The sequence below is a fragment of the Bacillus sp. SIMBA_154 genome, assembly GCF_046536015.1.
GTDB lineage: Bacteria > Bacillota > Bacilli > Bacillales > Bacillaceae > Bacillus > Bacillus pumilus_P.
This window is the reverse complement of record NZ_JAWJBV010000016.1, coordinates 1-56,143: the sequence shown is the minus strand read 5'-3', so window position 1 is coordinate 56,143 and position 56,143 is coordinate 1. Positions and strand designations below refer to the sequence as shown.

Here is a 56,143-nt window from a genome sequence, read left to right as displayed (position 1 = left end):
CATCTGAAGACATATCTTGTAACTCTTCTCTGAATTTTGCGTTCTTGTTGGTATCAAAAATAGTCTTCCATTTAAATTTGGCCAACTTATAGCCTCCTTCTTATTTATTTACGTGTACTAGGTAGTTAAATACACTGTTACATCAATCTCTGATCCATTAGGAATACTTGAATCAATCGGTGTTATTTTAGCTCCAGACTTAGCCAGATAAATCTGTAAAGCACTAACATTAGTTGGATCAATTTTCTCTCCTGAAGTAAAGCCAGCTACCTTCATATCAAAATCAACATTAGAACTGAATTTTCTTGAAACAATTTCATAATCAGGCATATCAATCTCAATAAAATTATCTTCAATTGATACGTCCACCGTTCCATTAATTGAAGTATCACTTAGTATCCATGTCTTATTAGATGAATTGTATTGAAGTGATACAGTTTGAGAAATTGCAGCCGATATTTCTTCCATTTGAGATGTTGATACATTACTGGAGTTTGATAACGTAGATTTAAAAGAAGACAATTGAGCTTCAATTGATTTCTTTTGTTGTCTCATTTCTCGTTTTTGTTGGATTTGATAGTCGAGGATATCTTTACGGTAATTAGTGAGGGTAACTGTGGGTTTTGCGTATTTATCGAGTGGATTATATTTAATTTCTTGCACTCTTACAGTGCCTTCATATAATGTTCCGTGTGCGGTATCAGCCAAAACAGGGATTGTAACACCTTTTCGAATCTGATCTTCTTTTCCTTCTAATTTAGGATCGTAATATACTTCAAAATCGATTTCTATTGTGATTTGAGGATAAGGATTCACTTTGTCTTTCAGTAGCTTCTCCATGTCTTCCTTTTTCGTTACGCTGTCTTCAGTTATCGCTTCTGCAACTCTTGGTCTTCCATCTAATAAAAATAACTTTTCGTCTGGATGAACGTAAGTAACAGGAGGAAACATGTATTTTTCATTGTCTTTAAAGGTTCTAAACAAATTTATAAAACTACCGTTAGGAATGCTTACCCTAAAACCTGTTTTCATCTTCTTTGTATTGGGATTTTTTGAGTCCTTTCCAATAAATGTTGCAACAACTGTATGCTCTTTATCTTCAAGACCTCGAATAACATCTACATCTTCTTTTTCATAGTCTTTGCTGCCAGTATCCTTGTATAAAGAAATCGTTTTATTTGTTTTCTTATCAATGGTGAATTTAATCTTTCCACCTAACTTTTCTTTAATGGCTTGGATTCCAAAACCAGTACCTTTGAACTTAAATGAAAATGTCTGACCAACATCTTCAGCATATTTGGTATTCCATGAGGAGTTTGTTTTCCACTTGGAGGATATAGAATCATAATTTACGGACTGACCACTGGAAATATCCTTTTCTTCTTTGGTTTTTCCGTAGCCAGTAATACGTGTATAAGATTCTGCCATTGAACTTTTAACACTAATTGCATTCAGATTAGCCCTAGTGTCAATTTGATAGTTAATGGTGTTCTTTGGATCAGTGCCAACGTATATATGTGTATTATCAACATTCAATTCCACACCATAATTTTCTATGTTTTCATTGACTAAATCCTGTGATTTCTTTTTCCCAAACTCATCAAGTTTAACTGTCTTATTTTCAATATCTTTTTGGATTGAACAAGTAAAACCACTACCTTTTAAGGCATGAGTAAAAGCATCTTTTAATGTGATGTCGCCTTTAATTGTGTCTTCAACTACATTTTTAGATAAAGATGCTAGAAACAAATGATCAGCTACAATGTTTTTATAGTAAGTTCCTTTTTCATATTTTTTCTCAACTTCAATAATTACATAGCGTTGATCTAAAAAATCATTCTCATCAATGATAATTATATTGTCCTCAATCAGCATATCAAAGACAATTGCATTATCTTCAAGTAGGACACTTTGAAACGTAAGTTGCTTTGTGCCATCTAAGTTATCGCTTACTTCTGGTACTTCATACACCATCTCAACTTGTTCGGCTACATTTCCTTTTGATTGGACAAACATCTGCGCCAATGTATTACCTCCCTTAGACGTAGTAAAACCTAGTGATAAAATCAATTTGAACACTCGTTGCATTTTCGATCACAAATTGATTGTCACCGATTTCTAGACTAGGAAAGCGCCCTTTTTTAGATGCTATCTTGTCATCAATAAACACATACTGATTTATACACTTAATCACCTGTGTGTTTTTAACAGATCCATTAATCACTATTGATTCGTTTGTTGTTTTGTTTGTGATTTTTACATCTTTTCCACTCAATTTCATCTTTACTTGATAGTCAAATTGAATAGTATCTAAAGCCACATCGGATCCATTGAAAACCGTGAAGCTTTTAGAGTTGAATGAATAAGGTATATTATCTTTTGAAGGAATATTCATACCTAAATTGAAGTGTTCGCTTGCTAAATTAAAGTCCTTACTTGTAGTAAATTTAGATTCTGCCAATCCTTTTAATGCTTTGAAATCAACTTCGAATTCCTTGTCTTTCTTTTCATTATCTTTATCAATATCAATCCCATCATCACATACTACAAGCCATCTTCTATTTGGATCATATGTAGTTGATATATAGAAAGGCTTAACACGTTTAAACGTTCTAATGACTTCTTGTCTGTTAATATAAAATTGTTGATGACTCTTTGCCGAAAGGTTGAATTTAGCTTTTACTGATGTTTCTTGAAAGCGTACATTAGGACTTGTTTGGATTAATCCATGCTGTGTTGCTAGTGTTGTTGTTTGTCTTTCGATGGAAGGTGCAGCAGGAGAAAGTCCTCTGAAATCCAAGAAAGGAAGCATCTCACTTAGATAATGCTCCCTTGTTCCATCATAGCTAATGATTAAATCAAAATCTCTTTGCATCCTACTCTCCTTTCCTTCTCATTTGATTATCTAATAAACCTCTATTGTATTTATTCAGGCCACCTACATCTAAAGCATAGTCCTTAGAGACAAGCTGAGTCAGTAGTTGTACCATTTGGTTGCTATTTTCCACTAATTTTTGCAGGTGTGAAATTTGCTGCTGTTGCTGTTGCACAGTTGTTGCAAGTCCTGATTGATCAGGTTGAACAACTGTTGACTCAGGATGATAACCAACCATTCTTCCTGCTGTTTCGAGTAGATTGTGAGCTCTCGATCTTCTGAATTTTCTTAATGGAAGGATTAACTCATCTTTGTGTACTTCAGCCATATGGTCACGATTAATAATTGCGCCTTTATCATAACCAATATATTTACCACCCTTACGCATGTTAACAAGACCAGGATGCTTATTAATTCCACCATATCTACTGTTCAAATAGTTGATAGCAGCAATGATCTGATGAATCGGATTTCTAATATCTCCATATCCCTTTTCTTTGTGCGCTGCAAAAGTCGATGGGATAAACTGCATTAACCCTTGAGATGGATGACCAGCCTTAGCATTACTATCCCAATTGTTCACAACCGTTGGATTTCCACCTGATTCCCTCATCGCAATAGTTTCTAGCGCTTTAGAGAATGAAGGCGAAGTACCTTTAATAGCAATTGCTTGAGCAACCCACTTTTTGACTGCTGCACTGCCTCCCTCACCAGGAATAAAACTGAAATCCTTTATCTTGTTTTTGATGAATGAAATTGCTTTATCTTTAATAAAAGTGAAACTTCCTTTTACAATTTGACCGAATCCACCAGCCATTGAAGGAGCAGAAACACCTAGTTTCTCTAACACCTTATTTAAGAGTTTAGATGGTTTTGTTATGTAATCACTCACATCAAGTACAATATCTTTCGCCTTACCCATCAATTGAGTGAACCAATTTCCACCTTTTGTTCCTTCTTTGTAGAAAGGTAAGCCCATTACTTGCTGTGTTTTTTCACCAGAAAGAACCTCGGTTCCTTTAGGTAGGTTCATTAATGTGTCTGTAGATGGAGACAAGCCCATGCTTCCGTCAGGCGTGCGGAATAATTCAGGCATACCGCCATCTCCTAAAATTGCAAGTCCTCCAGGATGACCACCTGTTCCTTTTGCATACTTAGGTGGAGTCCATTTAGGTATTTGACTGTCTTTTGGTACGCCCACTTTACCAAGAACCCAGTTAACGCCACCTATAACACCATTAACTACAAATGATAATTTCTCATTCATTTTATTAGCAAGCGACTTGACACCTTTTAGTGCTTCTCCTGCCATATTTTTAATTCCATTGCCAATTTTCCCAGGTAGTTTTTTAGCTGCATCTACAATATCCCAAAAACGTTTTACCATGCCGTCTTTCATGCTTGTTGCAATAGAAACAGCTTTGTCCTTAAGCCAAGTGACCATTTTTCCTGTGTTAGCGGCACCGTTTTTAAAGAAACCAACAATACTAGACCACATTTTCGGGAATATACCTAATAGACCTTTTCCTAACGATTTAGCAATTCCAAGTATCTTTCCGAAGAAGGATAATTGCACAAAATTCCATATCGCTTTTATCGATCCGAAAAACACGTCTTTGATACCTTCCCACATCTTACCGAAGTCACCAGTCAAAAGTCCTGAGAAAAATTTAATAACGCCTTGTATCACTTGCATTGCGCCCATGACAACACCTTTAATGTTGCCCCAAACAGAACGTATGATCGCAATTATAGCTGGCATGACAAATTGGACAACCGACCATACATTTTGAAGAGCTTGTGTTATAACACCGCCATTTTCTTTCCAAAACGTTCCCCAAACAGATGCAATTTGACCAATAAAAGATAGAATTCCACCAAACGCTTTAGACATTATAGGAGCGAGCGTGACAAATACATTTGTCATTACTATTCCTATAGCTGCGAATGTAGGCTGCATAGCTTTAAATGCTTCATTGATTTTGCTTATTACCCCACGAACTGTATCAGTCACATTAACAATCATATTTACTGTGTTAGGAGGGAATAGACTAGAGAGAATACCATACCCTTCTAATCGTTCAGCAGTTCCTTCTCCTTGGAAAATACCCCATATGCCATCCATTGCTTTTTTAACCTTAGCGCCAGAATTTGTTATACTCTCAAGCATAGGTTTAGAAAAATCAAAAGCATTTTCAAGAATTGTAGCTGCGCCTTCACCTAATGGCTGTAAAGCACTCATTGCTTCTCTACCAATCTTTTTAAAACGAGTACCTAGATTGTCTTGAATTGCCTTTCCAGCTTCATCTGTTTTACCCTTTACATCGCCTATTTTGCCATCAATGCCACCTAATGCATACATAGCATCAGCTTCAAGGTCTTCCCATTTAGTTCCGAACAATGCCACACCGATATTGTTTGCATCAGTTTGGTTTTTCATGTTTTTAAGTTCTTTTAAAACAACATTCGAAACATCTTTAACCGTACCTTTGCCTTTTAAAAATTCTTGCCATATCTTTTGTGTTGGTTTTGATAGCTCTGACATAGCTGCATTAGTTGCCTTAGAGCCATCTTTCACTCTTATTTGAAACTCTTTCATTACGTCATTAATGTAATCTAGGTTATAAACACCTGCTTTAGCTCCTTGTACGAGCAACTGGAAGTATTCTTTTGCTGAAAACCCCATTTTGCCAAACAAAGGAGCGTACTCAGAAATATTATCAAACATTTCATTCGAGAAATTCAGTCCGTTTTGTGCTCCATAAGTCATCAAATCAAAAGCGTTGTCAGCTGATTCACCAAAGCCCTTCATGATGTTGTTTCCAGCCCTTGTTACTTCATTGACTTCACCATCAAAAGTTTCTGCTAGTATGATTGCCTTTTTAGTAACACCAGGCAAATCCTTATCAGCAATATCACGTATGTTCTGCTTGACTTGGAATAAGCTTTGTCTAGTGTCTTCAATACTTTCTCCAAATCCACTCTTCCACAAGTCTCTAGCTACACCTGTAAGCTTTTTAGCTTGCTCTTCAGTGAGTCCTAATTGCGCTCTAAGCTTTCCTTGAGATACTTGACTATCATTGGCCATCTTTGCTCCTAGTGTTCCCACTGCAGCAGTAAGTGCACCAAGACCAGCGACTCCAGCAGCTAACGCACCAACAAGACCAACTTTAATTCCTGAAGAATATTTAGACATAATGCCATCTGTTTTTTGCGTTGATTGCCCTACATCATCCTGACTATCAGACAATTCATCCGAACTATTAGCCGCCATTTCCTGTGCTGCTTCTAGTGAACGCACTTGGTTTTCTGTTCTCCTTAAAGTGCCTTGAAGAGAATTGTAGGTTGCTATCTGAGTGTTCAGACGTTGAGCATATTTTTGAGCCTCTTCTGATCCTTCTCCGTATTGTTCAACTTGCTTCTCATAGTTCTTTCTGTATTCTTTAACGATTCGATCTTGAATCTTTAACTCTTCAGATAAACCGTCTACTTTAGTCTTGTTAGCTTGGAGCTCATCACCCATAGCCTTAAACTCAGAGACGGTAGCTTTTGTTGCCGATCTAGCTGTTTTAAGTTGATTTCTTAATCCAGCCAATCCATTATTCACACCAGAATCATCTAGTGTCGCATTAATGATTAAATTTCCATGTGGATTGCCTACAGATGCCATTCAATTACCTCCTTTCCTCAAAAATAAAAGACGGTTATTTTTTAACCGCCCCACTTGATTTAGATGCACCAAACAATACACCTAAATCCATATGCTTGTTCTTCTTGTTTTCACGATAATCTAACAGATTATAAAACCCATGAATATCCATATCATCAATTTCTTTGTATGTATATTTAGCTTTCATCAATTCTTCATACATTTCATACAAATTATCTCTTGCTTCCTTATACGTTAAGCCTTTTGAGCCTTCAACGCCTTCTCTTTCAGTTTCGCCTTTTTTTGATCACCTTGAGTAAGTTGAGTCATAATTTCTTGGATAAAATCTGGTAAATCATTAGATTCAACGCCATCTAAAATATCATCCAACTCAAACTGACCATCAAATAATTCAACAATGTATTCTAAAACATCATCCATCAATTCAAGCTCAGGTCTTTCATCTTCTTTCGAATAGATTTCAAGCATTCTTCTTAATTTTCTAGCCGTAACAAGATATTGTTTGTACGTTTTTTCTGGAACTTCAGTAATGTTCCCCTCTTCATCAAACTTTGCTTTAGAATAATCTTTCAATACTAATTTAATCATTAATAATTCCACCTTTTTTTATTTTTTAAAATGAACATATTTAAAGGAGACATGACACTGTCTCCCTTTCTTTAATCACTTTTAACCTTGAGTTCCACTTCCGTTAGTTAATGCACCATAAACATCTTCATAGAACTTTTCTTCTGAAAAGCTTGGATGTCCATCAAACGCAAGAAAGTAAACATAACCTTTTTGCTCTACTTTTCGAGACAAGAATTCACCCTCAATAGTAGGCGTAGTCCATTCGATCTTATCTTCTTTAGTTTTCCCTTCAGTAGAAGGCACACTGAACTTACCTTTCAAGGCTGCGAAGTACCAATAACCGCCATCTGTCTTTTGTTTAAATGTTAAAGCTACATATGGAGGATCAGTGCTCTCACCATATTTTTCAATCCCATCAACTACTTCAACACCAAGAATTCGTTCCTTGTCTTCTGTTTCAAGATCAGCAATGTTGAGTTCAACCTTAACCTCGTTAACTCCTGATCCCTTTACTTTATAAAGTCCATCATCTGCATATAGTTTTGCTACTTCTTGAGGAACATCAACTTTCGCTTCAATTGCGCCTGGAAGATCATAAATTTGCGTTGTTTTTTCATTTTTATCTAAGACTGCATAACGCAATCCTTTTAGACCGACTGTTGCCATCTATTAAAACCTACCTTTAATAATTTATTTGGATTTTCTTTGTTGCCCTGTATCTTCTTGAATACTTATATAATTCAATATCTGGATCTTTCATTAAATCAGATGCGTATTGTTTATAATCAGCATTCGCCATCGCACGATCTATAATCGCTTGTACTTCTTGTGTTTCTTTTAATGTTTTTGCCCATGTATCAATTTGAATATCTACTGAAATCGAGTAAGCTACATCATCTCTGTAGTTGTCAGGGAAGCTTTCTAATTCGTTGATTCTTATTAGGGGGGCATTTTCAATGGTTTGATCGTCTACGGGGATGAAAATAAGGTATATCTGATTATCACTCACATACTCTCTTAACTTTTCATTGTTAGAAAGCACGTATGCAACTTCTTGAATTGGATTCATCATAAGCCTAACCCTTTCATATAAACCTCTTGTATCTTAGCCATAATCACATCCTTAAACTCATTCTCAGTTCTCTCTATGAAATGCTGTGGGCGTTGTTTAATCGTTCCCCAGTTGGTCATATGTACACGCCAAGCGACCTCTTTGTCATAACCAATGCTCACATACATCTCACCGTCTACTTTCGGTTTGGTGTAAACGATATGATCTTTTAGATGTTCATGTTTTCCACTTAGAATAGACTTGGGAGTGTTTTTTTCAAGTCCATCAGCATACATCTCAGCACCGATTTCCAACGCTGCTTTAGCTGCTTTGTTTGTTTTTTTAGCCATTTTATTTAGGTTTCTTTGCAGTTCATCAAAGCTTTCCAATCCATCACTGGCCATCACTTCACCAACTTTGCAACAATAGTTTGCAAATCAATTCTTTTTGATGTTGGGAGTATGTCTTCTATGGAGTACAATCTATCTTCAAACAATATCTTCATATCATTCTTAATCTCAAAGCGTTGAATCTGTCGAACGTTAAATTGAATAGTGTCCTCGTAAACTGTTCCAAGACTGTTTCTAACATCTCTAAGCGTTTGTTTAATTAACTCAGCAAAACACGAGAAAACAACCTCTGGTTTCTCAATGTTTTCAAATGATACTGGATCTTTTGTAGCAACCATTTTAACGAAAGAAATACGCTTATCAAATCTACTAAAATCCATTAGAATACATCCCTCTCAATTGCTGAATAATGCTTATGACACCAAAAGGAATCTCACTCAATGGTTTTTCTACCGCAGCGACTTTCTTTTCATACCAATGCCCAGTAAGCATAAATACAGCCAAATCATAGAGTTCGTTGTCTTCAAAAAAAGAATTATTTTCTTCTGATGTAATAGCATTCTTCACGTATATCATGGATGATTTCATCGTCAATTCAATGAATTTATCATCAAAATCATGATCAACCCTAAGAAAATTTTTCATTTCTTCAAGAGTCATTGCATCACTCCTTAAATAGAAAAAGAGGCCGTATTAACGACCTCTTCATTTCATTATGATCCAGTTGTACCTTCTACTACCACTGGCGGTTTAATTGTTACAAAATAGCCAGCCTTTTCATCTGCTTGTTTTGTATCAAAGCGTGTTGCAATTGATAGAACCTGACCGTAAGTATCATGATCAATCCATTTTGCAGTAACATCTACTCTATCAGCAAAGAACACTCCTGCTTTTAAATCACCGACAAACATCACCATGTCTCCTGCTTTAGTTCCCAGAACTTCATCATCCACAACACTTACAGGCTTTCCTAAGAATGATTTACCAGAAGGAGAAGTGATATCTTGCTGTAACAAATACTGCCCATTTTTATCCTTCAAGGTATCTAACCATTGATATGCAGACGCAGTCGCAACATAGTCACGTTTATAAGCTTGTTTTAAATCAACATTAATAATTTGTTTAATTCCATCTACATCAGAGACAGTTTTCTTACTAAAAGTTTTCAGTACGTTCGCTACAGCTCTATTTGTTGTAATACGTTTTGTTTGTTGTAAATGCTCTGCAATCAATGCAGTTAAATCAATTCCAGAATCATCAATTGACTCTTGAGAGATAGGCAGTTGACCACGATATGTTTCTACATCATAAGCCACTTTTTTGAATTCTGGTGTAGCAAGCTCTGGATTCTTCGCTAGTTCTGCAACAGAAACTAAACCATTTTTAGCATTTGAAACAACTGGGTATGTACCACTTCCAGTTTTAACAGGTTTTTTATTAACCATTGCTGCAAGATCAATTACATCTTCAGGCTCACGCTGTGGCGTTGTTAATACTTCAATAGGAATTACTGCTGCAGCACCTTCTGTCGTTAAACCATCTCTAACCTCGCTACCATAAGAACGGATAAATGCATTAATTTTGCTTCGTTGTTCCTCTAAGTGATTATTAATTACAGTGTGTTTTTGTTGTGCCATTGAACGTTGTTCCTCATTTCCTTTTTCTGAATTTGTTGGTTCAGTTGCTTCATCTTTTTTAAGACCAGCAATCTCTTCTAAGTCTTTAATATCTTTTTGCAACTCTGTGATTTCTGCTTGAATTGCCTCAATTTTAGCTTTGATGTCTTTTGCTTCGTCTAATTTTCCTTCTTCAGCTTTTCCTTGTGCATCTTCAATTTTGGCATTCATTTCGTCACGCTTTTGTTGAATCAATGAACGTTTTTCAAGTAATTTTTCTTTTAGCATTAAATTAGCTCCTTTAAATTAAAATAGAGCCCTTATAGGCTCATGTTTTTTAGTTTGATAATATCTAAATCGAATTTCATTTTTTCGATTTCATCTTTATTTGACTCTTTGATTGCTTGATCTAAGTTACGTGCATATACATCTGTATCGTTATACGCAGGATAAGTAACTACACTTACATCAGTAAGCTTTGAAATCTTCTTTATTCGCTGAAAGTATAATCCTGTAGTGGGGTTTTTCTCTCTTGTAGCACCTTGCGAAGCGATATTGAAACCAAAGGAACAATTGGAGATGTTACCTAAACGAATATTTTCATAAAGATCATTAGCATATTGGGTGTTCGGGAGACTAATTTCAAATCTTAATCCCACTTCATCAACATCTAATTTCAACGTTCCCGAAGAAGAACGCCCAATGATTAAGCTTGGGTTATGATCAACCAGTGCTCTAACATCACTCATATCAGTTCCATCTAGTGCACCAGGTTCAATCGTTTCAATGAAATCACCTAAAACATTTGAACGTGTATTAAACTTTAAAGCATAACCAGAAATCACTTTTGCTTCACTTTCTTGGCTTGATCTTATCTCTAGGCTTTCATCATTAAAAAGTCTAACTTCTGTTTTACTCAATCTGTCTCACCTCCTTCATCTGAAACTGAAGGAATAGGGAGACTTTTTGCTTTTGCTTTTTGAATTTCATCCATAATGTCAACATCCACATAGTTCAAACTCATAAAGCGTCTATCTCCATTTTCGATAGGTGCGATTCCGTATTCAGCTAATGCATCATTCTGTGAGTAAATACCGTTTTGAAGTAATGCAATGATATTTTCACGCTTTGTTTTAGCGTCCGTTTCTCTGAAACGTTTTGTATCAAATTTAAATTTTTTTGTTTGATAATATGGGTATATTAATAATTTGAAGTTTAACTCAGCAGCAATTGCCGCAAAATAATTCGAAAGGGTGTTGGTGAGGTAGTCAAGGTTTGCTTGCTCCAGGGATGTGTTAACTTGTTCAATACCAAGTTTATGAGGAGGAAGGCCAAATGCTTTTGCTATCTGCTTCGTTCCGTGTGAATAGTTATTAACAATGTTTAAAACTTCTGTGTTAATCTGCAATTGTTCGAAAGACATAGTTTCATCTAATACAAGGACTTTCTGTTGATTGTTTGTACCAGAATAGGCTCTCTCAAAGTTTTCTCTTGCCTTCTCTCTAGAACCATCATTCACAGCTGCCTTGGATAACTTTAAAATACCACCAGGGAGTGTTCCCTTTCTAAAGAAATCGATGTATAATTTTTTCCCAGCTTCTTGGCTTTCTATTTCATACTTTAAGCTTTCTAAAGGAGACCTTCCGGTAATGCCATCGAGTGTGAAAAATTTAATATGTAGCATATTATCAGCTGGAATCTTTCTTTCTGAGGAGTTCTTTTTTGATTTAATTGGATTGTGATAGTAAACTATTTCATTCAAATCTTTTGGCTGATCAATTCTAACTTCGCTATTCCTAAGAGCAATTAATTCAATTGGATTTCCATGTCTATCACGCATAATTTCTATAAACGATTGTCCGTTTAAAAGAGCGTTAGCAACCGTTATATACTTCAAGGAAAACCCTGAATAGTAAGTGTTGGGTCTTTCATTTAAAAGCTTGTACACGTCCTCAGATTCATCCTCGACGCTATTAGTAAGAACGGATATAGGTGATGATGCAATATCTGAAGCAAGTGTTGAAACAGCTGTGAAAATATCACTGTTCTTAATTGCACTTACAGAAGTATATGAAAGACCATCATTTCCTAAAATCGCATCTAGCATTCTATCATATGATCTATCCTCATCCCTCGTTTCAGTTCTAAAATTATTTGATCTAAAAAACGCCACTTATTTACCTCCTCTCTTCTTTTGGATTTATAAGAATAGCGATGAGTATTAGCATAGCTCCACTGACAATAAATCCAATTGTGAGACTTTTCATGTACGCTACCAAAAGAAAGAATACAAGTCCACAAAGGAAAAACAAAGTATGTAAATTGTTCAGTAAAAACACCGTTAAATTTTTGAAAGCAGCCCCAATTTTATTTAATCGCATCATTTCACTCCTATCTCATAACGCAAAGTTAAAGTTTGAATAGTAATCATCATCAATTCTATTTACATAATGATGCATCGCTTCATAATGAGCTGTTATTGTAGCTACTATAGGATCAATCTTCTCCCGATTCTTTTCCTTATCCAATCTAATAAGATCGTTAAATCGAACAGTAACAGCATTATTTATCGACATTGTTAATAAAGGGTTGTTGCTATGTAATATTCTTCTATCAATCACACACAATCGAAAATCAACTGCTGGCTGAGAAACAACCGTAGCCTTTTGCCTAACTTCTATTTGTTCATACTCTTCAAGTTCATTCAAGACAGTCTGAGCTAAAGCAGGATCAAACATAATTCCTTTAACAATCAAATCATTTTCTTCTATATGTCGCTTAATATAATCAACAACTTGTTTAGGATTGATTATTCCTGATTCTTTATCTGTGATCGTACAGTATCCTTGTTGTGCCAATTCTTCATAATTAATCTTATCTCTTTGACACTTGGCTTCTAGGCCGTATTTAGTCCCTACAAAAGAATGACTGTTTATATAGAATCTTTGCTCATCATCATTTAGAGGATATATCCAAGACACAGCAGCCAAATCATCAATTTTAGCCATATCAAGACCTATATAGACCTCTTTACCTTTAATATCTGGAGCCTTTTCTACAGCGCAAGCATCCCAGTCCTCAATTGGTATGTAAGATTCATTACTTATCTGTCTCCATACATTAAAATTCTTTACATATAAAGGGTTCATATTCTTCTGTCGTTTCGCTGCCTTCACGTCAAGCATTAAATTTTCAGATAAATGTTGAGAGTCAGGATCTTCTAATCTTGGATTCGATTTGATCCATGTCTCAGGCATATCAACTTCTTTTTCAACATCATCTTGCTCGTAGATAGCAATGAAATATTCATCCATTTGTTCTTCGCCTTTTAAGACACTTTCCAGCATTTGTATTTCTTTGTACATCGGTACATTAGGATTCAATCCAGCCGTACTTATAATCGCTAGTAAGGAACTTTTCAAACCTATTTGTCCAGACTTCAATACATTTAACATTTTCAAATCTTTGCTCTCGTGAAATTCATCGACAACTGCTACTGTTGAAGCAAATCCATCTAGCTTTCCTGTATCCGCTGCAACAGGATATGCCTTACTTCCTGAATATTTATCTTCAATAACATCATTTAGCAATTTCACATCTTTTCTGACCATCTTAGACTCTCTAGCAAGAATGGTGAACTGACCATGCATATAATCAAAGCCGTGTCTCGCTTGTTTCATTGCGTTAGATGCGAAAATGATCTTTCTATTTAACTTCGGGAATTGTCCAAGATAGAATTCTTTTCCGCCAATTCCTCCAGCAATTAAACTTTTCCCATTTCGTCTAGCCATAGAAATCATCGCTCGTTTAAATCGTCTATAACCATTATCTTTTCTTATCCAACCGAACAATGAACCAACAATCCATTTCTGGAACATTAGGAGTTTTAGGGGTTGTCCTGTTTCTGGATCTGAAAGAGACTCCATAAAATCAATTGATTCCTGCGCTGCTTCCACATCGAATGTAAACGCAAAAGCATCACCTTTGGATCTTTCAATGTCATTCAAATGCCTTCTACAAGCTAAAACAATTTTTTCACAAGCGATGATTTCACCCTTTACAACCTTTTCGGCATACAGAGTGGTTTCATCTAGCATTATGATTCACGCCTTTGTTTAAATCTTTTCATCGGATCTTCTTCATCTTCGTTTTCACCTAGTCCGACAATTCGCAAACGAGAGTCTAAAGTTAGTCCTAGTTGCCCAGCGATTCCCCTTATTTCTTTAGACATGGTATTCATGATATCTACAGAAGGGTTTTTCTTTTTAACTTCATTTCCTTGACTGTTCAACTCGAACATAATTTGTCCATTTAGAGCGATATCTTTTAAAGCTTCACGATATTGAGCGTAGCTGTTACAAAAGACAGCAAATAAAGTTGAGTCTAGTTCGCTTACAGGGAGTTTAATAATATGGGGATAAATTCTTTTCCATTCATTCTTTCCAACAGTAGACAGCCAGTGAGGGGGATTTTCATGGAGTGGTTCAAAATCTTTCAGCGTCTCTTCTTGTTTCTCTCTAGCGATTCTTTCTTCTTTTGTGATTTGTCCTTTTAGAGTTTCTGTTGTTTGTCTTGCTCTCGCCACCATCCCACCTCCTTTCGTCTGACACATTAATATCTTTAGTGAGCTAAAGCGATTTAAACAAAATAAAAAAGCTGCCCAAAATCTTTATAAAATAAGATTCCAAGCAACTTGGGATATGTATATGAGAATAAGAATTCAGGGGCAAAAAAGTAAAATTTCAACTTTTCATTTCAACATTTTAGACTGAGAAGAGGGTACGTGGATTATCTAAGCTTCGTATACCTACCCCGTTTAATCAAAGGGGGGACTTATCTAGCTCTTGTAAATACTTTTGACTAGTACGATCATCTTTCATCGCAATAAACTCTTCTACTTTCTTCTCTCCTAAGCTTCCTTTACAGCCCCAAATAGCCGCAGGAATTTTAATGTCATATTGACTATCTAACGATCTTAAAGTTTCTGCGTCTTCATCAAAGCTTATAAGCAATTCCTTCAACTCTTTACTCTTTTTACGAATGCTGTTTGAAGTATCTCTAATATCCTTGGCAAGTCCATTCACAATCTTTTGAACACCTTGATCATTAAGCTTCATACTTACCTCCGAGTTCATTCGTATCCAATTTAATTCTTACAACATCAACACTACCTTCCTCTAAATGTTCAATTAAGAATCGAGTGGGCTTCGCACCTGTTTCATCATCTGTTTCCCAGTCGAACGAAATCCTCGTTTTACCCTTAATTAAGTTACCTCCAATTCTAACCTCTGGAACACTGTTGTGATCATGTAGCTTAATTTCTAATAGAGGTTCAACAAAATCTTGCTTAGCTTCACTCCACATCTTTGTTGTTCTTCTACGATTTCCATTAGTAATAATGTTATGTGTTTTAACTGTTTTGAAGTTCACTTGCTTCATCCTCTCCTTTCCCAAATGTTATTTGATTATGATGATACTGACACAGCACTTCTAAATTATTCAAATCAGTCCGTGCGCTTTTATGATGCAATACATCTTTCAGTTCCATATACTTATGATGAACAATCAATCTATTGCTGCGATTACTCTTTCCTTCTTCTTTGCACATAGCACATCTAAAATGACTTTCAAGCAACTTAGCTTCTCTTAGTCCTTTCCACTCTTTTGAATGGTAATAGCTGTACTGTTCTTTATTGTCTCTGTTATACCTCACATCTTTGTTGTATTGCTTTTGCTGGTATCCTGTATGCTCATCGCAATACTTAGATGACCAATCAATTAAAACTCTACACCTTGAAGCGTTACATCGTTTTAATGGCATTACTCTTCATCTCGACCTTGATGCGATTCAAGAATACAACAGAGATAGATATCAACAGTGTTGTCACGTCTGTCATTGGTTCTTCGTTTAAATTCTTCTTGAGCATCTGAAAGATCATCATAGAACAATGTGAAAGGATCACAGAAATCATTAAACACTACAAATTTTGAATCCATAACTAAGTCCTCATCCTTTACACGTAATATTCTTTTGTATATAACATATTCCGTACATTTGCAGCGGTCTCATTATAAGTCATGCCTAATAAAGTTTTTGGAAATTCAATGCTTCCTTCTGGTTCATCTCCAGTTAAATAGTAATCAATCTCATATCCTCTTATCTGCGTTTTGTAAATTTCACCATCTTTATACAGTGTTTCAACTATTGGTCTTACATGCCCAAAGACGATCTCAGCATTGTTGTTCTTATACTTCTCGTTCTTGTTTTCAAAGTAAGCTTCAGTCTTCTTTGATTCACTCATAAACAAATTATCCTCTGTTTCTGCAATCATTTTATCCAACCTTTTTCCAACTTTTTTCTGTGCATCTATAAATTTATCTAATTGATCCATATGTTCTCCTCCAATTAATAAGAGAGAGCATCATAGACACTCTCTCCGTTATATTCATGTGTTTATATAGGGTTATGTATTTGAAGTTGTTAACGAAGTATTATCCTAATTCAGAAGGCGTTCTGTAGAGTTATAATGGTATTGTGGATTGTTTACTCATCTTCCTTTGACGCAAACACCTTATCATTCAGAAGAATAGCTTTACTCGCATGAAACCAAGTTGAGCCCATACATCTTCCACATTCCATGTCTTCGTCTTTGAAATAAAGATCACACTTTGTACAATATATACCTGAGTCTAATAACTTCTTCTTCATCCAATAAACATCTCTTTCTTCAGTTTCTTGATGAAGTAAACTTGGCCTTTACCTGTGATGCGTGGAGTGAAACTGATCCTTTCAGTCCCATCAGGTAACACAGTAATATTTTGCCTCGCTTCAATTACACCAAGATCCATACTCTTTTGAGACGGTCTGTTCCAATCTTGAGTTAGCAGATAACCTTCTTCTCTAAGCCATGCAAAGAATCGGTTTCTTCCCATAGGAATACCAGCGTTCTTCATCTGTGTTGCAAATTCACCTAGACTAATAGTTCCATCTGAGTTTTCGATTAATACAGCAAACTCAACCTTTGGAGCTTGTTCTTCTAATATACGTTCGTTATATTTATTCTTTTCTTGTTCACTCTTCAACTGAGTGGCTAATCTAATGATGAAATCAGGATTAGTTAAAGTTTCTTCTACAGCTTGTGGTGTTAAATATCCACCATGTTTACGAATTGCAGGAATAACTTCATGAGTGATCCAACGTTTAAATTTTCTCGCCTCTGGTTTACGGCTACTTAGAATTAACGCATATAAACCTGGTTCATTAATCGTAGCAAACTCTCTTTTTTGTCTGCCATCATTTAAAATGATATCAGCTTTTTCATCGTCATCAAGACGACTTAGTGCTTGACTTGGGTTTCCGATTTCTAAAACATCACACACATCTTTTGCTACAAACCATACTTCTTCATTCTTCACTACTGACCTTACTTGTTGTTCTTCGTAATTAAAAATTTGTTCCATTGAAATACCTCCGATTATTTGATTTGTGCAAGCAGAGAAAGCCCTTCGACCATTAAGGCGGGCTCCATCTCTTACATCAACTCATCTAAGCTATTGGAGGCTAAATTGTTTGCCAAGCGTATATCCTATTGAACATACGGTACGATAGAGCGTCTCACCTCTATCCCATTCCCTGTTACTCTTTTCTGTTGCTTGTCTGCTGCATCACAGACCAAAACAATAAAAGTCTTGCTTTCCATTGAAAAGTCACTTATAATGAACTCATCAATAAAGATGGCGTAAGTATGTTTAATTGTCCTTGAATTAAGCAGCGCACCGAACTATTGTTCAGTACACTTAAAACAAAAGGAGAATTAAATGAAAGTGTTGTATCAACTTGGAGGAGATGATTCAACCGTAAAAATGAGTAAAGGAAACTAGCACTACTGGCTACAAAGTTTTCGTGCGGCAACAAACGGATCGATCTTTACACTGTAGCTCCCCTTACTATTACGGAATTACGACACCACCCTGAAAACCTTGATTCTATGCGGTTTTCGGGCTATTTGTGTTTAAAAGTGTGTTTTTTTGTTTAAAAGCGTTCAAGAAGTTGTCATTTTGCGTATCAAACAATACCTTCATCAACCTCTTTCTCTCCTTGCTTTTGTCGATCTTTCTAAGAATCGAATACATTGTAGCTGGTTTAACTTTAAGCTTTTGCATCTTAAACTTGTAATATCTAAATTCGTCATCAATTACCAGATATTCTTCCGACTCTTTTTCGTTCTCTTTCATATATTTGTAAACTTTGTTTATTTTGTTGCACATATCTTCTATATATTTTTCAATCTTCTGTTTTTGATTTCTGTCTCCATCTGCTACCTTTTCTTTCACAAGTAAGTCAATCATATTAACCACTTCTTTATTTTTGCCCTTTTTGCCCCCTTGTGCTTTATCCAAATTACTCATTACATGAAATAACATATCCATAGGGCATTCGTGTTGCTCTGTGTTATCTGAAGTGTTAGAGCTAACACATTTCCAGAACTTCGGTTTCGGTCTTTTCTGTAGACCAAGAGCTTTCTCTACATTCCCGATTTCTTTCTTTATATCAATCTTGTAAAATTTCTTCGCCAGGTCAATGCAAATTCCAGATAGTACGGTCATTACATCAATTCTCTTTAACAGATAATCTCGCCCTTCTGTTTCACCCTTTGAAATCATATCCCAATAAATAGACATGCAATTTTGACCGATATTTGTTACTCGACCAATATTCTTTTGGCTTTCAGACAGTTGATTGTCAATCTTACACATGTCTAAATTGTTCAATCTATACGGAAGACTTTCTCCCTCTACACGATTCAAGCACACTTTATACTCACCAAAGCATTGTTTTCCAACTTCAAGTAGTACAGGGTGATCAAAAATAACCATTGTATCTGAGTCGTAGTCGCAGCCTGACAAAATGTCTTGTATCTCAAAGTCAATTGCGTTTACGCAAACAATGTTACGTGAGAGGTTAAAATATGTATCAATTTCTTTTACAATCTTATTCTTTACCACAAGAACATTTGAAGGCGATGTATTTGGGTTTCGAAAAGCAACCACTTCTTTTTCTGATTCAAACATCGTTGTATGTACTTCATTGCCTTCTAAAACTTGTCGCTGAGGTTCCTGACCAATTGCGTGATAAAGGTATTCAATTGGATTACCTAAAAGAACACAATAATCGCCTGGCAATCTAACTTTCCCTCTTTTTACATATTCAACGTGTCTATGTATTTCTTTTGATCGGAAGGTTTTAAACAAGTTTGTCTGAGCAAATTTTTCGTTTCTTCTATATACAGCAATCATCATTTCATGACAATTGATATCATTTTGTTTCTTTTCGATATGTTCTATGAATTTTTCTATGTCATTTTTCAAGCCATATGTATAATCAATTTCATATTGAAGAATGTCTTCAACGCCTTGCTTATGTATAGGTAAACAGTTAATCATTTGGTATGAAGTTTGCTGCAGAGTCTGATCTAATTCATTCTTTCCTCGTTTAGATTCTTTTTCATGCTTAACGACTCCCCACACATTCCCTTCTGATTCAATAAGGTTCTTCCAATGCTCCCACAAATCCAACTCAGAATCTAATACATTGCTAAATTTTAAGGCCTTTAATGATGTAGGAGTGAAAATGAATTTAACGTCAGATGCTTTCATCTTCTGTCCGAACATGTTTTCTAATTCCCAATGATCATATTCAATCTCTTTCGGGCATTGATCTTGAAGAAATTTTTGGATGTTGCAATTGAAAGCGGCTGATTTGAACATATGATTACGAAGCAGCATCATTGATGTACCTTTTGGAAAGAACTCTGATGAAAGTAAAGACTCTCCATCAAAAAGACTATTCGATACGGTTGCATTTTCTTCGACACTATCAAGGAAACCATTTTTGCCTGTTCTAATTACATTACAAACCTTTTCAAAATCACTCGTTTTGTCTTTGACGAGAAGGATATGCTTTGGATCAATATGTACAGTTGATTCTAATGAGCTTCCTACAAGTGACTCATAGGCCAGTAATCCAGCCAAGTCAACTCGTTGATCCTTTTCGAACGGAAGATACATCCTAGACCACTCAATCATTTTCTTATGTAAGGATTCTTTGATGAACAAGCATTGCCCTGTTCGACTCTTACTGCTTGATCGTTTATAGGCAACATATTTAACCTCTGAAATCTCTCCTGTTTTTCCATCAACCGTTCTAATCGTGAAGCCATTCTCGTAAAGAATTTCTCTCAACTCGCTAATTTTGACTTCATTTTGCCATTCAGGTTTATCCACTTTCGTATGTAAATATTCAATCTCACTATCTAGTTGTTCTTTTCGTTCCTCTTTTATTTCGGGATTATCTCGTTCCTTCTGTTTTTCTTTAATTTTCGTCTTGATCGAACGCACCTTTGTTTTAAATTTAACATTGATTACGTCACTACTTGTGTCTTTGTCTGAATACTTTACAGTTGTAATTTGAACTCCTTCTTTTCTGAGTTTAATGGACTCGAGACTGTATGGAATTAATCCACCAAAGTTTTTAGGAATATTTTTACCTCTATTCATATGTTCGTACAAATGACTTGCTTCAATAGACTGAATGTAAATAGGCTTGTTGTTCACTTTGTTTTGTTTAGTCAATAAATCATCCTCCAATGATAATCAATAAGATAAAATTCGATTCTAACGAAGAGCAATTTTTGCGATTCGTAGATACTGTATCTTCTATGTATCTTCTATGTATATTTATATTAGAATACTCTTCTATATACACTCCTCGCAGTGCAGCACTAACAGGAGTGTACCTCTGCATTTTCAAATTCTAGAACTGCATTTTCATTTCTTACCTCTGCATGTACAGGAGTTAGGTGAAAACCCTAATATAACGGCTCTAAAATGTGGTAGTGATTGTTCCATTTATCAAACACCAAAGCGTCATTTTCATCATAGTCATTATTTGTCTCTAATTTGTGTGACTTTATTTTCACAAGCTTTGCCTTCTTTAAAGAATTATTTGCGTTTGATATTGTTGTACTTCCCATCTTCAGCCTTTGTTGCAGGGTTTCAAATCCCACAAAGCAGTAATCCCTTGAAGCTAATTCTCTCTCGTTTATGTGACTCTTGTAATAGAAAGCTAATCTAATGCCATTCGAGTCTATTTGATCATTCTTGAAATATGTAAATATGTTTGGGTTCATCTTGCAGAACATTTGATCTTTTTTTACTTCTCCATTAAATATGACTTTCAGAGTTCCTTTGGTTGGGAGCTTCTCGATTTTATTTCTGATAAGGTTATGCTTATGTAAGGTGTTTAAACGCTTCTTCAATGTCCTAGCATCGCTGATTTTAAGAAGATTTTTCAGTTTGAGATGATCTACTTCCATCTCTTCTTCATTGAAATTTCTGAAATTCATATAGCAAAGGTAAGCGTATAGATGAAATTCCTGATTCGTTATGTAAAAATTTTCGTTTCTTATGATATGCGTTGGGACTTCAACATGGATTTTTTTAGTCAATAGGCATTCTCCTGTCTATGTATTACTGCTTAATAGGCCATTCTAGGCATTCTTTGGTTTCACTTCACTTAGTACTCCACTAACCTTTTCATCGTTCTCATAAAGCCAGAACACTCTCTGTTGCTGTGTAAATGCTTTGCACACTAAATTACACCCAGCTTCTAAAAGTTTCTTATGTACGTGATGCGAGTAGCAGAAAAAATATTTTGATCGCTTCATTCGTTTTCTCCTTTTCTGAATAAAATTAAAGTTTTATTTAAAATCTTTTGATGATGCACCTTCACCTGGCTCAGATAACATACGAAGGCTTTTATCATATTGTCTGTTTATGTATTTTGAAGCTTTCTTGATACGTTCCTCTTTGTCTGACTCAACTAATTTCTCATTGTCGTTTAGTTTCATAGTTAATTCTCCTTTTGTTTTATATTCAAATCGTTTTACGTGGAACGATATATCAAAAAGGCAGGGATTCAATCTCCCCACCTTTCTAATATGTAAATCATCCACCGTTGCCCATTGCTGCAGTTTTGATGAATTCGATAGCTTGCTCCGATGTTTGTCCTGAAGCAAATCCAACACTGAAAATTGCGACAGCTACGATTAAAAATAATGCTGTTTTCTTCATTTAATCACCTCCTTTCAATTGATAAGGTTTCTAGTGAGCAATAAGTTCCACTAGACTCTTGTCCGCACCCAGCCTTTCGATATTTCTTAGGGGTAGTTGGAGCGTGTACTTGTCTCCAGTGTCCTTAAAAAGTTTCACCGATTGACAATAACAATTAAAATCATTCATCAACAACCCTCTTAAAAAGGTATTGTAAGCTAATTCGTGATTGCTTGAATCCCTTTCGTCAAGCTGATTTAAAATTGCTCTAGCTTGATCATTACGCTTGTTAACAATATGATGGAAAGCCACCTCTTGCATGTCTGTAGTATCTCTTGAATCTAAATCTAACCATTCGTTTTCTTCTTTGTTCCATACATTTTCAAGCATCGCTAAACTTCTTTTGATTTCCCTTTTGTATTCTGAATTAGCATTTGCGTATCCTAACCCTTTGAAGAAGTTCTCTTTTGCTTTCTCGTAGCTTGTATAGATATATGAGTTACCAAGATGTAGACAGGCGAAAACAGCGAATCTATCAATCTTAGTTTCTGATAAAGCCATTCCTGCATTGAATCGTGCTCTTTTAAGCTTGTTCTGACTTACTGCTGCACTAGCACTCATAATCAACAGCCTACATCTATAGGAATCGTTAACGTAACCAGTTATATGAAGTGAATCCACATCGATTAAGTCAGCAATTTCACTCATCAATCCGAACTCACCTTTTGAACACAGTGGATATAAAAGCAAAATATTCTTAAATACATTCATTTCAGGTGTCTTCGTGTTGACCGATCCCACTTTATTCATCGCTTCAAGATACGTTAAATTACCGTCTTGAACCTCGCTATGAATTGAATAGATTTTATACCATTCTTGAGACTTTCCGTTGTGAGCATCCTTCATTTTATCCAGTAATGCATTACGTTCAATGTAATATTTATTTACATCTAAATATTCAAGAGCCTGTCTTGCTGCAGACTTATTTGGATCAAGCGTCATTATGTATTCTCCCATAACAACTCTTTCATTTGCTGGATCGATTTCTTTGACAATATTTATAATACTTTGAATATCAGTTGTTTCTTTTCTGTGGTCATTTAGAAATCGGTAAAAACCACTTCTATCCGTATAGCCTGCTATTCTTGCTAATTTCATTGCCATTGAAGAATCGTCTTCACACTTGCTTTTGATGAATGTTTTTAATTTGCTCAATCCAATATCCCCCTAGTTTCTTCTATATGAATTGCAAATCTTTATCTGTCTCAACATCAGCTGCTAGATCAAATAGCTTGATCATCTTGTTGATTTCACTCTTTGGGAGCAAGTCAAATTCTTTGATATGCCTGTTGTGCTGAAGCCATAATGGAAATCGGTCTAATAGATCTTCATTCTGTGCTATGAACTCATGCATCATTATGTTTTGCGCTAGTTGCCAAGATGAGAAGTTTTGCATATCTCTCATTATAAATCACCTCGCTTCCAATTAGGTGTAAATTTTTACGCTGAATATTTCCCATTAAAAATCGGTCTCCATCCCTCTACAAAGCTCATAGCTTCATCGAAATCTTTTTGTGAGATGTTCGAGTAGGCGTTCACTCTGTAAGCATCCTTTAAATTTTTCCATAGGGCTGAGTAAACTCTTCTTGTTTTTTCGTAAATAGATTTATCAATCATGCCTTCGTTCCACAGCTTATGCACACGTCTGTTAACAGCGTTTCTCATGGCTTGCTGTTGTGAGTAATCAAGTGTGATTCTTTTATCAATATCGTGTCGCAGTTGCTTTATGTCTTCTTTCATACCGTCAACATCTTCATTCAATTGAATCGTGATCTTCATGCTTGCAAGTAGGCTTTCTTTATCGTTCATTGCTTTCGGACGTTCCTGTGATTGGATATACTCTTTCATTCGCTTAAACTCTTGAATGAATCTGATTTTCGTCTGAACAGCTTCTTTTGTGTTGTAGCTGAATACAATCAATGTAAATGCTTCTTCGGTTAGATTGAATTTCTTATATTTGCGATGTCTATTAATGCCCTTTGCAGAATCGTTGATATAATCGCATTGCTCAAAATTGAGCTGTGAGAATTCTTCACCTGCATATTCCATCTGAGTTGCAATATCTCTCAAAACGTTTTTGTGTTCTTTATCAAACATCTCCGCAATCGTCACGCTGTCCGTTACCACTTCGTTTTCTTTTACAAATACTAATTTGTTTTCCAATAAAATTCCTCCAATTTGTTTTGTTTTTTTGCTTCCAACTATAATGTAGGCAAAAGTAAACGTTTTGTTATAGTTGGCTTTCGTAAGACACTCGTAAGACAGTTATGTAAAAAAGTTTATTTAATTTTCAAAGAACGAATTTAAAGCCTGTTAATCTAGGTTGTGTTGGAGTAGTGCCAGTCTATTTTTCTATTAGATATGTAGAAACTGTTCATTTGGATCACTCCGATTATGTTATAGGGTGTTGCTTATGTAATGTATTCGATTATTCTGATACTCCGTTAAACCAGTTAAAAAATGCTTTTGCTGGAATACGGTATACTGTGCCAATCTTATGCGCTGGGAAAAATCCTTTTTTAACAAGATCGTATGCCTGTCTCTTACCAATGCCCATAAAATTCTGGATGTCTTTTACTTCAAGAACAGACTTTTCAAGAATAGCTGTCAACAAATTCCCTCCTTTTCTTTTTGAACTCCCCTTGTATTCTCTGGGTGTAATCTTATAGTAATACTAAAATTAATTAAAGTCAACTTGAAATCAAAATTAAATTAAATCTACTTTCTAGTTAAATTGAATAACGTTAATTTAAGTGCTATAATTGATTTGCTTTAAAGGAGGAATTTTGAATGGCCGAAAAACTTTTAATGAAAATTGGGAGTACGATAAAACTAGCACGAGAACAAAAACAACTCAGAGCTGTAGATATCGCAGATGAGATTGAAATTTCAACAGCAACTATCAGTAATATAGAGAACGGGAAAATCGGTAGAAGAGTCAATGCAATTAGAAATTTGTTTAAATTGTTAGAATATCTCGATATCGATCCTGAAGAAAACTCAGATATACAGAAGTTTTTGAACACTGTTCACCCTACAATAATGTTTCAGCTGTCTCATAAAGATAGTGATAATGAATCTTCTCGCACTAAAAAAGAAAGCAAGAAGCCACAAGAAGTTGAAGCGCAATTAGTTTTTAATGTAACTTCACCAATCGTTGGCACAATGACTAGATTTAATATTAGAGTTGCTTCATTTATTGGATATAACCCAGGTGAGGAAACTGAGTCTGACAGAAACATGTATCAACTAGAACATAAAGCCATTGAAAAAGTATTTAACGAATTTTTTGAAGAAGAGACTTTGTTTGAACTCGAAAGACTGGTTAATGAGCAGATTGAAGAAGATTTTAAAAAATCACTGGAACGAGGTAGAAGGCTAGAGAAAAAAGGTTGGGAGACGAATACGAAAGGAAGATAATATGGCTTCTATACATTCATATGAAAAGCAAGGGAAAGAGCATTACTATGTTATGTATGATGTATATGTGAATGGCAAACGTAACCAGAAAAAGAAAAAGGGATTTGCAAAGATGAAAGATGCGAAGGCCTTTAAAGCGAAAGTCGAGAATGAGATTAATGAAGGAACATATATTGATCCATTAAAAATTCCCTTTTCTGAACTAGCTGAGAAGTGGTTAAAGAAAAGCCAGATAGGTTTATCTAAACAAACTGCAAAAACTTACAGGGTATATTTAGATGAGTACGTGTTACCCCAATTTGAGAACACGCCTATTTCTAAGATTACTACAGAAGATATCGATGATTTCATTAAGAGTATGCTCACTAAAAAGACGAAAAAAGGCAATATCGGCTATGCACCTGTAACGATTAAAAAAGCCATTGATATAATTAGTAGCTGCTTCAACTACGCAATAGATCATGAATATCTTAAAAAGAACCCATGTGACAAAGCAACACTTCCTAAGATGACAAAAAGTGAGACAAATGTTTGGACTGAAGACGAAGCTAAAGCCTTCCTGGATGGTGTTAAAGATCATAGGCTATACTGTCTATTTTATATAGCTTTACACACTGGTATGAGGCAAGGAGAGCTTTTAGGATTGCGTTGGAAGGACATCGACTTTAAACACAAACGTTTATCAATTAAACAAGTGATGTCGCATGACGCTAAAGAGATGTATCTAGGAGCTAAAACTGAAGCTGGTAATAGAAGTATTGACTTAGGCGCTAAAGCTCTCGTAATATTAAAGGAGCATAAAGCTAAACAAGAAGAAGAAAAGGTAAAGTATGCTGACATATATAAAGATCAGGATTTGGTATTCTGCACACAATACGGAACACCAGTGAACCCATCTAACATACGAAACAGAATAATGAACCCTGCAATAGAAGAAACAGGCGTTACCCAAATACGATTTCATGACCTGAGACACACTTGTGCAACGATTTTATTATTGAATGGCGCACCTGTTAAAGCAGTTAGCGAGAGATTAGGACATAGCAATATAAAAGTAACACTTCAAACTTATGCCCATGTATTGCCTTCAACAAGTCAACAGATAGCTGATCAAATGGACAATCTTATATAATCAAAAAAGGTAACAAAAAAGGTAACATTTTTTTCGTTTTTTAAAAATAACAAAAGATACAGCAAGACACAAAAGGGTAACAAACCCTTTGAAATCAATATTCTATAGGATATTGAAAGATATCAAGAAATATACTAGAATCCTATATATCGACTCTGGCAGCGTAGAGGTCAGCGGTTCGATCCCGCTATGCTCCATACGAAAAACCATTCTTGAAAGATCAAGGATGGTTTTTTTATGTATATATCTCTTACAGTTCTGTTTGTTCTTTGTTTTTTCTTAATCTTAATATCTTTATGATTCGGTACGTGATCACAGAGACATAAGCCGTGATGAGAATGATTGTGTAAGACAGAGGGAAATCGTTCGTCATTCCGTTATAAATGAAATAAATGAGTAGCCCTGAAAACATTATGACTTGGCACAGTTCTTTTTTCATTTTTCTCTCCCCTTATGAAAGCTTCAATGATTTGGTTGATTATATCATAAACGATGTCACTTCTTATTAGCTATCAGCAAGTAAAAACTCTCCACTTGCTGATAGCATGTTATGGATTATCACTTATTCTGCAATTGTTCAATTCTGTTCTTCGTTTTCGGTCCGTAAATTCCGTCTGCAACTAATCCATTCATGAGCTGGAATCGCTTAACCGCATTCGCTGTTTTCGGTCCATAATAGCCATCTACCCCGTTGTTTTTGGCTCCTTTTTCCGGATAAAAATACAGGGAAGATAATGCTTTTTGCACCGCTGTGACTTGAGGTCCTTTTGTTAAGGGTTTGGTTACTTTTAAAATGCTAGATGGCAGCTTTGACGATTTCTGTTTGGAGACGGGTGCTTTGTGGCTCAAGCTTTCTGCCTGAACTGGTTTTCTTGTGCTTTTGCTGCCAGTATGAGCTATGGCTATTCCAGCTTTAAACTGCTCCCACCGTCCGAGCAGTTTCCTTGGACAATCTTTCCCGCTCCAATGCTTATGAGGCACCACATTTGATAAAGGAATCCCGAAATCTCCCATCAGCTTTCGAATGAGCCATTGGGCGTTTTCAACTGCTTGTTCAAAGTTGCCCTCTGCGTTTTCACAAATCTCAATCCCAATTGATTTCATATTGCCGGTTCCTCTGCCATCCCCAGCGTGCCAGCCGTTTTCGTTTAATGGTAAATGCTGATAAATCACCTGATCGTCGACGGTGTAGTGCCAGCTGACGCCGGTACTTGAGCGTGCAACAAATGCTGCGTGACTCGCCGCATCTGCACCTCTTGCAGTGTTAGAGGTATTATGCACTGTAATATAGAACGGCTTCATCACGTTTCCTGGCCTGTTGCGATTGTGCTTTGGGATGTATGCTTGAATGATCTTTACCATGTTGTTTCTCCTTCAAATATTATTTTGTTAGCCCTCTTTGTTTCAGGGCATCTTTTTGCAGCTGTCCTTTGTAGGTCACATAATTGTTTTTAAACCAAGCGATCATTGCTGTGATCATGGTGAAAATCGTGGAACCTGCAATATAAAGTGCCTCTCCTGCGGTTTGCACTTGCTCCTCACTAATCGGCAAAACTGTTTGCCCAAACATTACAAGTGTTTGGTTGATGAGTGCAAGAAAAAGAAGCACTGTGCGAATCACAGTGCCTTTGTCGAATGTTTTCATGATTTTTCCTCCTATTTTAAATTCCGTTCAATTTTATCGAGTTTGTCGATGACGACGTCATATTTCTCACTAAACTTCGCTAACACTTCATTTTGCGCCTCGATTTGTGCATTGAGCTTATTTTCTCTTTCTTTTGTTGTATTGAGAACATAAAACAGAACCCAGCAAAAGAGAACGGCAAATGGGCCTTGTGTCATTAAGTTTTGGACGACATCCACTTCCAATGGAATCACCTTCTTTCCGGCAAAAAAATAAAGCCATTAGGCTTCGTATTTGTCTCCTGTAATGTCTTGATAGTCTTCTGCTGAGATCCAGCCAATGCTTACATAAAATGCAATATCCTCTGGGCCGTAGCACTGCCAGTCCTAAAATTGTTTGATATTTGCTACAGTTGGAAACATCATTCTAAATCAGCTCCTTTAAGCATGGTCAATAGCTGCTTTAATTGTTTTGATAATAAAGCATTTTGTTTCTTTAAAAGCTCTATATCACTTGGCTGGAGAGGTGCTGGTTTTAAGCTGTCTATATACTCCTGTGTCGCTGCTTCATACCATTGCTGTTTTTCCACATCAAATGCTGCTTTATAAAAAGATGGATTATTGGGTGGAGCAATTGTTGTACATTGATCTGGTATTACATAATTTCCTTCATCATCGATCTCAAACACTGCTATCGGTCTGACCAGTTGTACCCGATACTGGAACTAATACTACTAGGCCTTTAAAAGGCTACATTGCCTATAGCAGGAAAATCGACTATTCCAGAAGCGCCCGGCGCATAGAACGAGCAAGCACCTAACGATTTAATCCCGTTATAAATACAGCCGTCAGCAGGGATATTGACCAACTGGGACCCGTTATCATTTGTCATTTTATATAGCTGAGATTGATTCCATTTCTGCTTTTCTGTTTCGGATGCATGAGATTTTATATCTTCTATGTGCTGATTGATTTGCTCTAACAATTCCATATCATTAGAAAGAATAACCCCTAAGCATGTCATTAAACAGATCCCCATGGGCTTTGTCACTGGTTTTTAAAGTACGAGGTGTCTTTATCTCCATGTGATTCTCCTTTCACATTTCAGTTTTATTGAATTATCTTGTACTAAACTTAAAACCAAATGTAATAAACTCAGTGGGATTGACGTTATTTGAAGAAGATTGCACACATACATTTCCATCCTTATCTATTAATGTACGATGGAATTGAGGTACTCCTGGAGTCCCTATACTTGAAGCGACTCCTACAAAATGGATTGCCTGCTGCGGCCGATATTCTTCAGGCAAAATAAACACTGGGTTATTTCCTAAAATCCCCCCTTTTACAGCACCTACTATCTCAATTTCCCCTAAGAGATTCTTGCGATATTTCACTGGCAAATTAATAGGGTCATATTCCTTCCAATTGCTTTTAATCTCTTTAGGTGTTTCCCAAGTACCTTCTAATAGATCTGATAGGGTAATCTGCTTCTCCCAAGGAGTCCATGTTTCTGCATCCTGTTTACGAACTCTAAAGTACGTGTTTTTCCCATAAACAGATTCGTACGCTATTTGTATTAATGTATTGCCGTAACTCATGACCAGTAAAAAGACTAGATTAAAGGATGGTGGACCGTTTACTCCAGGATTATATATGAGATACATTCCTGTCTGAGTAAGGGTATTATAGTCTGTCTCACTAGCAAATCCATGATAAAAGGGCTTTCCATTATCTTGTGTAATTTTTATTAGCTGACCGTTGTCCCACCTTTTCTTATCGCTTTCAGTAGGCAGCTTTGTCCATGTCATAGATGTATGCCCGGCATTATAACTGAAAAAATAAGCATTACCTGAACTATCAATCGCAAAGCCAGATCCAATATTCTGCTCACCTACTGTCTGCAGACCCCTTATCGAGACATTAGTTGGTGTAGGAGAATCTTCGACGCCAGCAGCTGCATAAAATGTACATGTTCCTTTATCTTTAATCGCATCAAAGATCCTTGCATTGGCCGGCACATTGATTAGCTGATTCCCATTATCTGCTGTAATCTTATAGCTCTGCGAATCGTTCCATTTTTTCTTTTCTGCCTCAGATATATGTGGTCTCGTATCATTTGTATGGTTTGTGAGCTGCTCTAATAGTCCAGTATCATTTTCAAGTAATACTTTGACCATGTCATTGAACAAATCAGCATGCGCTTTATCATTTACCTCAAAAGGTTTTGGTTCTTTTATTTCCATTTAGCTTTCACTCCTTCGCTTTGAAGCTTGGATCGATCTCTTGTAGTTGCTCTAAAGTGAGCATCCTTTGCTGACAGCCTTCATTTAATTCTTCAATTGAACAGTCACCTAGTTCAATCGCTTGCTTGACCATTTTAGGTGTCACCCATTGAAAATATAATGCCATTACCCAATAATTCATGTTTCATTCTCTCCTTTAAATAAAAGGATCTGATTTTTTAGCGCCTGCAGTTCGTTCGTTAAAAGGTCACATTGGTGTTCAAGCTGTTTTCTCGTCAACTTTTCTTTTGCTACTTCCTGCGCTAGAAAATCAAGTGGAAGAGGTGGTTGATATTGTGGATTCATTTGAGCTTTCTCCCACCATTCTATCAATTCTTCAGTCGTTGGCTTAGGCACATCGAGATGCCATTCGTCTATATACGAGCCAGCACCGTCATTTCTTAGTTCAAAATCCCTTTGCGGTTCCGCATCGGGATATTTATACTTAATGGCTTCATATAAAATCATCAGAATCCTCCTACACTCTTGGGAAATTTCGTCCGCCTAATTCCATAATGTCGAAATAGTTGTACCAACCTGGATTATCAGATACATAGCGACTAACATCTCCGTCATATCCTATATATAAATAAATTTCTAAATAGTCACCTTTATTCGCCGGAACATTGGCAGCACCATATAGACCCACGCCTAAGCTCGATGTATCAGATGGGCTTGCGGGACTCTGTCGGTGATGCGCAATATTTTTATATCTTTTTCCATTCAAATAGATAGATAATTCAAAGTTACAGTATCTTCGAAAGCTATCAATATATACGCCTGCATTCACCAAGTACATTCCATTTTCTGGACAAATAAATCGATTATTCATAGTATCAAAATTGTTATGACTATCTTTTATTTTCCTATTAAAGAGGACTTTTTGGTTCTCCCCTTTGGTTAATAACTGCTTACCAGTTGTCCCAATATTGGTATGGAGAAAACCAGAGATTTTATGCCATTCTGTCCAGCCAGATCCGGTCCACCAATGCCTGCACCACGTACCTGTGCTATCAAAATAACTGCCTGCTTCGTTTCCAGTCCCATAGTAGTATTGAACAAATCGAAAGTTACTATATTTTTCATTTTTCACAAAGCCATATCTCGTAGGATATCCCGTATCATTGGCTTGGCCAATATCCATAAACGTAATGCCTATTGGATATTCCTCGCCGCTGACTGATGCATCTTGAATGGCTTGATCTCCTGTTAATTTGAATAAACTTTCATTTGTGATTCCTGCTATTTGTCTACTGAGTGCATTGTCATTCTCCACAAGTGTGTCGACCACCCGATTAAACAAATTAGCATGGGCTTTGTCTGAGGTTTCAAACGGTAAGGGTGATTTTATGTCCACTTTTTTTTCCCCCAATTAATAAATATCATCAATCTCAAAAACGAATTCGATGTCGCCGTCTTTTTGTTTGTCTGTCATGGTACGGATGGCGGTGAATTTGCCGGCTTCGTCGACAAGTGCCATTTCGTTGATGACTTCTCCTGCGAGTTCTCCTTCGGCGATTGTGCAGGTGTAGCGGATTTTTGCTGGTTCCATAAAGGTAAACGAATCAATGTTTTTTTGAACTAGTTCTTTTTTGAGTGTTTGTTCTGTACCGTCAAGAGAGATCGGTTTTCCATCCTTTGTTCCCCCGTTTCCGAATGCCATTTTGACGACTTTTGTGAGATTTGTTCCTTCTGCTCTTGCCTTTGCCATTTGTTGACGTGCGTACAGTGTTGTTACGGTTAATTGATCAGCCATTGTGATCCTCCTTATAGCTCTATTTTTTTAGAAGTTGCTGCTAGCATTTTTGACCCGTCAAGCGGAATAGATCCATCGAGAATCCAGTAGTGATCCTTGATCAGTACGCTGCCGTTCTGTTCATTTTGAACTTGTACTGGCAGGCGGAACGTCATCCTCTTTTTGGTGTGATGCGGAAGCTGGTTCTTTGCGTGCAAAGTCAGTGCTTGTGCTTGCTTCGTTTCATGCGCTGCCCCAGTCATGACATAATTCATGCGATATGTTGTTTCCGGCTCATGTTCAAGCGGTATTCTCATTTTCAACGAATGCCGAAAACGAGCAGGAACATCCGTTGTGCCTCGAATCCCGCTGAGGTAGAACGTACCATTTAATACAAATTCACCATTGAGTAAAATCGGGATATGATCGAAAAAACCCACTCTGCTTCGCAATGTGAGCCTCTGGTGATGTTCATTTTTTTCATGAACATCGGTATGATGGATGCCGGTAAACGTATACGCCAAGTGCGCTGGCTTTAACGTTTCAAGTATTTCTACAATATATCTTGTGTTTTGCAGATCATCTAGGTTCACACGTAAAGCGAAATGATAGCGATTGGTTGTGAGACGGATGATGGCACTTGGATTCTTGAGAAATCGATTCACTGATTTCTCTAATGAAAGATACGTGATCGGCGGAATATTCGACATCATATTGAGTAAGCGTGCCCTGCGCAGTTCAATTGAATCATCTGATTCCCGCTGCACCTTGAGCATTCTTTCCCACCTATTCAATCCCCACGTCGCTGTTAAAGGAAAGAATTGATCCGTTACGTCAAAAATAGATTCGTCCAATTGCTCAAACTCCGGCGCCTCTGTCTTTAGTAAATGATCCACTTCATAAATCTCTGTAAAATATGGCGGCAAGTAGCTTTTCATTTCATCCTGTTTGCTCAATAACCTTCACCTGCCTAAGACGCGGTATCTCAATGTCCTGTAATACTAGGTTTTTCGACTCACCGTTCAGTAAGACGTTTGCATAATCTGACACGCTTTCTGAATGGTACAGAATATCGTTTAATGCGGACATTCGAATGGTACTCTTTTCAAATGCGATTGATTTTAATAGCGATTTAACCTTTTCTTCTATTTCTTTTTGCGCTCCTTCAAGGGTCCAGTCCATTTGAAGTTCGACTGCCACTTCTATGTCGATATCCAGCCACTTGGCGCTTTCAACAGTTGCTTTTGAACCAATAGGAGCTTGCCCTTCTCCTTCTCCTTCTCCTGGCACTGGATCGATATACTCTTGTACCCTTTTGACAAGGAGATCTGATGCTACATCTAAATTGGCGTCTGTGATGACAATTTTGACCGTTCCTTCTCCATTCCAAAGCGGGAACACTTTCGCTCTGCCAACACCGGTCACTTCCTCGGCCCATTTTTTATAATGCGCTCTGTTAGCACTGACAGCCTCTCGCCTTGCGCGTATTAAGTATCGATCATATAAAGAAGCGTCATCTTCTTCCTCTTGTCCTGGTATCACCAGTTCTTTCATCATCATTGATTCAAGTCCTGGAATCGTATCAAGGGATAGCAGCGGCTGACCTGTTAATTGGCCATTTCCGGCTGTACCAGATGTCTCGCATTCCAGCGTGCCATCCTTCGAAACTTGGAAATAAACGTCTTCAATAAAAAAACGTGAGCCAGCTGGGATGTTGATGTTCTCTGGCTGAATGGATGCTGACCAAACTGCTCTAGTGGCTGGCTTTCTTTCAATCCCTACTTCAGCAGCCCGTCGATCTAAAAATTCTCCCTGCGCTGTATCAGCAAAGACAAGCTCGAATACTTGATCAAGCCAAATATAGGACTGTGCCAGTTCAGCAGCAGCAGGTGCCAAGGCATTCCAAATCACGCTGTTTTCTCTTTTATCCACGTCATCTGGCAGTCTGTCTAGCATTCTTTCCATCAATGCTTCATACGTTTGTTCCTCAAACATCGCCCTCCATCACCTCCTCTATTTCTAATGTGCCCTCATCTGTGACGATGGCTAGTTTGACATGAAACGAGTCATTTTGCTTCGTGACCTCTATCTCTTCAATATGATCAATCCGCTCGTCAACGATCAGTGCTTCTTCTAGCAATCTTGGAATCTCCATTTCTTTGTATTCATCCGTGGCTTCTGTATCTGTCAAAAGCTCCTGAATTTCAGTGCCAATGTCGTGGCTGTAGATAGGATGTGCATAACGCTCTGTCCGCAATGTCATGTAAATGAATTGCCGGATCGCCTCTATGCCTGAAATGGTTTCGTTTGTCAGCCTGCCATGTTCAAAATCTAAGCGATACGTCTTTGAGGTTTCCACCTCTTCGTCTTCTTCTGTTTCCTCGATTTCTTCCTCTGGTGAAAGTGCCACGTTCATCACCTCCCTTACAATTTGTCGATGATGTAGAAGGACTGCCCTCCTGCCATTGCGAGCACCATAATACTGTCTCCCGCTTTTAGTTCATCATCCTCACCCTTATTTAAGCGCTTCGGCCAAATAAGCAATTCTTCTGGAATGATCAGCTTATGATTTTCATTTAATCGGATATTAAGTGGTGAAACCGCCGTGACTTCACCAATGACAAGATCAATTGGAGAGGCAGCGTCTACGGCATTAACTGCTAATCGTTTAATCGCTTCACTGAATCTCACGCTTGATCACCCTTTGGCATGGAATTTTTCTCAACAACATCAATGGTCATGGTGTGTTTTACTCCATTAAATTCATGCTTGTCTTGATCGATCCAGTAGGTTTTTTTTACGTTGATTTCAGGGATTTTCAAATAGATTGGGAGACCGCTTTGCAGTTCGGGAATTCCTAGCGCTTGTATGCTTTTCACTTCTTGTTTAACGCCTTTCTTCTCTGATAACCGTACTTTGGCTCTTTTTTGAAGCTGCGGCTGGTTGATTTGACCTGTTACCGTCTCAACATGCTGTAAAATGCCGTATTTACTCTGACCTGCTTTATCCTGTTCGATCACCACAAGATCTGATTTGCTGCCTTTTTTCTTATTCTTCCCCTGTTCATCTACAGACGTGCGCATCTTTACGCGTGTTGCTGTCTCTTCAATGGAGGTGCTGTACTGATAACCGATGAGATTGACGCCAGATTCAATGACCCATACGTCCTCTGGATCGGGCCAAGCTCTCAGCCCCATCTTGCCTTTAGCAGAATAAATTTGATAGTTTCTGCCGGTTTGCCGCTTCGTTTCTTTCAATGCTTTCAGAATGATGTCATACAAGCTCGTGTCATTTTTAAAGACCAATGATTTCATGACATGTCCTGTATTTGCGATGGAGGTCATTGGAATTTGAAAGTCAGTTCCAATCCGTCTCAAGATTTGATCTGCTCTTTGATTCGAAAAAATATATACATCTTGGTTTTTCACTAAATATTGGAGCATATCGTATGCGGTAAAGGTCAGCTTGCCTTCAACAGGTGTCCGGGAAAACACAATGCCTCTGAACAGTTCTTTTCCTTTCCATTTAAAAAGAACCGTGTCCCCTTCTGAGACACGGTAATATGTTTGACTGCCTTGCTTTGTGATAATATTTGCCTGAATAGAGCGAGGGGCTTGATATCTTTGCCCCTGAAGTGTCACACTCTCTGTGACAAGCTCATACATGGTGCCGCTTCTGATGGCAAAAAGCTCAATCAATGTCAGCCCCCCTATTGTGGTATTTTCAATTTTTGTCCAGGAAAAATCCAATGTCCCGGCTGTTTAATATTACGTTTACTTCGTTTAATCATCGCTGCTTTATTCGCATTCCAAATACGCCGCCATTTTGTACTGTCGCCATAAAACCGGCCTGAAATGGCCCACAAGGTATCGCCTTTTTTGACGGTATACAATTTTGGTGGTGATTTTGAGGGTCTTTTCTTTTTGGTTTGTTTCGCTTTTTTCTTTCGTTTGATTTTCCTAGGCGAAGCGGTTTTGTATTCCTTTAGCTGAATCGTAAACTCACGATCACCAATATCATATGACCCTTCCTTGTGGGTGAAGCTTTCAATGCTGCACGTCATATTGATTTTTGTCCCTGTAACAATCAATCGCACGGACTTTTTCGAACGCATCATTCGTTCAATTTTCGCTATCGCATTCTCTGGTGATGGAATGCTTTTATATTCAGCAATCGGCGAATATTTCTTAGGAAATAATGATGTGAATGATACTTGTTTAGCTGCTGGTACATCAATAAAGGTCAGTTCTCCAAAAGAGGCGACCTTCACTGTTTCATTTTGTACATGATTTGTGATTTCGAGTTCGGATGGAAGGACAGGGAATCGCAACTTATCCTTTCCTTGGGAAATCCACAATTGATACACTGACTTACCCATCGATCACGACTCCCTTCGTTCCTGTATGAAGCTCTACTTCCAGTTCGTCTACGAGCATTTGTCTAATTTTTTCGACAAACGATTGCTGGTCTTGTCCATTATGGAAATGCTGATCTCCATTGAATTGAATGGTGATTTGTTTAGTACCTGACGATGTTGTATTGCCAACTGACTGAGCTGAGGTCACTTGCTGCATCTGTGATTCTGGTAAAGGAGCAGATGCATTTGATGGATCATATACTTGCATCCCAAGCGCCTTGGCTGCCTGCGTCAATAAATATCTCCCGCGAATGCCTCTTTCTTCTGGAATAATCCATTCGCGTTTGTTCCCTTCACCGACTCTAGCTACCTGCTCCTTCGTAATCAGCCCGCCATTTGCGTAGCCTTTATAAGGACCGCCTCTTCTCATACTCCGTAATCCCGGCGTATTGAAGACTGTTCCATATCTGCCCTTAATGTAGTTAATGGCTGCTACGGCATTATGAATTGGGTTCCAAATATCATTCATGCCTTTGCCTTTATTGGAGTTAAATGTTGGTCCAATGGTCTGCATTAATCCTTTTGACGGCGTTCCTCTCTTGGCGTTAGAATCCCATAGGTTGATCGCTTTCGGGTTGCCACGTGACTCGTTCTGCGCAATGGTCATCAAACCAGGTAGCCAGCTCATCGATGTACCGGTTGCCGTTAAAGCAGCCATGAGCCATTGCTGAACACTGAGACCTGAAGCACCCATACCGCTGAAGGCACCGATTAATGAACCAGCCTGATTTTCAGCGAACTTTTTCACATCAATTGAATCAAGACCTTTGACTACACCAATCGATGCAAATTTCCCAAGACTCATCATGACACGTGAAGGTGAATGAATGTCTAATTCTTCTCTAAACGCCTGCTGTACTTTCTTCGCCATTTCTTTGGCAGCTTGTGTGACTTCACTTGCTTTCGAACGCATGCCGCTGTTGAAGGCATCGATCATTCCTGAACCCCAGCCTGGTGATTCTTGTTTTGCTTGCAGGAATGGTTGTTTGACGTGTTGATCTACGTATTGGCTTGTGCCAATTGATGTGGCATTTTGACCTGTTGCAAAACCAGTAACAGTTCCAGAACCCCAATTTATTGAGGCTGTCATCACTTGCTGATAGGGTGCTTTTACACGATTTTGCAAAAAGCTATCTGTTCCTGTTGGTGTCATCTGCTGACCATTCGCAAAAGCAGAAACCGTTTGCTCACCATAGTTTCCTGAGTCTGATGTCAATTGACCAAATGGCTGCTGAATATTCTTTTGCTTCCATTGATCAAGAGAGATCACTTTATGATTTAACCCTTGTTCAAACTCGTTATTAAATTGCTTACCTATGCCGGCAGCTTGAATGTTCCCATTCATTGAGACCGAGCCGCCAATTGAACTGACAGAAGATGGCGAAGTTGTAGTAGCTTGGGAGCTTGACACTTGATTTGCTGCACCTCCGCTTGGCACAACAGACATTCCAAGGTGAGAAGCCGCCTGTGCAAGCAGCATCTTCCCGCGTCCTCTGTTATTTTGAGTCGGAATGACAAATTCATTACCAGCTTCACCGACCCATGATAAGGTTGGCTGGGTGATATAGCCTCCTGTGGCATTAGTATCAGGTTTAAAATCTTTGCGTCCGTTGTTCCTCCCTTTTTCAAAAGCTTTTTGATTTTTTTGCTTTGCCACAACAACTTTCCCAACAATTTTTCCACCTGTACTTTTGATTAAATCCCATGTATCTCCTAAAATATTTTTACCCCAAGCCTGTACATCACTCCACTTCCTTGACCACCAGTCTCTATTAAATAGAGTAGAAGAAATAGTTGATTTTGCAGTTGACCAAATTGTTTTTGACTGTTCCCACTTACTTTTAGACCAACTTTTTACGTTATCCCACTTCTCCCCCCACCAATCTTTATTAAAAACAGTTTCACTAATTTTCCCTTTAATTGAATTCCATATCTCAACGGCACCATCCCATTTTTCTTTGGTCCATTCTTTTACGTTATCCCACTTCTCTCCCCACCATTCTCCGTTGAAGACGGTCTCACTAAGTTTTCCTTTAATAGAATCCCATATTCCAACTGCACTGTCCCACTTTTCTTGAGTCCATTCTTTTACGTTATTCCACTTCTCTCCCCACCATTCTCCGTTAAAGACGGTCTCACTAAGTTTTCCTTTAATAGAATCCCATATTCCAACTGCACTATCCCATTTTTCTTGAGTCCATTCTTTTACGTTATTCCACTTCTCTCCCCACCATTCTCCGTTAAAGACAGTGGATTCCAAAACTCCAGTAATGTACCCAGCTTGTTCCGCCCACCATTCTGAATTAAATAGCGTATTAGATGCTGTAGTTTTTATATCTTCCCATTTTTCACTTAAGTTCCCTAAAGAATTTTCTGCGGAAGTTTTAACACTTCCCCACTTCTCACTCCACCATTCTCCATTAAATAAAGTGTTTGAAATATTCTCTTTTAATGTTGATGTATCAAATAATTCCCCTAGTTTCGATCCACCAAAAGCTCCGGCTATGCCTCCAGCAACACCACCAACAGCAGCTCCTACAAGTGGTATTGGAATTAGGGCTTGGCCAATTGCAGCTCCGCTAACTCCTCCTGCAAGACCTCCAGAGAAGCCACCTACTTTTTCTCCAACGTTTTCTTTCGTTGTTCCTATTAAATCTGTTGCACTTAATAAGTTCCCCAAGATAGGCACTCTCTTTAATAGCTTGCTACTTCCTCGACCTATATTTTTAAGTGCATCTCCTAACCCACTTAATCCTCCACTACCTTTCATCAAACCAGCAAGCCCCGCAACAGAAGCCGCTATACCTGCGCTTTTCTTCAGTCCACTAGGGATTTTACCAAAAAGCTTACCTGCGTTTGTTTTCAGTTTTCCTAATCTATTTGGAGGTCTTCTATTTCTTTCTACTCTAGTTGTACCAGTTGGATTTGTTGGCTGTCTTTGCGAACGACCATTTCTATTTTTAGTTCTAGTAGATCCTCTCCTGCTTAATCCTCTAGCACAACAAGGGCAACAACTATTACGAAACAAACCTTTTCCACTCCGCGGCTGCGGCTGAGTTTTAGGGGCTGGATTTGTTGGTGTTGGCGCTGTTGTTGGCGCTGCAGGGGTACTGTTATTTTCACTTGATTGGTTATTTGTACCGAAGAGGCGATCTAATCCACTACTCACCAATTGATCTAGCTTTTCTTCAAAATTAATTTTAATCTTCTCACGGATTCGTCCAATCACTTCTTGTTTATACTCATCCATTTTCGTTTCGATCCAAGGAAGTGCCTTATTGTCCCAAAAGTTTCTAGGACTCAATTTTTCCTTCAATTTATCTGAAACGTCACCTGCATACTTTTCGATTTCCTTTATCGCCTTGTTTCCCAAATTCCTCAACCAGCTTTGTTTGTTTTCATTCGTTTTCGTAGCGGCTGTTGCATTAGGTTCCTTTTTTATTTTCTTTTCTTTAACAACCGAGTCGGCCCGATCTCGTTTTTTCAACTTACTCTTTGCATTGTCTTGAACAGACACTTTGATTTCGTGTTTAGACATCGTCAAGCTTTTTAGTGTCTTTTTGATTCGTTGAATCGCAGCGGTGGCTTGATCAACCGTGTTTAATCTCATATAGTATGTTCTGTTCATGAGCTGAAGGATTGATTTTTTGATCGATGATATTTTTCCTGACAATTGATCGTTTAGTTTAAATGTCATCAGAAGTGGACTTGTTCCTGCTTTTTTCAAGCGATCCATACTAGACTTAATGAAATCTAATCCCTTTGCTTGAATGGATATGACAAGATGATTTGGTATGTTGTTCAATTGATTTGTTAATGATTTTAAATCACGATAGATTCCTTGATCTAGACTTATCGATAATACTGAAAATTTACGCATCGATACATTGAAGTTTCTTAACTTCTTTTCATCCATTTCTAGGCTTATTTTGATCGGTTTTCTAAAGGGCTTGAGCTGCTGTTCAAACGTTTGAAACCGTTTCTGAATGCGTAAAAGCTTCTTCGACACTTTGTCTTCTAATTCAAATCGTGCAGTGAGTTTCGCCAGTTTATTTCCCTCCTTTCTTTGCTTCTTTTTCTAGCATTTCTAGTTTGTAGCCGATGAGTCCAAATAAGAAGGCTTTGAATTGTCTTGGTGCTTCGTATAAATCAAGGAGTTCAGATGGGGAGTAGTGAAGCTCGTGCATGGCGTAATATAAAAACACCGCTTCCTTATCCCCATCTTTTATTAGTTTTTTGCTGCTTCTTCTAAATCTTCAATCTCGTCTTCAAACCCATTGATTTCGATGGCTTTGTTTAACCAGTTCGCATATTCCCCGCCAACAGACAGTACACGCTTTGCTACTTCAACAGGATCTTGTGTGCTGTAGGCTTCTCTTAATTCCTTTGAGCGGAAATCTGGATAAATGGTGGATTCAATGGCAATACGTGCATAGAAGCGCTGACTGTCTAAATCTTTCACGCGTCCTCTGCCTTTGACATTTTTGAACGTTGTGTTTTCTTTTTCTAATTCATCAATACGTTCAGTTGTAATTGCTTTGAAGACAAAAGGAATGACATTCCCTTTTTTATCAACAAAACGCTTAGAAATCAGCACTTTGACTTCTTCCGCTTCGACTGTTTGTCCTGGCATAAAAAATGAAAGATCAAATGTTTGTTTTTCGCTCATGTTTAAAAACTCCCTTTGTTATGTTTTTTGAATGCAAAAAAGCACATCCATTTTTGAATGTGCTTTCCAATCTTTTCATGTATAATATTAATCGTACAATGGAACGGCTTGCTCAAGGGTGTCTGGCTCATCCCCGATAGGAAGGGGGTGATGCTCATGTCAACATTTCAAGCGCTTATGTTAATGCTTGCATTCGGGTCATTTATCATTGCCCTGTTGACGTATATAGACAAAAAATAGACTCCCCCTTGAGCTTTGGTAGGTAATAGGGAAAGTCTATCCTGAAAATCCTATTCGATTAGCCAGCCCCTTGAAGGGCCTCATTGTACATTGCCGGGATGCGCCAACATCCTGGCTTCTTTTTATTGTATGCAAATTACTTTGCATGTAAACATAATTTTCTGTTCTTGGAATGCTTTAAGAATGCTTCCAGAATGCTTTGAGCATTCTAATTGCATTATAACACATTCCTTTTTAAATTCGCCAATATTACTTAGCGAATTCACTCGTACCAAATAACGAATTAAAAAGAATTCTTCAGCTTCTCAGGCAGGTCAAAATCCTCGAATGTGAAAGGAACTTCTTCTTCAAGTGCCTCTGAATCTACATCCAGTCCAGCAATTTTAGCTGAATCAAAGTTGACATCAAATAATGTCACACGCTCTGTGCCTCGGCCAGATGACTTATCTTCAAGCACAGCTTGAAGAGTGAAATAAGGATCTTCTCCTTTTTTCACATAGTTGAGCATTAATTGCACGAAACGTGATGTGACTTTATAGAACGTCGCAGTTCCTGTTCCGTTTGCACCGGTTGTTTTATGACCAGTCATTCGGCGGCCCATGACATTGACTTCTGATTTGTTTTTCTCCACATTTGCTTCGAAGGTTTTGATAAATGCAAGCTCCTCACCTTCTAAGAAAAGACGACCTTCTTTACCTGAAATAGTATTTTGCGCTTTAAAAGCCATCTTACTTCACCTCCACATTGAAATAGAATTTTTCTGCTGCATCTACTGGTTGAACCGCTAAATCGATGATAAATCCATCACGATCTTCATTGAGACCAATCACGATATCTGTTTCTGAGTTAAAGCCTGTAATGCCGCTGCCATCTTGAAGCTGTGTGAGATACTGCGTAATGAGTGTTTTCACAAGCTGCACACCATCATCTGATGCTGGAATGTCATTGCCATTGGCTTTACGTAATTTAATCAAATTTTTCAATTCAAACGTTAAATCATTGTTAATCGCATCAAGCACACGAATGATTTTGTTTTTCGCCATTTGCTGGTTCTTTTCAGCCGTGAAGCTTGTTAAGGAGTTAATATCTTTTTCAACGCTCACAGTACGGTCCCGCGCATCAAAGGTGAAAAGAAACTCCCCTTGTGATAATCGGTATTCTACTTGATCATTATCAAGGCGTTCTAATGTATCTACTGCTCCTTCGTATTCAACAAAGGTAAGTGACTGATTGAAGTTCGCTCCTGCACTTGCACCTGCGACCCATGCTGTTGTTTGTGCAGGCGTCAGTTCTGTTCCGTCTTCTAGAACAACACCGCTTGTGACATTGATGATCCCCTCTTGGTCAGCTGCATAATTGGCGACAACCCCTTGCACCTTACGTCCTTGCTTATCGCGTAAACGCTCGATAAATGAGGCAAAGGTTGCTTTTAATTGCTCGCTATTATCGACCGGAAGAGCAATGACATCAAAGTATTCTGTTTCGGCTGCTTCTAGGAAAGCTGTGTAATCTGCAACACTTGCCACACCATTTTTCCCGCCGCTTAGTGCCACACCAGCTGTGATAACTGCTTCACCTTCACCAGAAAATTGAACATATTTGTTTTTCACAAGATCTTTGACATCAGTCACAACCTGCTTATCGACAATATCTGTTCCAAGATAGGTGATAACGTCGCGCTTTGTGCTATCAAGTACATTTTCTGCGACTTGTACTGTGATCTCATTTCCTTTTAGGCCGCCATAATTTGCTGTAACCACAAAATGTTCAGCGATTTCGGCTTTGGCTGGCTCCCCTTCATTTAAGCGGTAAAGCAAGACTGTTTGTGCTTTTTTCTTTGCTTCACGGAAAAGAAGGAGTGACTTATCATCAATGTTGAGTCCGACCTTTTTATTTAAGTCTTCCATATTGGAAATGGAAATAAAGGTTTTTGGTTCTCCCCAGCTCATCACAAGAGGAAGTGCCACCGTACCTCGATCGCCTAAAGTAATTCGCTGCTCTGCTGTTGTTTTAAAATTAAAGTAAATGCCAGGACGCTTTTTCTCTGTTCCTGGTGTAAAAGTGCCTCCGTTCATCCTTTAAACCTCCTTGGACAAAAAAGCATCAATGTGCTTCTTTGCTTCTGTTTTTGTAATTGGTTGATGCTTGATATAAAAAAGAGCACCTTCAAGGATTTCTGGTTTTACCCCAAAAAGATCCTTACTGTGCTCTTTTAAGGCTTCAAATGAAAAGCCAAATTCTTTTTCTTCGCCAGCTGTTTGATCGAGCTGTGCTTTTTTAGTCTTGCTCACGTTTGATCACCCCATCTGAAAAATTGATATTTTCAAGGCTTGTCTGTTTGTCTCGGTTGTACCAATAGCTGCTATCCCACGTCAGGACAATCGCTGCTACGCCTTGATCTATGATTCTTGTTTCCACTCTTTTTATGCGGACATAATCATCAAGCACCTCTCCATCTTCACTCATCATCTGAATGATTTGACGATCAGCAAGCAATGCATCGACGACTGTTTCTGCTGCATCATGCGCTTTTTCTGTATCGATATGAAACACTTTCACTTGCAGCGAATAAGATTTCATAAAGGTAGATATCGTATCTGGACCGCTGATGACTGTCACTGGCGGCACATAAACAGACGGAACTTGAAAGCGCTCTGGCAGAAGACGATCATACATTGTTACAGGAAATTGTGTGTAAATAAAATGCATGATTGCCCCGACTTCTTGATTCATTCAATCACCTCCCAAAATGTCGATCGATCCAGCTTTGAAGCTTCCGATCTAGCGAATGTTCAAACATTTGCTCATAGAGCATGACAGCATGGTCCCAGTAGCCATTTCCATTCATCCATTGAGATGCAAGCATCATTCCTGTACTTGCATTCGGATCATATTCAAAGCGGCCACCAGCCCACCTGCCAGGGACCCATCTTCGCTCTCCATTTGAAGAAGTGGCATGTCCGTCATTGACGTATGAGGCATAATCTAGCTGCGTCCCCACTTCAAGCGTGAGACCGTCTCGTGAGATGAGGAAATGATTCTCCTTGTCACCTTGCCTAAAGGAGCTTAGAAGCCGGCCTGTATCGACAGCATTCTCCTTGATTAATTCATCCTGAATGATGTCTAAAAGCTGCAAGCCCTTCTCCTGTAACCATTCTTGATACTCCGCCTTTAAGCCGCCATCACACGCCGTCTTCAGCTGTGAAAGCAGCCGGTCAAGTCCATCAATTTTCATAGATGTTCCTTCCTGACTGCCAACACTTCAATGTGATGATTTTTCACTATTTTGGGCTGCTGTAATTTGAGTGAAACCCCGTTCCATACTATTTTGTCATGCAAGCGAATATCACTTGCTAAAGGAAAATGGACAAGATAGGACTGATAAATCACTGTATTCGGTTCTTCCTGCACGAGTGACTGGTTTTTTTCTATGACATAGCAAGAGAGATTTCTCAAGCTTGGCGCATCAGGATAAGTGAGTGTTATTTGCAAATCTCCAGGTGGAATCCCGAATTTCCCGCGGACAGCCTCCTCGTGTTCAAGGTGAAAAAGATCACAGCGATCCGTTAATAAAGATTGATAACTCATAATGATCTCACCTTTAATTTGGCACTGCCGCCAGTGAGCGATGGTTCAATGTAATCAACAAGCAGGGCATATACATAGGGCCTGCCTTTGACTTGTTCAGCTGCCTTCGCATATGAATAATCGCCCATTTTTTCTGACGTAAAGCCTTTCATCATAGATTCATCATCATTCAGCATGGCAAAGTATTGGGCCATTTTTAATAATGCGATCCTTGCTTTTTCAGGGAGGGGCTGATATTTTTCGTTTGTGAAATCGTGACCTACGATCTGAAATACTGCAGCTTCTGCTTCGATAATATCTGCTGTCAGTCTCTCTACAGATCGATTTTTCACACGATCAAATACAGAATAGGCTTGTACTTCCTCAACAGAAATAATCATGGCCTGCCGTCACCTACTCTTTCACTTTCATCACTTTTGCTACAGCATCCTCTTCCTCAAATTTGCTGTCTAGCTTCGCTGTCAGGACAATAATAAACTTACGGCTGCGAATATCTTTTTCTACTTCAATACGAATATTGCGAGAAAAACCTACGATAATGTTTTTAGGGTGTGTCAGTAAAATATCTGATACGTCTGTTCCTGCTTCGTCATATGGCTGCATATTGGCAAGACCTTTGACCGGGACACCAAACGCAGAGGAAAGTCCGCCTTGAATTGCCGCATCTCCTAAGCCGGTCTGACGGTTTGCTACTTGATCCTTCCACTCGACCTCTAGACTTGGAGATGTGTAGAAACGGAAATCCTGAGGAACACGTAAATATTTTGATGGCATCGCTTTATAGGCTTGTTTGAACATTTGACGGCTAATTTCTGCTCCATTTGCATCTACAATATGAGATACTGCTTGTTTTCGTACGCCATCCATTTGAGCTAAAAACGGATCTGATGATGTTGTATCTCCATTGACGATCAGCTCTTCAATATCTACCGCCGCTCGTTCTGCCAGCATTTGCATAACGGTCTGCTGAATCCCGTCTTTTTCAATATTGTTTTCAATGCTGTCGTAGGTCATGTGAATTTCTGCAATGACCTCTTTCGCATTTAGCTGGACAGTGCTTGTCGCTGGGACAACACGGTCTTTTGCATCAAGCGCTTTTCCTTCTTCTGCTGGGCGCAAAATACGCTGGCCGAAGCCGATTTTTTCGATTTTTTGTGAATCACTTTCCATCGGAATGATGCGTGCATCATTTAAAACGGTTGGTGTGTTTTGCATCATTCTAATGAATGTGTTGGATTGGGTTGCGTTCATGAGACCGCCGGTTTTTAAGCTGGCAAGTGTCATTTCAGCCTTGCGAATCAACTCTTGATTTCTCACACTGTTTCCTCCTTATTTAGGCTTATAGTAAGCCATCCCATATGGGCTTTGTCCTGTCGTTTTGTGTATCGTGGATTGTTTGTTTTGAAATGCCCCGCGCTTTTTCAAGCATGTGAATCCGCTCTGAAATAGGCAAAAGCTGCTGCTGAAGCACTTGGTGAATGGCTGCTTTTTCTCTGCTGGCTGATTTCTCTAATGAAGAGAGCTGATGACGAATCGGCGCAACCACTTGCTCCAGCACCTTTTGGACCGGTTCTTCTTCTTGACCTGTCTCTGGTTTTTCCGCTTGCTGTAAGACGTTTTCGATTGCCATTTTTGCTTTTTCCAGCTCGTTCACCTGATCCGCCGTCAATCCGGCATCTTGCTTTTGAACGGATGCTGGCCTTTCGCCAATCGTTTGAAGCACATCATCTGTCTTCAAAACATCCTGCACCATTGGTATCAATTGTTCAAGCGCAGCTCTTACGCTAGACTCATCACCATCACTCGACTGTAAGGTTTCCAGCAGATGGTCTAAAACGCTCCAAAATTGTTGTGACATGTTTGCACCTTCCTCTTTCAAAAAGAAATTTTTCAGCAAAGAAAAAAGCCCTCTCTCATTCGTGCCTTGAGATAGGAGCTGATCTTGTTCTTCTATTGCCACGATATCCGCCGTCCCAGCCATTGAGTAGCCTGTAATGTGGCCCTGCTGAATTTGATCCCAAATATCTTGTGAAGCCTTTGTCACAAGCACCCAAGATCCTTTTTGAATCAATTCCCCGCCTACTTCAAAATCCGCCGGGGCAATGTATGATTCAACGACTTCGCCAACACCATCTTGAAAATCATGCTGTTTGTCAATATGACGGGCATCCTTCATAAAACCGTGTGCCGCTCTTTCAATTTCCTTGGCTGACATAAAGTCTTGGTGTGCATCCAGTGTATTCGGTTCATACACGACACCATACACGAGGCGATGAGCATCTTCTGCCTTTGTGAGGACACTGATTTCCTTTTGAAAGTCAGGCTGCCTCTTCTTTGCTTTCATTAAAAAGAATTTCTTTTGGTTTGCTGCCCTGTCCACGTAGGAAACATGTGTAATTTTTGCGTTTTTTAATTCTCTTGGCATATGTTCACCCCCTTTCAAAAAGCTCACGTCCTTCTGTTTATTCCTCCAGCTGGTTCGGCTCTGATTGAGGCTGTTCTTCAGCTGATTTGATGCGGCTTTCTAAGGGCCGATGATAGAACTCCTCTGGCCATTCCTCTAACGTTTTCCCAAGAATGCGTCCCGCCAGATCTCGCAAATCGTTTGGTGACACTGCCCCAGCTTGAATAAATGGCGTAAGAACCTTGGCGATCTCTAATGGATCTCTAAAATCAGGTCCATTTAATAGAAAGCGGACATGCCATATATCAAGGTCCGGCAGGAAAAGGGTATTAAGTTTCCCTGTAATGAGATGCCGCTCAGGCTGAAATACTTGCTCCTCTGTTGTTTTACGCGCAGTATCTGCTGTGGCTTTGTTATAGTCTTGAGACTCGCCTGTGTAAATAGGCGGCAGGCGAAAAGCGGAGCGTATTTTGTTCCTAGTTTTTTCGTCGTATTCTAAAAAGAGCGCATCCTCTTGCAGGATCTCTGCTAAGGATTTAAAGTTCACTTTGACATTTGATACATCTTCTTCACCTGTTAACCCTTTTTCCGTCGGAAGACCTTCTACTTCAAGCAATAAAAATTTATGGGCATGATCAGATCCTTCAATATCGTCCATATAATCCTGAAGCTGCTGATAGGACGATTCTGACAGCATTCCATTTTCGACAATAATGGCACCAGGTACATGCCGTCCTTGCTTAAAATAAAGATAGTTCAGTTCTTCTGCTTTGCGCGCTCCGTACATATTCACGATGTTGCCAATCCAGCGGGGAATCCCATACGTTCCACTGCCGATTTTAAAATGGATCACTTCTGTTGCTTGAAGCGGCTCTGGCGTGGTGTCATCGTATTTGCCTGTTTCACAATTTAAAATGCGCGGATCACCATACTCCTTAAAAAAGACTTTCTTTTCATTGATCACCTGCACATATTTTCGGAATCGTTTCTTTCGATTCATCGTCTTCAACTCGCCGTTTTCTGTGTATCGGAATTCGACGTCGACTGGCTCACTCAGCTTGCAAATGCGGATATGGAGTGCATCTAAATACTCGATTCCTGCCGGCTTTCCTTGTCCATTTCGCAGCACCTCTAAAAAACCATTGCCCGTTTTCTCTCGGTCTTCGAGGACATAGCCAAGAATCACATCGGCAGACTCATCATAGTTCATGTATCTTGTAAACTCTTCAAGTCTTGTCCATTCCTTCTCTGCGGTCTTCTTTTTTGCCGGTTTCACACCTTCTGCATTAAAGTCAAAGGCGTATTCCACACCAAAACCAAAGCCTAAAATGTTTGTTTTATAGGCATCAATACATTGCTGAAGAATGGTCGAGTACTCTGCCATGCTTTTTAATTCATTGATATTGTAGGGCGGGGGTACAATGTCATCTTTTTCATAGGAAAATTCATCTTCATACATTTGCTTTGTGTGATCAGACATGTTTGCCTTCATAATCGTTGCTTTCAATTGTTTCATTGTATGGACCTCCTCTCTCTGTTTGGACGGACACGCTCCGAGGCGGTCTGTTTCAAATCCGTCACTTCATAATCATCCAGCGCATACCAGATGGCTGATAATGTGTGCGGATCGATCTGAAATTCATCTTCCTCGAGGCGTCCGTCCTTATCTGCCTTATAGGTCAGTGATTGAAGTTCATAGATTGTGTACGGACAAGCATCAGAGCAAATGATTTTCTTAAACCGTTTGATCTTTTTTGTATACTGCAAACGTGAGCCCTGGAACTTATGCCCTGCCACCATTTGAAATCCACGCTGCCGAAAATAGTGAATGGTTTTAGGCTCTGCTGCGTCTGCTTTAATGAGTTCCTTTGATTCTACAAACTCTTTCAGATCAACGGCTGTTTCATCATCTGTTTTCCCGCGGTCGTAATATTCCCAATAAATATATAAGTACTTTTTTTCAGGATCGACGGCTAACCGAATTAACGCATTGTACGATTCAACAAAACCAAAATCCATCCCTGCTCGTTTCAGTGGTCTTTCAATCTGCTGAATCGCTTCTACTACGTCAGAATGGCTTCTTACCTCAAATTGAGGAAAAACCTTTGTGCCATTGATCCCGAAAAATCCCTTCCTCGCAATTCGATAAAAGTCCGGATCGTATTCTTTCAGCTCATCCAGCTGCTTCACATAGCTTTTAGGCAAAAACAGGTTATCTTCTGCCGTCGAGTGGTGATAGTACGTATCCTTGATAACGACAGTGCGCTTTTTGTATAATGTCTCGTCATCAAGAACAAATCGCTTCAGCTGTTCATCTCGAAAGAAATGTCTGTACGTCCAATTATCCTGACCAACGGGATTGGTCGATAACATCATATAAAGAGGTAAAGCCGGGTGCCTCAGCCTTCCAAGCAGCTCTTTAAAGCCTTCATAAGAAACCTCTGAGCACTCCTCAATCCAAATGATCGAGATATTGTTGATCGACTTCAACTTCTCAGGCTTGTCCAGCCCTTTAAATAAGATGCTGCTGCCGTTTCGAAACGTTAGTGCCAGCGGCGAACTGCGGCACTTCACCACATGATCGATGCCAAGATCGCTGACGATTTCTTGTAATAGAGAAAATGTCGACTCTCGGTGCGTATCATACACCTCTCGAATGACAAGTGCTGTCCGCTTTTCTTCAAGGAGTTTTAAGATCAGTTTCAAAGCAATGTGATAGCTTTTGGATGAGCCATAGCCGCCTACTAAAAATTGAAACTTTTGCTTCCAATCGAAAAGAAAGTGTTCAAAGTGAGGATTGACTTCTTTTTCAATCAACGTCATGAATCGTCCTCTTTTCGCTTGATCATGATGTGAAGATCTTCCTCTTTTTCTTCACGCACTGCTTTTTTTGCTTTTTCGATCGTCAGTTCGATTTGCTTCAGCCTTAATCTTCTTTCATCCTTCGCGTGAGCGAGCTCTTCAAACTGTTTAATGAGACGTCTCAGCTCCCCCATTGCACGAGATTGGGCATTTAAAAAAGTGGCATGCCGATCCCATGAAAATTGAAACGAATATTCTTCTGCTGTGATTTTTGGTTCTGGCTGAATGCCTTCTACTGTTTCTTCCTCTAATGAAGAGGGCATGTATGTTGCCTTTTTCAGCTCTTTGATCATGTCCTTTTGATCTGCGACATACATGATTCGCTGCGCGCGAATAATGGCTGAGTATTGAATTTGAATTTGGTCCCAGATGATATCAAGTGATGTGCGTCCACCCATTTTCTCCATGATTTCAATCGTTTCCTCCGAAAGAAATTGATTGAAGATCGAGTGCGCCTGCTTTGCTGATGTTTGTTGTCTTTGCCAGCCGTATCGTCTTTTCCATGATTTGACGGTATGGATGGAGACGTTGTAATGATCAGATATCTGCTGGTACGTCATCCCTTTCATATAATCTTTCTTTGCTTGCATCCGTTTATCTTTCATCTACATTCACCTGCCGCCTCCTTTTAGTTCGAATGATTCCCTAAAAAGGAATCATTTCAGCGTGTAGACAAACCCTCGCATTCGTTGTCAGGTCTGCGCTCCGGTGCCCACGAATGTCAAATTCGCTCCGCTCCGGTGCTCGTCCTTCCTAGACTTCAAAGGTTTTCTATCACGCTGAAAAGAAGACAAAGGGCTAAAATAAAGATCATTTTAGCCCTTTGTCAACAATCTGGAATGATTCCCTAAAAAGGAATCATTTGTGTAGGTCTAGCAAACATCCGTTTGGTCTTTCTAACTATAGGTGGCAACTGTAAGACAAGCTCTGATTGATTGATTTTCTAAAGAAAAAATGCCTATTCAGCAGCTTTGAATAGGCGTTCTTGCACTTTTTTGGACATTTTGGTCCGAGCTCTTTCCATATGTTTTTGTACAGTTCCTTTCTTGACATCTAGCATGATCGCAATCTCGCTAAACGATAGTCCCTGCGTTGTGTGCATAAAGAATACGTCCTTCTCTCGATCTGTTAAAACAGACAAAGCTTCGTCAATTCGTTTTTTGTCCCGCTCACTTACCTCTCTTTCTTTCTCTTGAATGAGGGTATATTCATGTGATAAGGCCTCTAATACTTCTGAATTTGCAAGAATAGTGCGCTGATAAACAGAACGTCTGTCTAATCCCCTGCGCGCACCTGGCTCTCTGCCGATTTGAAGCCAGTCCACAACGTATTCTAGATCGCTTACCATACTGGCGATCATTTTTTGATCATGCTTGTCTTGATCTGACAGCTGCTGGTCTTCTTTTTCTCTAAATCGTTCATATCGTTTTCTGGCATCCTTTAATGCTCTTTTATATTCGATCAGTAAATCTTGCATATGTGCTCTCTCCCTTTTTTAAGAAAATAAAAAACGGACACCAATCAGCCCCTTTAAGTAGGGTCTTGATCAGTGTCCGCAGGCTTTCCGTCTTGGACTTATGATGTTGTGAATTGTTCATCAGGCTAGCTGATTTTAAAACCAATCTCGTGATCCACTCTTGCAAAATGCCCTTTTGCCGTTTGAATAATGGTTTTTCCATGCTCAGGTACATCCATCATATAGGCCGTTCCTACATTTCCATCTAACACAATGACTTGAATCTTTCCTTTCTCCATTTCACCAACAAATGTCTGATTTTCTTGAATCAATAGTTGTTTTGGCTCATTCATATGCTTGTCTCCTTTTTGGTGATGACCTCATGCCGTCATCTACAGTATTTAAAATGATTTCAACTCTTGGGCGCATACTATAAAACTGAGAAACTCTTAAATCCACAATCTGTAGAGGGACTTCGTCAGCGATGGAGCGAAGTGCTTCTTGAATATGCTGTAGACTTGGCTGAAAGATACTGACGTGCACCGGACGTATCAAGCCTTTTTCAGCATATACACGCTTGTTTTGGCAGTCAGCTATGTCGAGCGGCATGTTGTCAAATAAACGTATCTCCAGTGATAGTGCGCCTTTTATTTTTTGCGGGCATTGCGCTTTTGCCGCTGCTTGAATTCTTTTCATGAACGTCTGTTTTGTTAATAAATGCTCTGTCTCAATGATGAAATGGATGACCATGTTACGATCTCCCGTCATCCTTTGCCCACTGCCTGATGTCTTGTTCGTTTTGACTCGCTTTGAGCAAGCATTTCATGAATGTCATGATTTGCTTCAATCGATTCATGTCGCTCTGATCCCCTCCTTATTTGCATCAGCGGCTTTGGCTGCCATAAGGGTCAAGTATGTCTGCTTCTCTTCTGCCGTGGCGAAAACAAACATCGGTTCCTTATGATGAAAGGCGATCCAGCCGCCAGCTTGTACTAAACAAAGCTGTGCTTCTTTTCGAGCATTAAACGTCAACTGATGTCTGATCATCGTCATGTCCCTCCTGACTTTCCTCTGCCTCTGCTTGATAACCACATCGTTTCATCTCATATGACCAGTAACTTTTTGGGTATCCAAAGTCATTCATCTGCGTCACCATCGGATGTTCAATATTCATTCTGTTCGTCTCCCCTTTCCTAAACACAGTCCCCTTCTAAAAGTTACTCTTTTCGTGTAATTTTTGATCAAAAAAAACTCCTGTACACCGGTATTTAACAGATATGCAATATGCTTTGCTCTTTCTATGCTGGTCTTCGTTCTGCCCAATTCTATATTCACATAGCCGCACGTCTACTTATAGCCAAGTTTCATCTTCCCACCTCTTACTCAATATGTGTAAGTTATATTCATTATGATAATATACACGAAACGAGTAAGTCAATCACATTTTTATTCTTTTTGTGTATTTATTTATCTTTTCCGTGTAATTCATGATAAAATTTACACATAATATGAAAAAAGGTGTTTCCAATGGATAATTTGACTGGAAAGATTTTAACTGAATTAAGAGAGAAGCATGGATGGAGTAAGTCAACCGTTGCTAAAAAACTCGGATTGAAGGCGATGTCTACCTATGCAAACTGGGAATATGGATTGAGAAAACCCGACGGTGAAATGATTGTGAAAATCGCCGAGCTATACGGAGTCTCAACAGATTATCTCCTCACAGGTAAAGACAAAAGCGGAACTGATTACGATCTTGCAGACGATCCTGATTTGCAAATTGCGTTTAAAGCTGCCTCCGATTTTTCCGAAGAAGCACGAAGACAAACCATCGACTTTATTAACTACATTAGAGAGAAAGAGAAACAAAAAGGCCGTCAGCCAAAACAGCCAGACGACGATTGATGATCTCTTTTCATAAAGCATTGCATTGCTGGGTATGTGCCCAGCTTTTTTTATGCCTCTTTTTCCATAAAAAAGAGAATGACATATGAATAAAAAATCATGTGTTTTTTGATTATCTCGTCTTCAACGCGGGTCTGTAACTGTTTTTCACTATAATTCACAGGGTGAGCTTGTATCAACTATATTACTGTTCGTTAAGATCAATCTTTACATACCAAAAGGCGATGACTTCATATTCATCGCCTTTTGATATTTTTGATTTGGATTCACTTGCGTCATTCATCCAGTACTTGCCATTGTCTATCCATTATGTTAACTTTTAATAAAAATAAGTTAACATATTGAGAGGGGCTATTTATGGGAAAGCAAATGTCTTTATCTTGGGAAGCGATAGCGGAGAAAGCGATGAAAAATGAACCGATCACGATGCAGGAGGGTCTAGACATTCTTGAAGCGGACGATGGAGAATTGTTACCTATTATGCATGCAGCCTATCAAGTGCGTTTTCATTTTTTTCAAAAAAAGGTGAAGTTGAATATGATTTTTAACGCCAAAAGCGGATATTGTCCTGAGAACTGCGGATATTGTTCACAGTCTATGATTTCAAAAGCACCAGTTGAAAGATATACAATGCTTGATCAAAAGACTATTGTGGACGGTGCACGCGAGGCACTAAAAAGAAAAGCAGGTACATATTGTATTGTGGCAAGCGGGAGAGCACCCTCGCACCGGGAATTAGATGAAGTGACTGCGGCAGTTAAGGAGATTACTGAGACGATGCCTTTGAAGGTGTGTGCCTGTCTTGGGTTATTAAATGAAGACAAAGCGAAGCGGCTGAAGGAAGCTGGTGTCCATCGATATAATCATAATATTAATACACATCATGATCATCATACTCAAATTACGACGACTCATACATATGATGACCGCGTGTCGACCATTGAGCGGGTCAAACAGTCTGGTATGTCACCTTGCTCAGGTGTCATTATTGGGATGGGTGAAACGAATCAGCAAATTGTTGAAATGGCTTTTGCGCTAAGAGCACTTGATGCGGATTCAATCCCCGTCAACTTTCTTCACGCAATCGAAGGAACTCCACTTGAACATCAAGAACGGACACACCCGATAAAAGCGTTGAAGGTTTTGGCGCTGATGAGATTCATCAATCCAACAAAGGAAATTCGAGTATCAGGAGGTAGAGAGTTTAATTTACGGACACTCCAGCCGCTAGCACTTTATGCGGCGAATTCCATCTTTGTAGGCGATTATTTAACAACAAAGGGCCAGCAAGTACAAACGGATCATCACATCATCGAGGATTTAGGTTTTGAGATCGAAGAATGTGCATTATAAAAAAAGTCTGCCGATGGCTCGGCAGACTTTTGACGATGAATTAGAATCTTTTATGGAAATCGACAGTACCGCTGCCTTCTTCACGGTCAAAGCTGCCAACAAAGGTCCAGTTAATATATCCGCCGTCACCATTGTTGACAAACGTACCATCTTCAAATACCCAAATACCAAACGTAATACCGTCATATTCAACACTATCATAATAGACAACATTGTTCAGCCCGCTAAAGTCATGGTCTTGGCTTAAGTTTTGGACAACCACATTATAGTTTTGACCTGCTTCATAGAATGCACTATAAGCCGCATTTTTTACAAAACCATCCCGATTTTGAGATGTTTTCACTGCTTCTTCAATTTTATCGGCAATGGCTACTGGATCAATGGATACACTTCCATCAACACCTGTTGTTGTAGCAGCTTCAGCCGTTTGACCAAAAGTCGTAAGAGATAGAGGGACAGCAACCATTGAAGTAGCGATCACAGAACCGACAAAAAATTTGCTTGTTTTTCTCATTATTTCTAACTCCTCCTTTAATTGGTATGTTTATGTACTACCCCTTCACTTGTCTCTTAAACACTATTTTTTGAAAATAGTTCATTTTCTACCAATTAAGAGGGTGATTTTACTGTTTAAAAGGGGCGAAACAACAAAAAACTACTCTTTTAAAAGAGTAGTCAGATTGTAGAGAAACTCATGTTTTTCTACAATCTTTTTTATTTTTAACGTATGTATGAAGAATGAAATGTATTG

73 protein-coding genes and 1 pseudogene (1 of these 74 cut by a window edge) are annotated in these 56,143 nt (G+C 38.6%); 5 read left to right on the top strand and 69 right to left on the bottom strand.

Annotated features, from left to right (window positions below):
• From R0K30_RS17410 to R0K30_RS17265, 30 genes are all read right to left on the bottom strand, one after another.
• A protein-coding gene (locus R0K30_RS17410; protein ID WP_410611939.1) for a right-handed parallel beta-helix repeat-containing protein crosses the window boundary here: on the bottom strand, positions 1-85 show its 5' end (the start). It extends 1,814 nt beyond the left edge of the window; the window shows 85 of its 1,899 coding nt (coding positions 1-85); it begins with the start codon at positions 83-85; its stop codon lies beyond the left edge, outside the window.
• 32 nt (positions 86-117) lie between these two features.
• Positions 118-2,016 (bottom strand): phage tail protein, encoded by a 1,899-nt coding sequence (locus R0K30_RS17405; RefSeq protein ID WP_410611991.1) that lies wholly within the window; start codon positions 2,014-2,016, stop codon positions 118-120.
• Between the two features lie 22 nt (positions 2,017-2,038).
• Positions 2,039-2,875, bottom strand: a complete 837-nt coding sequence (locus R0K30_RS17400; RefSeq protein ID WP_410611936.1) for a phage tail domain-containing protein — start codon at positions 2,873-2,875, stop codon at positions 2,039-2,041.
• A 1-nt stretch (position 2,876) separates the two neighbouring features.
• Complete coding sequence (locus R0K30_RS17395) at positions 2,877-6,545, bottom strand: phage tail tape measure protein (protein WP_410611934.1); 3,669 nt, start codon at positions 6,543-6,545, stop codon at positions 2,877-2,879.
• A 34-nt stretch (positions 6,546-6,579) separates the two neighbouring features.
• A complete protein-coding gene (locus R0K30_RS17390) occupies positions 6,580-6,756 on the bottom strand; it encodes a hypothetical protein (protein WP_410611932.1) in 177 nt (58 codons plus the stop codon).
• A gap of 23 nt (positions 6,757-6,779) precedes the next feature.
• Entirely contained in the window at positions 6,780-7,133 is a 354-nt protein-coding gene (gpG, locus tag R0K30_RS17385) for a phage tail assembly chaperone G (protein WP_410611930.1), read from the bottom strand.
• Positions 7,134-7,214: 81 nt separating this feature from the next.
• Positions 7,215-7,781, bottom strand: a complete 567-nt coding sequence (locus R0K30_RS17380; protein WP_058838734.1) for a major tail protein — start codon at positions 7,779-7,781, stop codon at positions 7,215-7,217.
• Between the two features lie 16 nt (positions 7,782-7,797).
• A complete protein-coding gene (locus R0K30_RS17375) occupies positions 7,798-8,187 on the bottom strand; it encodes a TrbG/VirB9 family P-type conjugative transfer protein (RefSeq protein ID WP_410611928.1) in 390 nt (129 codons plus the stop codon).
• Positions 8,184-8,570 (bottom strand): HK97-gp10 family putative phage morphogenesis protein, encoded by a 387-nt coding sequence (locus R0K30_RS17370; RefSeq protein WP_058838732.1) that lies wholly within the window; start codon positions 8,568-8,570, stop codon positions 8,184-8,186. Before R0K30_RS17370 ends, R0K30_RS17375 begins: the two co-directional genes overlap by 4 nt.
• Complete coding sequence (locus R0K30_RS17365) at positions 8,570-8,896, bottom strand: phage head closure protein (RefSeq protein ID WP_410611925.1); 327 nt, start codon at positions 8,894-8,896, stop codon at positions 8,570-8,572. The genes R0K30_RS17370 and R0K30_RS17365 overlap by 1 nt, the downstream gene beginning before the upstream one ends.
• Complete coding sequence (locus R0K30_RS17360) at positions 8,886-9,176, bottom strand: head-tail connector protein (protein WP_251215223.1); 291 nt, start codon at positions 9,174-9,176, stop codon at positions 8,886-8,888. Before R0K30_RS17360 ends, R0K30_RS17365 begins: the two co-directional genes overlap by 11 nt.
• Positions 9,177-9,229: 53 nt before the next feature.
• Positions 9,230-10,420 (bottom strand): phage major capsid protein, encoded by a 1,191-nt coding sequence (locus tag R0K30_RS17355; RefSeq protein WP_410611910.1) that lies wholly within the window; start codon positions 10,418-10,420, stop codon positions 9,230-9,232.
• Positions 10,421-10,452: 32 nt separating this feature from the next.
• Entirely contained in the window at positions 10,453-11,052 is a 600-nt protein-coding gene (locus R0K30_RS17350) for an HK97 family phage prohead protease (protein ID WP_410611908.1), read from the bottom strand.
• Positions 11,049-12,305, bottom strand: coding sequence for a phage portal protein (locus tag R0K30_RS17345; RefSeq protein ID WP_410611906.1), 1,257 nt, complete (start codon positions 12,303-12,305; stop codon positions 11,049-11,051). Before R0K30_RS17345 ends, R0K30_RS17350 begins: the two co-directional genes overlap by 4 nt.
• Before the next feature lie 223 nt (positions 12,306-12,528).
• Positions 12,529-14,229, bottom strand: coding sequence for a terminase large subunit (locus R0K30_RS17340; RefSeq protein WP_410611904.1), 1,701 nt, complete (start codon positions 14,227-14,229; stop codon positions 12,529-12,531).
• A complete protein-coding gene (locus R0K30_RS17335) occupies positions 14,229-14,717 on the bottom strand; it encodes a phage terminase small subunit P27 family (protein ID WP_410611902.1) in 489 nt (162 codons plus the stop codon). The genes R0K30_RS17340 and R0K30_RS17335 overlap by 1 nt, the downstream gene beginning before the upstream one ends.
• 235 nt (positions 14,718-14,952) lie before the next feature.
• Positions 14,953-15,249 (bottom strand): hypothetical protein, encoded by a 297-nt coding sequence (locus R0K30_RS17330; protein ID WP_410611900.1) that lies wholly within the window; start codon positions 15,247-15,249, stop codon positions 14,953-14,955.
• Complete coding sequence (locus R0K30_RS17325) at positions 15,239-15,571, bottom strand: hypothetical protein (RefSeq protein ID WP_410611898.1); 333 nt, start codon at positions 15,569-15,571, stop codon at positions 15,239-15,241. The genes R0K30_RS17330 and R0K30_RS17325 overlap by 11 nt, the downstream gene beginning before the upstream one ends.
• The gene (locus R0K30_RS17320; RefSeq protein ID WP_410611896.1) at positions 15,543-15,953 is read right to left on the bottom strand and encodes an HNH endonuclease; all 411 of its coding nucleotides are present in this window, start codon (positions 15,951-15,953) and stop codon (positions 15,543-15,545) included. Before R0K30_RS17320 ends, R0K30_RS17325 begins: the two co-directional genes overlap by 29 nt.
• Positions 15,934-16,059, bottom strand: a complete 126-nt coding sequence (locus R0K30_RS17315; RefSeq protein ID WP_410611894.1) for a hypothetical protein — start codon at positions 16,057-16,059, stop codon at positions 15,934-15,936. The genes R0K30_RS17320 and R0K30_RS17315 overlap by 20 nt, the downstream gene beginning before the upstream one ends.
• Before the next feature lie 87 nt (positions 16,060-16,146).
• The gene (locus R0K30_RS17310) at positions 16,147-16,524 is read right to left on the bottom strand and encodes a hypothetical protein (RefSeq protein ID WP_410611892.1); all 378 of its coding nucleotides are present in this window, start codon (positions 16,522-16,524) and stop codon (positions 16,147-16,149) included.
• A 313-nt stretch (positions 16,525-16,837) separates the two neighbouring features.
• On the bottom strand, positions 16,838-17,593 hold the full coding sequence (locus tag R0K30_RS17305; RefSeq protein WP_410611890.1) for a phage antirepressor: 756 nt from the start codon (positions 17,591-17,593) through the stop codon (positions 16,838-16,840).
• 525 nt (positions 17,594-18,118) lie between these two features.
• Entirely contained in the window at positions 18,119-20,764 is a 2,646-nt protein-coding gene (locus R0K30_RS17300; RefSeq protein WP_410611888.1) for a hypothetical protein, read from the bottom strand.
• Between the two features lie 236 nt (positions 20,765-21,000).
• A complete protein-coding gene (locus R0K30_RS17295; protein WP_410611886.1) occupies positions 21,001-21,639 on the bottom strand; it encodes a hypothetical protein in 639 nt (212 codons plus the stop codon).
• Positions 21,640-21,891: 252 nt separating this feature from the next.
• Positions 21,892-22,041, bottom strand: a complete 150-nt coding sequence (locus R0K30_RS17290; RefSeq protein ID WP_410611884.1) for a hypothetical protein — start codon at positions 22,039-22,041, stop codon at positions 21,892-21,894.
• A 97-nt stretch (positions 22,042-22,138) separates the two neighbouring features.
• Positions 22,139-22,264, bottom strand: coding sequence for a hypothetical protein (locus R0K30_RS17285; protein ID WP_260858192.1), 126 nt, complete (start codon positions 22,262-22,264; stop codon positions 22,139-22,141).
• Between the two features lie 30 nt (positions 22,265-22,294).
• A complete protein-coding gene (locus tag R0K30_RS17280) occupies positions 22,295-23,458 on the bottom strand; it encodes an AimR family lysis-lysogeny pheromone receptor (RefSeq protein ID WP_410611881.1) in 1,164 nt (387 codons plus the stop codon).
• A 22-nt stretch (positions 23,459-23,480) separates the two neighbouring features.
• On the bottom strand, positions 23,481-23,708 hold the full coding sequence (locus R0K30_RS17275) for a hypothetical protein (RefSeq protein ID WP_410611879.1): 228 nt from the start codon (positions 23,706-23,708) through the stop codon (positions 23,481-23,483).
• A gap of 35 nt (positions 23,709-23,743) precedes the next feature.
• Complete coding sequence (locus R0K30_RS17270; protein ID WP_410611877.1) at positions 23,744-24,466, bottom strand: Rha family transcriptional regulator; 723 nt, start codon at positions 24,464-24,466, stop codon at positions 23,744-23,746.
• 265 nt (positions 24,467-24,731) lie between these two features.
• Entirely contained in the window at positions 24,732-24,914 is a 183-nt protein-coding gene (locus R0K30_RS17265) for a helix-turn-helix domain-containing protein (RefSeq protein ID WP_396484326.1), read from the bottom strand.
• Between the two features lie 179 nt (positions 24,915-25,093).
• Here R0K30_RS17265 and R0K30_RS17260 point away from each other — a divergent pair, with 179 nt between their 5' ends.
• Both R0K30_RS17260 and R0K30_RS17255 read left to right on the top strand, forming a co-directional pair.
• Positions 25,094-25,723: a helix-turn-helix domain-containing protein gene (locus R0K30_RS17260; protein WP_410611875.1), complete on the top strand. Its 630-nt coding sequence runs from the start codon at positions 25,094-25,096 to the stop codon at positions 25,721-25,723.
• Between the two features lies 1 nt (position 25,724).
• Positions 25,725-26,855, top strand: coding sequence for a tyrosine-type recombinase/integrase (locus R0K30_RS17255; RefSeq protein WP_410611873.1), 1,131 nt, complete (start codon positions 25,725-25,727; stop codon positions 26,853-26,855).
• 250 nt (positions 26,856-27,105) lie between these two features.
• Here R0K30_RS17255 and R0K30_RS17250 read toward each other — a convergent pair whose 3' ends face one another.
• The 21 genes and pseudogenes from R0K30_RS17250 to R0K30_RS17150 form a co-directional block, all read right to left on the bottom strand.
• Positions 27,106-27,294, bottom strand: a complete 189-nt coding sequence (locus tag R0K30_RS17250) for a hypothetical protein (protein ID WP_410611871.1) — start codon at positions 27,292-27,294, stop codon at positions 27,106-27,108.
• Between the two features lie 119 nt (positions 27,295-27,413).
• Positions 27,414-28,217 carry a peptidoglycan recognition protein family protein gene (locus R0K30_RS17245; protein ID WP_410611869.1) on the bottom strand — a complete coding sequence of 268 codons (804 nt, stop codon included), beginning with the start codon at positions 28,215-28,217 and terminating at the stop codon, positions 27,414-27,416.
• Positions 28,218-28,236: 19 nt separating this feature from the next.
• Positions 28,237-28,500 carry a phage holin gene (locus R0K30_RS17240; RefSeq protein WP_099728770.1) on the bottom strand — a complete coding sequence of 88 codons (264 nt, stop codon included), beginning with the start codon at positions 28,498-28,500 and terminating at the stop codon, positions 28,237-28,239.
• 11 nt (positions 28,501-28,511) lie between these two features.
• The gene (locus tag R0K30_RS17235; protein WP_099681665.1) at positions 28,512-28,724 is read right to left on the bottom strand and encodes a BhlA/UviB family holin-like peptide; all 213 of its coding nucleotides are present in this window, start codon (positions 28,722-28,724) and stop codon (positions 28,512-28,514) included.
• Positions 28,725-28,760: 36 nt separating this feature from the next.
• A pseudogene (locus R0K30_RS17230) lies at positions 28,761-28,853 on the bottom strand (XkdX family protein); the annotation flags it as partial.
• Positions 28,854-28,900: 47 nt separating this feature from the next.
• A complete protein-coding gene (locus tag R0K30_RS17225; protein WP_410611866.1) occupies positions 28,901-29,167 on the bottom strand; it encodes a hypothetical protein in 267 nt (88 codons plus the stop codon).
• Positions 29,168-29,220: 53 nt separating this feature from the next.
• On the bottom strand, positions 29,221-29,502 hold the full coding sequence (locus R0K30_RS17220; protein WP_257213944.1) for a hypothetical protein: 282 nt from the start codon (positions 29,500-29,502) through the stop codon (positions 29,221-29,223).
• A gap of 94 nt (positions 29,503-29,596) precedes the next feature.
• A complete protein-coding gene (locus R0K30_RS17215; RefSeq protein WP_410611864.1) occupies positions 29,597-30,724 on the bottom strand; it encodes a pyocin knob domain-containing protein in 1,128 nt (375 codons plus the stop codon).
• 7 nt (positions 30,725-30,731) lie between these two features.
• Complete coding sequence (locus R0K30_RS17210) at positions 30,732-30,905, bottom strand: XkdX family protein (protein WP_099728773.1); 174 nt, start codon at positions 30,903-30,905, stop codon at positions 30,732-30,734.
• Positions 30,902-31,231, bottom strand: a complete 330-nt coding sequence (locus R0K30_RS17205) for an XkdW family protein (RefSeq protein ID WP_099728774.1) — start codon at positions 31,229-31,231, stop codon at positions 30,902-30,904. Before R0K30_RS17205 ends, R0K30_RS17210 begins: the two co-directional genes overlap by 4 nt.
• 10 nt (positions 31,232-31,241) lie before the next feature.
• Positions 31,242-32,120 carry a hypothetical protein gene (locus R0K30_RS17200; protein WP_410611862.1) on the bottom strand — a complete coding sequence of 293 codons (879 nt, stop codon included), beginning with the start codon at positions 32,118-32,120 and terminating at the stop codon, positions 31,242-31,244.
• Between the two features lie 15 nt (positions 32,121-32,135).
• On the bottom strand, positions 32,136-32,519 hold the full coding sequence (locus R0K30_RS17195; RefSeq protein WP_099728776.1) for a phage tail-collar fiber domain-containing protein: 384 nt from the start codon (positions 32,517-32,519) through the stop codon (positions 32,136-32,138).
• 11 nt (positions 32,520-32,530) lie between these two features.
• Positions 32,531-33,454 (bottom strand): YmfQ family protein, encoded by a 924-nt coding sequence (locus R0K30_RS17190; RefSeq protein WP_410611860.1) that lies wholly within the window; start codon positions 33,452-33,454, stop codon positions 32,531-32,533.
• Positions 33,438-34,493: a baseplate J/gp47 family protein gene (locus R0K30_RS17185; RefSeq protein WP_410611858.1), complete on the bottom strand. Its 1,056-nt coding sequence runs from the start codon at positions 34,491-34,493 to the stop codon at positions 33,438-33,440. Before R0K30_RS17185 ends, R0K30_RS17190 begins: the two co-directional genes overlap by 17 nt.
• The gene (locus tag R0K30_RS17180; RefSeq protein WP_230030843.1) at positions 34,486-34,908 is read right to left on the bottom strand and encodes a DUF2634 domain-containing protein; all 423 of its coding nucleotides are present in this window, start codon (positions 34,906-34,908) and stop codon (positions 34,486-34,488) included. The genes R0K30_RS17185 and R0K30_RS17180 overlap by 8 nt, the downstream gene beginning before the upstream one ends.
• 14 nt (positions 34,909-34,922) lie before the next feature.
• Positions 34,923-35,189 carry a DUF2577 family protein gene (locus R0K30_RS17175; RefSeq protein ID WP_099728780.1) on the bottom strand — a complete coding sequence of 89 codons (267 nt, stop codon included), beginning with the start codon at positions 35,187-35,189 and terminating at the stop codon, positions 34,923-34,925.
• Complete coding sequence (locus R0K30_RS17170) at positions 35,186-36,196, bottom strand: XkdQ/YqbQ family protein (protein WP_099728781.1); 1,011 nt, start codon at positions 36,194-36,196, stop codon at positions 35,186-35,188. The genes R0K30_RS17175 and R0K30_RS17170 overlap by 4 nt, the downstream gene beginning before the upstream one ends.
• A gap of 11 nt (positions 36,197-36,207) precedes the next feature.
• A complete protein-coding gene (locus R0K30_RS17165) occupies positions 36,208-36,876 on the bottom strand; it encodes a LysM peptidoglycan-binding domain-containing protein (RefSeq protein WP_099728782.1) in 669 nt (222 codons plus the stop codon).
• On the bottom strand, positions 36,869-40,963 hold the full coding sequence (locus R0K30_RS17160; RefSeq protein WP_410611989.1) for a transglycosylase SLT domain-containing protein: 4,095 nt from the start codon (positions 40,961-40,963) through the stop codon (positions 36,869-36,871). The genes R0K30_RS17165 and R0K30_RS17160 overlap by 8 nt, the downstream gene beginning before the upstream one ends.
• A 1-nt stretch (position 40,964) precedes the next feature.
• Positions 40,965-41,102, bottom strand: a complete 138-nt coding sequence (locus R0K30_RS17155) for a hypothetical protein (protein WP_099727155.1) — start codon at positions 41,100-41,102, stop codon at positions 40,965-40,967.
• Positions 41,103-41,143: 41 nt separating this feature from the next.
• The gene (locus R0K30_RS17150) at positions 41,144-41,584 is read right to left on the bottom strand and encodes a phage tail assembly chaperone (protein ID WP_099727150.1); all 441 of its coding nucleotides are present in this window, start codon (positions 41,582-41,584) and stop codon (positions 41,144-41,146) included.
• Positions 41,585-41,734: 150 nt separating this feature from the next.
• Here R0K30_RS17150 and R0K30_RS17145 point away from each other — a divergent pair, with 150 nt between their 5' ends.
• Positions 41,735-41,824, top strand: coding sequence for a putative holin-like toxin (locus tag R0K30_RS17145; protein ID WP_072368332.1), 90 nt, complete (start codon positions 41,735-41,737; stop codon positions 41,822-41,824).
• Between the two features lie 283 nt (positions 41,825-42,107).
• On the opposite strand, the gene R0K30_RS17140 is transcribed toward R0K30_RS17145, so the two are convergent.
• The 17 genes from R0K30_RS17140 to R0K30_RS17060 all read right to left on the bottom strand — a co-directional run bounded on the left by R0K30_RS17140 (position 42,108) and on the right by R0K30_RS17060 (position 53,308).
• The gene (locus R0K30_RS17140; protein WP_034317337.1) at positions 42,108-42,551 is read right to left on the bottom strand and encodes a phage tail tube protein; all 444 of its coding nucleotides are present in this window, start codon (positions 42,549-42,551) and stop codon (positions 42,108-42,110) included.
• A 1-nt stretch (position 42,552) separates the two neighbouring features.
• On the bottom strand, positions 42,553-43,899 hold the full coding sequence (locus R0K30_RS17135; RefSeq protein ID WP_249705098.1) for a phage tail sheath family protein: 1,347 nt from the start codon (positions 43,897-43,899) through the stop codon (positions 42,553-42,555).
• Positions 43,900-43,902: 3 nt separating this feature from the next.
• On the bottom strand, positions 43,903-44,115 hold the full coding sequence (locus R0K30_RS17130; RefSeq protein ID WP_034317333.1) for a YqzN/YkzM domain-containing protein: 213 nt from the start codon (positions 44,113-44,115) through the stop codon (positions 43,903-43,905).
• The gene (locus R0K30_RS17125) at positions 44,102-44,557 is read right to left on the bottom strand and encodes a phage tail terminator family protein (protein WP_256498963.1); all 456 of its coding nucleotides are present in this window, start codon (positions 44,555-44,557) and stop codon (positions 44,102-44,104) included. The genes R0K30_RS17130 and R0K30_RS17125 overlap by 14 nt, the downstream gene beginning before the upstream one ends.
• A gap of 4 nt (positions 44,558-44,561) precedes the next feature.
• Positions 44,562-45,059, bottom strand: a complete 498-nt coding sequence (locus tag R0K30_RS17120) for an HK97 gp10 family phage protein (protein ID WP_256498964.1) — start codon at positions 45,057-45,059, stop codon at positions 44,562-44,564.
• Entirely contained in the window at positions 45,056-45,412 is a 357-nt protein-coding gene (locus tag R0K30_RS17115; protein ID WP_256498965.1) for a YqbH/XkdH family protein, read from the bottom strand. The genes R0K30_RS17120 and R0K30_RS17115 overlap by 4 nt, the downstream gene beginning before the upstream one ends.
• A complete protein-coding gene (yqbG, locus tag R0K30_RS17110) occupies positions 45,409-45,792 on the bottom strand; it encodes a protein YqbG (protein ID WP_410611852.1) in 384 nt (127 codons plus the stop codon). Before yqbG ends, R0K30_RS17115 begins: the two co-directional genes overlap by 4 nt.
• A 13-nt stretch (positions 45,793-45,805) precedes the next feature.
• Entirely contained in the window at positions 45,806-46,729 is a 924-nt protein-coding gene (locus tag R0K30_RS17105) for a phage major capsid protein (RefSeq protein ID WP_099727144.1), read from the bottom strand.
• 22 nt (positions 46,730-46,751) lie between these two features.
• Entirely contained in the window at positions 46,752-47,837 is a 1,086-nt protein-coding gene (locus R0K30_RS17100) for an XkdF-like putative serine protease domain-containing protein (protein ID WP_256498966.1), read from the bottom strand.
• A 37-nt stretch (positions 47,838-47,874) separates the two neighbouring features.
• Positions 47,875-49,332: a phage portal protein gene (locus R0K30_RS17095; RefSeq protein ID WP_410611849.1), complete on the bottom strand. Its 1,458-nt coding sequence runs from the start codon at positions 49,330-49,332 to the stop codon at positions 47,875-47,877.
• On the bottom strand, positions 49,329-50,639 hold the full coding sequence (locus tag R0K30_RS17090) for a PBSX family phage terminase large subunit (RefSeq protein ID WP_410611847.1): 1,311 nt from the start codon (positions 50,637-50,639) through the stop codon (positions 49,329-49,331). Before R0K30_RS17090 ends, R0K30_RS17095 begins: the two co-directional genes overlap by 4 nt.
• Positions 50,636-51,283, bottom strand: coding sequence for a phage terminase small subunit (terS, locus tag R0K30_RS17085; protein ID WP_327925382.1), 648 nt, complete (start codon positions 51,281-51,283; stop codon positions 50,636-50,638). The genes R0K30_RS17090 and terS overlap by 4 nt, the downstream gene beginning before the upstream one ends.
• 353 nt (positions 51,284-51,636) lie before the next feature.
• Positions 51,637-52,155 (bottom strand): sigma-70 family RNA polymerase sigma factor, encoded by a 519-nt coding sequence (locus R0K30_RS17080; RefSeq protein ID WP_230030834.1) that lies wholly within the window; start codon positions 52,153-52,155, stop codon positions 51,637-51,639.
• A 125-nt stretch (positions 52,156-52,280) separates the two neighbouring features.
• Positions 52,281-52,487 carry an XtrA/YqaO family protein gene (locus R0K30_RS17075; RefSeq protein ID WP_034317304.1) on the bottom strand — a complete coding sequence of 69 codons (207 nt, stop codon included), beginning with the start codon at positions 52,485-52,487 and terminating at the stop codon, positions 52,281-52,283.
• Positions 52,480-52,884 (bottom strand): holliday junction resolvase, encoded by a 405-nt coding sequence (locus R0K30_RS17070; RefSeq protein ID WP_249705104.1) that lies wholly within the window; start codon positions 52,882-52,884, stop codon positions 52,480-52,482. The genes R0K30_RS17075 and R0K30_RS17070 overlap by 8 nt, the downstream gene beginning before the upstream one ends.
• 102 nt (positions 52,885-52,986) lie before the next feature.
• Complete coding sequence (locus R0K30_RS17065; RefSeq protein ID WP_230030832.1) at positions 52,987-53,181, bottom strand: hypothetical protein; 195 nt, start codon at positions 53,179-53,181, stop codon at positions 52,987-52,989.
• Complete coding sequence (locus R0K30_RS17060) at positions 53,156-53,308, bottom strand: hypothetical protein (RefSeq protein ID WP_180275504.1); 153 nt, start codon at positions 53,306-53,308, stop codon at positions 53,156-53,158. Before R0K30_RS17060 ends, R0K30_RS17065 begins: the two co-directional genes overlap by 26 nt.
• A gap of 353 nt (positions 53,309-53,661) precedes the next feature.
• Between R0K30_RS17060 and R0K30_RS17055 the strand changes: the two genes are divergently transcribed.
• Both R0K30_RS17055 and bioB read left to right on the top strand, forming a co-directional pair.
• A complete protein-coding gene (locus tag R0K30_RS17055) occupies positions 53,662-54,039 on the top strand; it encodes a helix-turn-helix domain-containing protein (RefSeq protein WP_099727137.1) in 378 nt (125 codons plus the stop codon).
• A 357-nt stretch (positions 54,040-54,396) separates the two neighbouring features.
• Positions 54,397-55,392, top strand: a complete 996-nt coding sequence (gene bioB, locus R0K30_RS17050) for a biotin synthase BioB (protein ID WP_099727136.1) — start codon at positions 54,397-54,399, stop codon at positions 55,390-55,392.
• Positions 55,393-55,432: 40 nt separating this feature from the next.
• On the opposite strand, the gene R0K30_RS17045 is transcribed toward bioB, so the two are convergent.
• Positions 55,433-55,906 (bottom strand): stress protein, encoded by a 474-nt coding sequence (locus R0K30_RS17045; protein WP_099727135.1) that lies wholly within the window; start codon positions 55,904-55,906, stop codon positions 55,433-55,435.
• Between the last annotated feature and the right edge of the window lie 237 nt (positions 55,907-56,143).

Excerpts from the sequence above, each read along its gene's own strand:
- R0K30_RS17405 (WP_410611991.1), bottom strand. The coding sequence starts at position 2,016 with ATGTTTGTCCAATCAAAAGGAAATGTAGCCGAACAAGTTGAGATGGTG.
- R0K30_RS17400 (WP_410611936.1), bottom strand. The coding sequence starts at position 2,875 with ATGCAAAGAGATTTTGATTTAATCATTAGCTATGATGGAACAAGGGAG.
- R0K30_RS17395 (WP_410611934.1), bottom strand. The coding sequence starts at position 6,545 with ATGGCATCTGTAGGCAATCCACATGGAAATTTAATCATTAATGCGACA.
- gpG (WP_410611930.1), bottom strand. The coding sequence starts at position 7,133 with ATGATTAAATTAGTATTGAAAGATTATTCTAAAGCAAAGTTTGATGAA.
- R0K30_RS17380 (WP_058838734.1), bottom strand. The coding sequence starts at position 7,781 with ATGGCAACAGTCGGTCTAAAAGGATTGCGTTATGCAGTCTTAGATAAA.
- R0K30_RS17375 (WP_410611928.1), bottom strand. The coding sequence starts at position 8,187 with ATGATGAATCCAATTCAAGAAGTTGCATACGTGCTTTCTAACAATGAA.
- R0K30_RS17370 (WP_058838732.1), bottom strand. The coding sequence starts at position 8,570 with ATGGCCAGTGATGGATTGGAAAGCTTTGATGAACTGCAAAGAAACCTA.
- R0K30_RS17365 (WP_410611925.1), bottom strand. The coding sequence starts at position 8,896 with ATGGATTTTAGTAGATTTGATAAGCGTATTTCTTTCGTTAAAATGGTT.
- R0K30_RS17360 (WP_251215223.1), bottom strand. The coding sequence starts at position 9,176 with ATGACTCTTGAAGAAATGAAAAATTTTCTTAGGGTTGATCATGATTTT.
- R0K30_RS17355 (WP_410611910.1), bottom strand. The coding sequence starts at position 10,420 with ATGCTAAAAGAAAAATTACTTGAAAAACGTTCATTGATTCAACAAAAG.
- R0K30_RS17340 (WP_410611904.1), bottom strand. The coding sequence starts at position 14,229 with ATGCTAGATGAAACCACTCTGTATGCCGAAAAGGTTGTAAAGGGTGAA.
- R0K30_RS17330 (WP_410611900.1), bottom strand. The coding sequence starts at position 15,249 with ATGAAGCTTAATGATCAAGGTGTTCAAAAGATTGTGAATGGACTTGCC.
- R0K30_RS17325 (WP_410611898.1), bottom strand. The coding sequence starts at position 15,571 with ATGAAGCAAGTGAACTTCAAAACAGTTAAAACACATAACATTATTACT.
- R0K30_RS17320 (WP_410611896.1), bottom strand. The coding sequence starts at position 15,953 with ATGCCATTAAAACGATGTAACGCTTCAAGGTGTAGAGTTTTAATTGAT.
- R0K30_RS17315 (WP_410611894.1), bottom strand. The coding sequence starts at position 16,059 with ATGCTCAAGAAGAATTTAAACGAAGAACCAATGACAGACGTGACAACA.
- R0K30_RS17310 (WP_410611892.1), bottom strand. The coding sequence starts at position 16,524 with ATGGATCAATTAGATAAATTTATAGATGCACAGAAAAAAGTTGGAAAA.
- R0K30_RS17305 (WP_410611890.1), bottom strand. The coding sequence starts at position 17,593 with ATGGAACAAATTTTTAATTACGAAGAACAACAAGTAAGGTCAGTAGTG.
- R0K30_RS17290 (WP_410611884.1), bottom strand. The coding sequence starts at position 22,041 with ATGAAACTAAACGACAATGAGAAATTAGTTGAGTCAGACAAAGAGGAA.
- R0K30_RS17285 (WP_260858192.1), bottom strand. The coding sequence starts at position 22,264 with ATGAAGAAAACAGCATTATTTTTAATCGTAGCTGTCGCAATTTTCAGT.
- R0K30_RS17275 (WP_410611879.1), bottom strand. The coding sequence starts at position 23,708 with ATGAGAGATATGCAAAACTTCTCATCTTGGCAACTAGCGCAAAACATA.
- R0K30_RS17260 (WP_410611875.1), top strand. The coding sequence starts at position 25,094 with ATGGCCGAAAAACTTTTAATGAAAATTGGGAGTACGATAAAACTAGCA.
- R0K30_RS17255 (WP_410611873.1), top strand. The coding sequence starts at position 25,725 with ATGGCTTCTATACATTCATATGAAAAGCAAGGGAAAGAGCATTACTAT.
- R0K30_RS17250 (WP_410611871.1), bottom strand. The coding sequence starts at position 27,294 with ATGAAAAAAGAACTGTGCCAAGTCATAATGTTTTCAGGGCTACTCATT.
- R0K30_RS17245 (WP_410611869.1), bottom strand. The coding sequence starts at position 28,217 with ATGGTAAAGATCATTCAAGCATACATCCCAAAGCACAATCGCAACAGG.
- R0K30_RS17240 (WP_099728770.1), bottom strand. The coding sequence starts at position 28,500 with ATGAAAACATTCGACAAAGGCACTGTGATTCGCACAGTGCTTCTTTTT.
- R0K30_RS17220 (WP_257213944.1), bottom strand. The coding sequence starts at position 29,502 with ATGACATGCTTAGGGGTTATTCTTTCTAATGATATGGAATTGTTAGAG.
- R0K30_RS17215 (WP_410611864.1), bottom strand. The coding sequence starts at position 30,724 with ATGGAAATAAAAGAACCAAAACCTTTTGAGGTAAATGATAAAGCGCAT.
- R0K30_RS17210 (WP_099728773.1), bottom strand. The coding sequence starts at position 30,905 with ATGAATTATTGGGTAATGGCATTATATTTTCAATGGGTGACACCTAAA.
- R0K30_RS17205 (WP_099728774.1), bottom strand. The coding sequence starts at position 31,231 with ATGATTTTATATGAAGCCATTAAGTATAAATATCCCGATGCGGAACCG.
- R0K30_RS17195 (WP_099728776.1), bottom strand. The coding sequence starts at position 32,519 with ATGGCTGATCAATTAACCGTAACAACACTGTACGCACGTCAACAAATG.
- R0K30_RS17185 (WP_410611858.1), bottom strand. The coding sequence starts at position 34,493 with ATGTTTGAGGAACAAACGTATGAAGCATTGATGGAAAGAATGCTAGAC.
- R0K30_RS17165 (WP_099728782.1), bottom strand. The coding sequence starts at position 36,876 with ATGGGTAAGTCAGTGTATCAATTGTGGATTTCCCAAGGAAAGGATAAG.
- R0K30_RS17155 (WP_099727155.1), bottom strand. The coding sequence starts at position 41,102 with ATGCACGAGCTTCACTACTCCCCATCTGAACTCCTTGATTTATACGAA.
- R0K30_RS17150 (WP_099727150.1), bottom strand. The coding sequence starts at position 41,584 with ATGAGCGAAAAACAAACATTTGATCTTTCATTTTTTATGCCAGGACAA.
- R0K30_RS17145 (WP_072368332.1), top strand. The coding sequence starts at position 41,735 with ATGCTCATGTCAACATTTCAAGCGCTTATGTTAATGCTTGCATTCGGG.
- R0K30_RS17140 (WP_034317337.1), bottom strand. The coding sequence starts at position 42,551 with ATGGCTTTTAAAGCGCAAAATACTATTTCAGGTAAAGAAGGTCGTCTT.
- R0K30_RS17135 (WP_249705098.1), bottom strand. The coding sequence starts at position 43,899 with ATGAACGGAGGCACTTTTACACCAGGAACAGAGAAAAAGCGTCCTGGC.
- R0K30_RS17125 (WP_256498963.1), bottom strand. The coding sequence starts at position 44,557 with ATGAATCAAGAAGTCGGGGCAATCATGCATTTTATTTACACACAATTT.
- R0K30_RS17120 (WP_256498964.1), bottom strand. The coding sequence starts at position 45,059 with ATGAAAATTGATGGACTTGACCGGCTGCTTTCACAGCTGAAGACGGCG.
- R0K30_RS17115 (WP_256498965.1), bottom strand. The coding sequence starts at position 45,412 with ATGAGTTATCAATCTTTATTAACGGATCGCTGTGATCTTTTTCACCTT.
- yqbG (WP_410611852.1), bottom strand. The coding sequence starts at position 45,792 with ATGATTATTTCTGTTGAGGAAGTACAAGCCTATTCTGTATTTGATCGT.
- R0K30_RS17100 (WP_256498966.1), bottom strand. The coding sequence starts at position 47,837 with ATGCCAAGAGAATTAAAAAACGCAAAAATTACACATGTTTCCTACGTG.
- R0K30_RS17095 (WP_410611849.1), bottom strand. The coding sequence starts at position 49,332 with ATGAAACAATTGAAAGCAACGATTATGAAGGCAAACATGTCTGATCAC.
- R0K30_RS17090 (WP_410611847.1), bottom strand. The coding sequence starts at position 50,639 with ATGACGTTGATTGAAAAAGAAGTCAATCCTCACTTTGAACACTTTCTT.
- terS (WP_327925382.1), bottom strand. The coding sequence starts at position 51,283 with ATGAAAGATAAACGGATGCAAGCAAAGAAAGATTATATGAAAGGGATG.
- R0K30_RS17080 (WP_230030834.1), bottom strand. The coding sequence starts at position 52,155 with ATGCAAGATTTACTGATCGAATATAAAAGAGCATTAAAGGATGCCAGA.
- R0K30_RS17075 (WP_034317304.1), bottom strand. The coding sequence starts at position 52,487 with ATGAATGAGCCAAAACAACTATTGATTCAAGAAAATCAGACATTTGTT.
- R0K30_RS17070 (WP_249705104.1), bottom strand. The coding sequence starts at position 52,884 with ATGGTCATCCATTTCATCATTGAGACAGAGCATTTATTAACAAAACAG.
- R0K30_RS17065 (WP_230030832.1), bottom strand. The coding sequence starts at position 53,181 with ATGATCAGACATCAGTTGACGTTTAATGCTCGAAAAGAAGCACAGCTT.
- R0K30_RS17060 (WP_180275504.1), bottom strand. The coding sequence starts at position 53,308 with ATGAATATTGAACATCCGATGGTGACGCAGATGAATGACTTTGGATAC.
- R0K30_RS17055 (WP_099727137.1), top strand. The coding sequence starts at position 53,662 with ATGGATAATTTGACTGGAAAGATTTTAACTGAATTAAGAGAGAAGCAT.
- bioB (WP_099727136.1), top strand. The coding sequence starts at position 54,397 with ATGGGAAAGCAAATGTCTTTATCTTGGGAAGCGATAGCGGAGAAAGCG.
- R0K30_RS17045 (WP_099727135.1), bottom strand. The coding sequence starts at position 55,906 with ATGAGAAAAACAAGCAAATTTTTTGTCGGTTCTGTGATCGCTACTTCA.